This is a genomic window from Neobacillus sp. (assembly GCF_031988165.1).
Taxonomy (GTDB): Bacteria; Bacillota; Bacilli; order Bacillales; family Cytobacillaceae; genus Neobacillus; species Neobacillus rhizosphaerae.
The window spans coordinates 1-57,671 of record NZ_DALZYO010000018.1 but is presented as its reverse complement, the minus strand read 5'-3'; the positions used below and the strand labels follow the sequence as shown (position 1 = coordinate 57,671).

Below are 57,671 nucleotides of genomic sequence, written 5' to 3'. Positions count from 1 at the left end.
GCTTCCACCATATGATTCTGGGACTCATTTCCGATTTATTCAGTTTCAAATTAGCAGCCATGATGCGAACCAATTCGAAATTGAGTCTGCTTTAAAGGGCTTCTTTACTGAGGAAGTGACCATTATTTGGGAAAGCAGTAGCCGGGGAATTGTCATAGAAGAGAAGAACCTAATTTCTCTTTCCGAAGATGAACTAATTTCTATGTCAGAAACATTCGAAAGTGATTTTTATGTGAAAATTTCTTTTTTTATTGGGAAACTCCATCCCTTTTCCCATCAACTACGCTCACAACTTCTCCGGGAAAAAGAATACTTTACTTTTGGAATTACCAATTTGGGTAACCCGAATATCTTTACATTTGAACGGGTTTTTCCAGCCTATTTAGCGAATCAGTTGCCAGAAGAATTAAAACAAAAAGTCAACCAAGAGGTCGTAGAGATATTTCATGATGACCAGGAAATGTTTTCAACCATCAAGTTTTTTTTAGAAAACAATTTAAATGCAAGTTTGACAGCTAAAAAATTGTATATCCATCGAAACACGCTTCAATATCGCATCGATAAATTTAGTGAAAAAACTGGCATTGGATTAAAAGATTTTTACGGAGCCTTTACGGTCTTTTTAGCTTGCCTCTTGTTTGAACAAAATCAGGATATGTAACAATGTGCCCAAAAAAGCGTTTTCAGTTTTTGTGCAACCTGTCCATACTTTTTTTCCATCTGACACTGTAAACTAAGTTTACTAAGATTAACAAGGAGGAAATTCACATGGCAGAGTTAAAATTAGATCATATTTATAAAATTTACGATAATAAAGTAACCGCTGTTCAGGATTTCAATTTACATATTGAAGATAAGGAATTTATCGTATTTGTTGGTCCGTCCGGATGTGGAAAGTCAACGACACTTCGAATGATTGCTGGTCTTGAAGATATTTCAAAAGGTGACTTTTATATTGATGGGAAAAGAGTAAACGATGTCGCACCGAAAGACCGCGATATTGCGATGGTTTTCCAAAACTATGCCCTTTACCCACATATGACCGTTTATGATAACATGGCCTTCGGTTTGAAACTGCGTAAATTTGCCAAAGACGAAATTGATCGTCGGGTAAAGGAAGCGGCAAAAATTCTTGGCTTAGAAGCTTACTTAACTCGTAAACCAAAGGCTCTTTCTGGTGGTCAGCGCCAGCGTGTTGCCTTGGGTCGTGCCATTGTTCGTGACGCTAAGGTATTCTTAATGGACGAACCTTTATCCAATCTTGATGCCAAGCTCCGTGTGCAAATGCGTGCCGAGATTGCCAAGCTCCACCGTCGTTTAGATACAACAACCATCTATGTTACTCATGACCAAACTGAAGCAATGACAATGGCAACTCGATTAGTTGTTATGAAAGATGGAGTCATTCAACAAGTTGGTTCGCCTAAAGAAGTATATGAAAAACCAGAAAATGTGTTTGTCGGCGGCTTTATTGGTTCCCCGGCGATGAATTTCTTTAGTGGTAAACTTGAAGATGGCAAGTTTGTAATTGGAAAAACATCTGTTTTGGTTCCGGAAGGAAAAATGAAATTCCTTCGTGAGCAAGGCTATATCGGAAAGTCCATTATCCTAGGGATTCGTCCAGAAGATATCCATGATGAACCGGTTTTCATTGAAGCTTCTTCTGGAACAAAAATTACCGCTAATATTGATGTTGCCGAGTTAACTGGTGCCGAATTAATGGTCTACTCTGCTATTGGCGATCAAGATTTTGTCGCTCGACTTGATTCACGTGCCGATGTCAAACCAGGTGATAAATTAGACTTAGCCTTTGACTTAAACAAGGCCCACTTCTTTGATACCGATACAGAATTAAGAATCCGTCCGTAATACAAAATATTATAATTTTTAAAGCCTCCGTTTCTAATATATGGAGGCTTATTCTTTTATCAAAATTACTTCATCTTGATGGCAATTAGGGCAGCTGTATAGGTGCGGACACTTATCTCCTGATTTCGTATCAGGGTAATTATCCTCCATTTTCATTATATCAATTTCCATATACGGACTATAGTTATCATAAAAATCCATAATCCGGCCGCTTTCCAACATAGGTTCTCCACAATTGGTACATATTAAATAGACGTCCCGAAAACCATTACAGACTGGGCATACTGACATACACTTCACCCTTTTGATTATTAGATATCTTTAGTTTGTGTTAGTTTACCTGTGGTATGTAATGGAATAAATTACTAATCAATATCTCGAATAAGTCTTCAAGATATAATCATAATAAAGATTACAAAGCAATAATTACACACGATGGATGAAACCAATCAGGTTAGTAAGCGGTGCACCTCAGGATCATCCAGCTAAAACAAAATATTTAGTATGAGGAAACAATCATAATATGGGTTAGGCCAAGGCGGCAATCATATGGTTCAATTCCATACTGACCCCAAACTTATTAAGAGGAGTGTTATTCAACTATGGCTAGTAACAACAACTCTAATCAACTTGTAGTACCAGGCGTTCAACAAGCACTTGATCAAATGAAGTATGAAATTGCTACAGAATTTGGCGTAAACCTTGGTGCTGATACAACTTCACGTGCAAATGGTTCTGTCGGAGGAGAAATTACAAAGCGTCTTGTTCAAATGGCTGAATCTCAACTTGGCGGGTTTAAACATTAATTTTTAACAAACCCACTTATACAACAAATAAATAATATGGCTTAGCCCCCTCCTTCAGCGGAGGGGGCTTTCCATGTCAATAATCCGGATGGTAGGAGAGATGTCTTTGTTAAATCATGTTTTCAGGTTTAATCCATTGGTTAAATTGTTCCCTCGTTACAAAGCCGGTTTTAATAGCTGCTTCCTTTAACGTGCTGTTTTCAATAAAAGCCATTTTTGCTATTTGTGCCGCTTTTTCATAGCCAATATGGGGATTTAACGCCGTCACCAGCATCAAAGATTGTTCCACATGTCTTTTGATTACTTCTTCGTTAGCCTCAATACCTACTGCACAATTATTATTAAATGATCTCATTCCATCAGCAAGAAGCCTGATGGATTGGATAAGATTATAAATAATAACTGGTTTATATACATTTAACTCAAAATTTCCCTGGCTAGCTGCAAACCCAATAGTTGCGTCATTACCAAAAACTTGGCATACCACCATCGTTAACGCTTCACTTTGCGTTGGATTTACTTTTCCAGGCATAATAGAGCTTCCGGGCTCATTCGCAGGAATGCTTATTTCGCCAATCCCACTGCGTGGTCCGCTTGCCAGCCAGCGGACATCATTAGCCATTTTCATTAAATCGGCTGCTAATGCTTTTAAGGAACCATGGACATAAACAATTTCATCATGACTTGTTAAGGCGTGAAATTTATTTTCTGATGACCGGAATGGATAGCCGGTTAGAGTAGAAATTTGATCAGCTACCTTTGCTCCAAACTGTGGGTCGGCATTGATTCCCGTACCTACTGCAGTACCTCCTATGGCCAAATCGAGTAGATATTTGCTTGCTTCAATAATCATTCTTTCATTTTTTTCAAGCATTGCCCTCCAACCGCTTATTTCTTGTCCAACTGTCAGTGGAGTTGCATCCTGTAAATGTGTTCTCCCTATTTTTACAATGTTTGAAAAAGCTATCTCTTTTTCAAGCAGTGTGTGTTTAAGTACACGAATGGCAGGAAGCAGGTCTTCTGTTACTTTTTTATAGGCAGCAATATGCATCGCCGTTGGAAAGGTATCGTTGGAGCTTTGCGACATGTTGACATCATCATTAGGGTGGATTTTTTCAGCACCCGCCTGCTCCTTTAGCCATTCGTTTGCTCGGTTGGCAATTACCTCATTTACGTTCATATTGGACTGTGTACCGCTGCCGGTTTGCCAGACTGCTAATGGAAAATGTTCGTCAAAATCTCCGCTATGGATTTGATCACACACTTTTATAATGGCCACCATTTTTGCTTCACTTAGTTTTCCTAATTGTTGATTGACAATTGCTGCAGATTTTTTAATATAAGCTAGGCCATATATAAGCTCGAGAGGCATTTTTTCGGTACCAATTTTAAAGTTCTCCTTGCTCCGTTGTGTTTGTGCCCCCCAATATTTTTCTGCTAGGACACTCACCTCACCAAGTGTATCTTTCTCTACTCTAAAATTTTCCAAGAGTGTTTCACCTCATTTATTTGAACTACTTCAATATATATACCCATTTCTAACCATTTTATTAATTCAATGCGAAAATGGCGATTAAGGCCATTTACTATTTTAGATATATAATAAATTAAGTTCCAACCCAACATAATTAGGCGGAGTGCCCAAAGTTGAGCCTGGATATTCAAACCGAGTAAATACCTACGTAGAACCCTTCTACTTCGACTTTAATGGTTTCGCCATTTTCATCGTTGAAATAAAAAAACTGCAGACATTTGTCTGCAGCCTATGCTTTATAGATTGTATATCCGATATAATAAGAGAGGATTAAAAAGCTACCGATTAAAAGTACAATTGAATAATCACCCATATACATCCCACCCCATATTAAATTTTAATACTTAAACATTTTAAAGTTATCATAAGAGGTAGGATTAACAAGTGATAGAAATTACACCTTAGTTACCAAGGAGTGAATTTTTTGTGAACATTTGCCTTTTTGGGGCAACAGGAAGAGTAGGTTCAGTAATTTTGGAAAATGCTTTAACCAATCACCTTACTGTCCAAACCTTAGTGCGAGATGCGAAAAAACTAAACCAAGACGCTGCAGAGCTTACAGTTAAAGAAGGTAATGTCTTACAAGAAAAGGATATTGCTAATTGCATAAAAGGTGCTGATGTGGTGGTCAGTGCGTTAAATACTGATGGAAGCACAACTCTCTCAGATTCCATGCCCTTCATTATCAGCAATATGAAAAAATATGGACTTATCCGAATTATTACGATAGGTACAGCGGGAATCCTGCAGGCTCGTTCCGCACCACATTTATACCGCTTCCAATCGGCAGAATCCAGACGTAAAAGTACTAAGGATGCCGAAGAGCATTTAAAAGCTTATTTATTATTAAAGGATTCGGGGCTTGATTGGACCATCGTTTGTCCAACCTATTTGCCTGCCGGTGAAAGAATTGGCACTTATCGATACGAAAAGGACTTTCTCCCTGAAACTCCTTCCTCCATTTCGATTTATGACACTGGTGACTTCGCCTTCAGGCAGCTATTTTCCGATGAATTTATTGGTTCAAGAGTGGGCCTTACCTATTAAGCGCAACTTATCAGCGATTTTAATGGTTTTTTCAGCGAATCTGATCCTTTTATCAGCGAATCCAAAATAAGAATATATATTTCAAATAACGATCGAGCAGAACAAAAAAAGCTGGCCCTTCTAACTTTTCGTTAAAAGGGCCACCTCTTATACTATCCTGCTAATTCATTACTGCCCTGTTGCAGCTGATACATCTGATAATACTTCCCATTTGAAGCCATCAATTCATCATGTGTTCCTCTTTCAACAATTGTCCCGCGATCCAATACCAGAATTTGATCAGCATTGCGAATCGTCGATAGACGGTGAGCGATGATAAACGTTGTTCGGCCCTTCTTTAAGACATCCATCGCCTCCTGAATTACTGCTTCCGTTTCAGTATCAATACTGGAGGTGGCTTCATCAAGTATTAGGATCGCTGGATTAAAGGCAAGGGCCCGGGCAAATGAGATAAGCTGACGCTGCCCGCTTGAAAGCGTACTCCCCTTTTCGATTACCGGTTCATCATAACCATTCTCTAAATTCTTAAATACCTTTTCCGCGCCAACATCTTTTAATGCCTGCTCCACTTTATCCCTGGTTATAGAAGGATCGTCAAGGCTTACATTGGAGGCAATTGTCCCAGTAAATAAATATGGATCCTGTAAAACAATACCCATATGATTGCGAATCGTTTGCCGCGGGATACTTTCGATATCTTTTCCATCAATCATAATTTTTCCCTTTTGACAGTCATAAAAGCGGAAAAGCAAATTCATAATCGAACTTTTTCCAGAGCCAGTGTGCCCAACTAGGGCTACTGTTTCGCCATGTTTTGCTTCGAAATCGATATTCTTTAGAACATATTCTCCCTCTTTATAGCCGAAAGAAACATGATCAAAGGTAACATTCCCTTTAAAGCGAGAAATCCTCTCATTACTGACATTTTCCCCAGGTTCATCCATCAACTTGAACACCCGCTCACCAGCGACGAGTGCCTGCTCCAAATTGGCCAATTGATTGACAATTCCTTGAACCGGCTGGAATAGACGGTTGATATAATCAACAAAGGCATAGAGCATTCCAAGTGAGATGACGTTAGCAGGTAGAAGCGCTTGCCCGCCGAAATACCAAATGAAGGCCACAAAAATTAGATTTCTTAAGATTCCCACTAGGTTATGGGAGGTTAAAGCATTTAAACTTAACATCTTGTTTTGATACTTAAAATGTTCATGGTTAAGCTTTTCAAATTCTTGTTTAGATTCCTTTTCCCTGCTGAAGGATTGAATAATACTCATCCCTTGGATGGATTCGTTGATCATCGCATTAATGTCACTATTTCGGGAACGAATGACTCGATTGTATTTCGAAGCAAATTTACGATAAACCAACATCCAAGCATAAAGGATTGGCAATAACAATAAACAGATAGCCGCAAGCTTCACATTCAAGATAAACAGAGCCACATAAATCCCGGTTATATAGATCGCACTAGTAAAAAAGGTGGCGAGCACGGTAACATAAAGCTCTCGGATGGCTTCCGTATCATTGGTAATCCTCGCCACAACTTTACCGGCAGGGAGATTATCAAAATAGTTAATCGGCAGCCGCTGGATATGCCCGAAAATATCTTCACGCATTTTTTGAATGATACGGTTAGCTGATTTTTGTAGGAGAAAACGTTCTCCATATTGAAAAAATGCTGATATCACCAATAATCCAAAATAAATAGCTAACAATTGAAAAATACCGGGAATTTCCGGTTGATAAAAGGTTAACAGCTCCGTTCCCTTTAGGACAACCGCATGATATTCCGCTTCCTCTGATCCTTTTTTAACCGTTAACATTCCTGCTTGAAAGCTTCTTTGTCCATCGAATTTAAGCTCTTGATCAACAAAAACAAATTTTGCACCTACTTGCAGAATGCGAATTGGTTTCCCCTTTCGTTCAGAACTAGCAAAATACTTTTCTCTTTTATAATACTTCTTGTTAAATTCTACCGCTTTATTCCCGTTTGTCGTTTCATACCAAACAGACTCAATCCCTAAAATATGCTGATCAATAATATTTTTCGCAATAAACGGTCCAGCCAGATCGCTTACCACAGAGATGGTCAGCATGAATAAGGCCGCGATAATAATTTTTTTATAAGCTAATGCATACTTGACTAAGCGCCTCCCGGTTGTCATGCTGTCACCTCATCTTCCACGTTATTTTCAACCTGCTGTCGTAAAAATTGTTCCTTATACCATCCATTTTGCTCCAGCAATTGTTCATGTGTGCCTGCTTCAATAATTCTTCCTTCATCAAGAACAATAATATGGTCGGCATGCTGCACAGCTGACATCCGATGCGTCGTAATGATCGTCGTTTTGTCATCCCTTACTTCGCGGATATTATCAATAATTACTTTCTCTGTCTTAGCATCAACCGCTGATAAGGAATCATCGAGAATAAGAATTTCAGGATTTTTTATCAGCGCACGCGCAATCGAAATTCTTTGCTTTTGCCCCCCAGATAGAGCCACTCCCTTTTCACCAACCAGTGTGCCTAACCCTTCAGGAAGCATTTCTAAATCCTTGCGAAAGGCAGCAAGATCGATTGCCTTGTCTAACTCTTCGTCGCTTGCCTCTTGTTTCCCAAAAAGAATATTTTCTTTCACGCTCCTGGAAAACAGCACATGATCTTGCGGAACATAACCAATCCAACTGCGAACCTGGGTTAAGGTCTGCTCTTCGATGGATACTCCACCAATGGATAAATCCCCAATACCAAGAGGGTATTGCCTCAATAACTGTTTAATGAATGTTGTTTTCCCACTGCCGGTTTTACCGACAATTCCAAGTGTCTGACCTTGAAGAAGCCGAACATTTACATTTTCTAGATTATCAGTTTTTGAAGTTGGATAGCGGAAGGTTACCTTAGCATAATCAATGCTATCGGCAGTCGAGACTTCCACCGGTTGTTTGGGATTAGCGACTTCTTCCTTATAGGAAAGTGTGGCATTGACCCGGTCCAGTGACGCATTTCCCCGCTGCATCACATTGATTAACTCACCAATGGCAAACATCGGCCAAATCAGCATCCCTAAATAAACATTGAAGGAAACAAGATTTCCTAATGTGATTGCCTGGTGAAAAACTAAATAAGCACCATAGCCAAGGCCAATTAAGTAGCTTATTCCAACTAACACCTTGATGGTTGGATCGAATAAAGAGTCGATTCTTGCTACTTTAATATTCTTGTTGTAAACATCTTCGGTTAACTGATGAAACCGATTGCCGTCAGCCTTTTCTTGCACATAGGCACGAATAACCCTAACACCTGCCACAGACTCAAGCACCCGGTCATTTAACTCCCCAAATGCATCCTGAGCTTCCATAAAGCGAGTGTGTATTCTCTTGCCATAGATTTTCATTAAAACAGCCATAATGGGCAGTGGAATAATTGCAGCCAACGTCAGCTTCCAGCTAATAAAAATTCCCATTGTCACTAGCAACGTCATCATCCAAATACTTGAATCAACGAGTGTTAAAATCCCAAATCCTGCTGTAATCGAAATTGCTTTTAAATCGTTTGTCGCCCGGGCCATTAAATCCCCAGTTCGATTTTTTTCATAAAAGGCGGGGGTCATTTTTAAAAGGTGCCTCACAAACCGCGATCGCAGTTTTCTTTCTACTAGAAAAGCTCCCCCAAATAATTGATGCTGCCATACATAGGTAATACCATAGGATGAAATCATGATTACCAATAAATACGCTAAATAGTGGAATATTTTATTTTCCGTTATCGCACCGACATGAATATCATCAATCGCCATTCCTATTAATTTTGGCGGCAGAACATCCAATATTCCAACTATAATTAATAAGGATATGGCGATGGCATATCGCTTCCAATTTTCTCTAAAAAACCAGCTTAACTTTTTTAACACCGAAAACATCGTCGTTATTCCCCTTTCTGTTTAAACTATCCGCCTTCGAGAGCTCCATTTGTGTGTGCAAGTTTAACCTCAGGTTTCATAAACATTGAACGTTCCTCCTTTTACTTTAAACATGTAAAAAAAGAGACATACCGCTAAAGTGCGGTATATCTCCCCAAAAAAAGAGACAAAAAAACACACGTTACGTATCAAAAAAGAACGTAACCTGTGTAATGTCATTTTTGCCATTAACGCATGAAAAGAATTAAAAAGAAAGCTTTTTAGGACAGGTTACATTCCAGTATTCAATTTTTAAACAAGCATTATTCAATACAATCATCTCGTAACCCTCCATTTCCTTTTTTTTCTTACTTTGTAAGATTATCATCTGTTTATTTAAAAGTCAATTCCCATTTTTCAGAATCATTCTGCCCAAACTGCCGTTCCATAGGCGATAATTTCTGATGCCCCTTGCATAACAGAGCTGGATTGTAAGCGCATGCCGACGATGGCATTCGCACCTAATTCTCTTGCTTCGTCTGTCATTCGGTCGATTGCCTTTTGTCTAGCTTCATTTAACATTTCGGTATATTCCTTAATCTCTCCACCGACAATCGTCTTCAAACCGGCTAATAGATCTTTGCCAATATGTTTAGATTGCACCGTACTCCCTTTTACAAAGCCAACAAGTTCTTTTATTTCCTTGCCAGGAATGCTATCAGTGGTAACTATCATCATCATTTGGATCCTCCACTTTTTTATTTTTTTTATGCAAAATTTTTCTTACAAAAATTAAGTAAAATAGTGTTGGCATTGGTGCTTGGATAAGTCCCACTATCCCCCAAAGCCAATAGTTATGGCTTCGTTTCCGTGCATCCAAAAATAAATATATGCTTTGCAATAGCAAAATAGAGACAACAACAATGATTGTGAATAATGGATGCTCCTTAATCATATATGATTCGCCTTCTTCAATAACCGAACACTTGTGTATACCACGATAAAGATGGTGGTGATGATTTGCACAAGAATAAAAATTGCCGGCATCTGATAAAGAGAAATAATCATCCCACTTAAAATGATGAATGCGACAATAAAAAAGACCGATAAATCGCTGATTAATTTTTTCTTTTTGTTCTGCTGCTCTTTGATAACCATTTGTTCAAACCATTGTAAATTGGGCGTATAGACAGGGAATTGATCAATCCTTTGTAATCCTTCTTGCAGCTCGTGAATAGCATCAAAGTCTTGTTTATTTTGTTGTTCGCTGTTCAGAATAACGACTTTCTGTTTCTTCACCCAGCTTCAGCTCCCTTCTTACTGACTTTATTCCGTTATGCACTCTTGATTTAACCGTTCCAGTAGAAATTTTCATCCATTCGCCAATTTCTTCGTAGGAGTAACCATAATAATGCTTCAAAATGATAGGAATTCGGACGTCCTCCGGTAATTTCCCAAGTGCCTCAAGGCAATCATTCCATTCTTCATTTCTGCTTTCAAAATGCCATTTCAACTTACGGTATACTTCCTCTTGTCCCTGCCAGTTTTTTTCTCGCTTCTTTTTTCGGCATTGGTCAATGTATGTATTGGTCGCAATTGAAACAAGCCATGTGGAAAATTTACTTTGACCATTATATAGGTGAATCTTTTGAACGCATTTCGCCATTGTCTCCTGTGCTAATTCTTCAGCTGTATCGGGATTCATTGTAATTTTCATTAAATATTTTACAAGGAATGGATAATTTTCTTTAAACAACATGGCAAAAGCAAGATGATCCCCTTTTTTCGCATTTTTAATCAATGCATCCATTCGACAATTGCCCTCTCTTTCCCCATCAACCTTGCTTTTCTCTTTTATTTATTTAGACGAATGAAACTCCAATTCGTTCATCCTAATTTTATTTTACCTTTAAATATCATTTTTTTTTAGAAAAATGTCATTAAATATACATTCATTTATTTCAGCTTATTGACATTTTTTATAAAATTAAACTGATGTAAAAATTATGTTAGTTCAACGGTTTAGTTTTATGATTTTGAAATACAGAAAGGAAGTGCTCTATGGCTTATAAGCCTCGAAAAGAACGGGAAGAAATAACAATATTAAGAAGCTTAAACACTAGAATGAATTTGCCTGAAGAAGACAAATGGAACTATTTGAATCTGAAAAAAGGTTTTGAAGGGGAAGTGATGTTCGATTCCTTAACGGAAAAGCTTCAGAGTGGATGTTACGTAAAAAAAGGCACAGAACAATGGTCCGTGCCTTTCGTTTATTAATGTTCTTTCCCTTTCCCTTTTCCTTTTCCTTTTCCCTTTTCTTTATTCTTCTTATCCCATTTTTCCTTTTGTTTATTCCACTTCTCCTCCCACTTTTGAACCTCATTATTAAATTTCTTTTGAAAATTACTAAGGTTCTTTTCTTCTTCTTCCTTTTTTCGCTTTTCAATTAATGAAGAGATATGCTGTACATGAAAGCTTTGGTTTGGAGAGTTTTTTAGAGCATCCTTCATCACTTCACGGAAGATAACAGCCGAACCTGTGCCGCTCGTAGGATTTATATAATGCTCGGCATCCGTTATATCATAACCAACCCAGAAAGATCCCACTAGCTGTGGTGTGTAGCCAACAAACCATTGATCCTTCAGCCCATTGATTCCTTTAATCGGAACCTGGGTAGAACCTGTTTTACCTGCCGTTTCCCGGCCAGGAATTTGTGCTGCTTTTCCGGTACCTTGTTCGACAACACCCAGCAGCATCGTTGTCATATTGTCAGTGACTGCTTTGGTCGTCACCCGCTCTTTTTTGGTCTTCCACTCAGCGACAACCTGGCCATTTGCATCGTTGATTTTTTTAATCACATGCGTTTCTACTCGTACACCGTTATTAGGAAAAACAGAAAAAGCTTCTGCCATATCAATTGGCGATACTCCTTTATGCAAGCCACCCAGAGCAATTGATAAACTACGGTCAGCCTTATCCAAGGTCATGCCAAACCGGTTAACGGCATCTAATCCTTTTTCAATTCCCAGTTCATTTAACAGCCAGACTGCTGATACATTTTTCGATTCCTTTACTGCATCATACATCGGTACTTCGCCTTCATATTGATGATTATAATTGCTAGGTTCATAATCGCCGAATTTCATCGGCTCGTCCTTTAACATATCAGTAATTTTCCAGCCCTCTTCAAGTGCCGGGGTATACACAGCTAATGGCTTGAACGATGACCCTGGCTGTGCCTTTAACTGCGATGCTCGGTTATAGCCCCTAAAAGTATGATCCCCTCTACCGCCAACAAGAGCCCTTACCCCACCTGATTTAGGGTCAACTAAAACTCCCCCGCTTTGCACAAGCCGGTCATTTCCTTTTGGGAATAAGGCATCATTTTGATACGTCTTCTCCATTGCCGCTTGCATGGAAGGATCAAGTTCGGTATAGATTTGATAGCCGCCTGTTAATAATTCATCTTGAGATAACCCGTACTGTTTTATGGCCTCATCTAATACTTGGTCAACATAATAAGGAAATTTACCACGGAACGGGTCACCGCCCTTGTCATCGAGAACAACCTTTTCATTCTTTGCCTTTTCAACTTGCTGTTTTGTAATAAAGCCTTGCTCGTTCATTTTAGCTAGCACAAGGTTTCTTCTTTCGGTTGCCTTTTCCATATGTTCATAAGGATTTAAGGCAGAAGGAGCTTTGATTAATCCCGCCAATAAGGCGGACTCGCTTATGGTAAGGTCTTTAACCTCTTTTGCAAAATATTTACTTGCGGCTTGTTTAATTCCATATGCACCATTCCCAAAATAAATTTGATTTAAATACATCTGAAGGATTTCCTGTTTCGTATACTCCCGTTCAACTGCTAATGCTAAAAAAACTTCCTCCAATTTCCTTTTCAATGTTTTTTCCGAAGTAAGTATCGTATTTTTCGTTAATTGTTGTGTGATAGTACTACCACCTTCGACCATCCCACCAGCCTTTAGGTCGCGGAGGAGAGCCCTAGATGTACCAATTAAATCAACACCGCTATGTTGATAAAAACGATGATCCTCAATGGCAATGATGGCATTTTTCATTGAATCAGGTACTTCCTTGATTGAAACTCCTTCATTCTTATTCGCAGATACTTTGCTTGCTACCTCCCCATTTACGTCATAAAAAACCGTTGGCTGGGGAAGCTCATTTTTCAGTTCTGATATATCTGCATCCTTGGAAAGATAATAAAGAAGTCCAAAGAAACTTAGAATCATAATCAACACAGTTAACACCAAAACTTGGAGTAAATGCCACTTTTTCCAGTTCTTAAAGAATTTGAGTACAGCTAATTTTTTCATTGTGCCTCCTAAGATATGATAATGCGTAAGGAAAGGATATCCAAACGGCCGATTATCTTTACCAGGTATAATTTTCGATGAATGGCTAGATTTTATGACTATACAAGGAAAACTGACTGAAAACATAAAGTGCGTTTTACGCCTCCAACAATTATAGTGGAAATAGAAAACATCCAAATAACTAAGCTTCCATAATAAATGGGATGTGAACAGAGTTACGCTTTACTTAATTCGTCGGACTTACTGTATATTTTTCACTATGATTGGATTTGCTGATTCGTTGGGTGCTTAGCCCCTTTTCAATACAAAAGACAGGCCTCGTAGCCCGTCTTTTCAAATTTCTTCTATTATAAACCTTTGGTCAATTCTTTAAAGCGCTGCTTTGTCATCTTTTCATCAAAGCTGCTGTAAATCCGATAATTTCTTTCATCTAATATCCGAAAATGTTTGCTTAGAATATTTTGCTGGAGAATAAATCCACTTTTCTTCGAAATCGCTTTCCACCATATCCGGCCGCCAAGTGTTTTCATCTTACGATAATCAATACCTTCCCTAGCAACCGTTTCCAACACTTCTAAGGGCTCGTTTCCAAATAAAAATTGAACTGTTTCCGTTTCCCGAAAAAGAGCACAAATTGCAACAACAGTAGACCAATTGGCCAGAACTCTTCCCTTCTCAATTTGCACAAGCGTTTTCTTGGAGACACCAATGATATCTGCCATTTTATCCTGCGTATAACCTGCTTCTGTCCGGATCAGACGAAGCTTTTCAGAAACCTGCATGATAATTTCATCTCTGGTCACGTTTTAGCCCTTCTTTCAATCGCTTCTAGTGTAATTTTACACAAGTTCCTCGACTTTTAAAAGTAATTAAGCCTATTTAAAGCAAAAAACTACTATCGTCTTAAGATAGCAGTTTTTTACGAGACATTTATTTCAATTTCGGTGGAATAGCGCATTGGCTTGAGCATGAATTTTTCAAGTCGCAGGCGGCACATTTTCCCTTTTTGGATTTATTAATAAATTTCACAAAATGCCAAATCGCGTAACCAAAGATAGCAACACCTATCAGAACACTGGCAATCATTTACTCCACCTCTTTTATAAATTAGACCCATCCGAACAGCTTGCCGCCTTGATAGATAATTAAGGATAAAATATAGGCAATGGCAAACGCATAAATCATCGAAAAAGCTGTCCACTTTTTAGAGTTTGTTTCTTTATAAATTGTTGCTACTGTTGCCAGGCATGGAATATATAACAAAATAAAAACCATGAAACTATAGGCAGAAAGCGGGGTATAATAATTAGCTAACAATCCTTGTAGGCTGGCATCATTCGGAACAAAATAAATAATATTCATCGTCGAAATAATCGCTTCTTTTGCAAGGAAGCCAGTAATTAACGAAGCCGTTGCCTGCCAAGTACCAAATCCAATTGGTGCAAAAATTGGTGCTATGACATTTCCGATCTTAGCTAAAAAGCTGTGATCCATATCCACATTTAAACCACCAGGACCAGCGTAGGATAAAAGCCAAATAAAGACAGAACCCGCAAAAATAAATGTCCCAGCCTTTCTGACAAACCCTTTCCCTTTATCCCAAGTACTTCTCCAAAGTGATTGAAACTGTGGAAGTCGATATGGCGGCAGTTCAATTACAAATAAGGATGTTTCCGATTTTAGGATGGTAGTAGAAAATATTTTTGCCAAGATTAAAGCAACAACGATCCCAAGAACATAGAGGCTAAGGACAATGAATGCTTTGTTCCCAGCAAAAAAGGCACCGACAAATAAAGCATAGACTGGTAAACGGGCTGAGCAGGACATTAACGGCGTCAGCAGAATCGTTAATAACCTTTCTCTTGGGGTCTCAATTGTTCTGGCTGCCATTATTCCCGGTACATTACAACCGAAGCCAATCATCATCGGAATAAATGCTTTACCATTCAAGCCCACAGATTCCATGATTCTGTCCATTACCAAGGCGACACGTGCCATATAACCGGAATCTTCTAATAAGGAAATAAAGAAGAATAAAATGAAAATTTGCGGTACAAATACGAGAACACCACCAACCCCTGCAACTAATCCTTCAATAATTAATGCATGGATAAAAGCAGATGCATGAATAGCGTTTAACACTGTTTCAAACCCGTTGGTAACTGGACCTGTTAAAAGGGCATCTAACGCATCCGACAACGGCGTTCCTAACCAATCAAAGGTAAGCATAAACATTAAATACATAAGCAATAAGAAAATAGGCATCCCAAGATAACGATTCGTTACAATGCTATCAATTTTTTCAGAAAGAGGAATTATCGAATTACTTTTTCTTGCTACGTCAGCAACGATATTCTCTATGACTTCTTTTCTCTTTAAATAGATAAAGTTTGCTAATGATTTACTATCATATTGCTTCTGTAATTTCAATTCCAGGTTTGCCTTAATTGCATTCAGCTTTTGAGGGTCTGCAATACTATTAACATAGTTTTTAACATATTCATTACCTTCAAAATATTGAATCGCCAAAAAGCGTTCAGAATGACTAGTTTTCCCCTTTAGTTCACCTGTCAGTGTTGTTACAGCTTCCTCAACCTCTTTTCCATAATAAACGAGGTTCTTTTTCGTTGGCTGCATCGATTTGGTTGCGATCACATCGACAAGCTTATCGCAGCCCTTTCCACTTCTGGCGACAACGGGGACGACAGGCACGCCGAGAATTTCTGAAAGCTTTGAAGAGTCTATATGAATCCCACGCTTATTTGCTACATCTATCATATTTAAACCGATAAGGGCTGGCTTTTCAAACTCAAGTAATTGGAGTGTTAAATGCAAATTACGTTCCAATTGTGAAGCATCTAATATATTTAGCAGACGATCTACGGATTCATTCAAAAAGAAAGAAGTGACAACCCCTTCATCCTTTGACAGCGGATTTAAGGTATACACACCAGGTAAATCAATTAAATGGCCAATATTATTTTTGAAAACGCCAACTTTCTTTTCAACTGTTACACCGCTCCAGTTCCCCACATACGCATAGGAACCTGTTAGATTATTAAACAATGAAGTTTTCCCGGTGTTGGGGTTTCCAATAAGAGCGATTTCCATTATATTCTCTCCACTTCAATCTGAACTGCTTCCCTGCGTCGGATTCCGACACACTGTCCGCAAGACTCAATCATAATTGGGCCGCCAAATGGCATGACACATTTCACACACACTTCTGATCCCTCTGTAATCCCTAAATCAAGTAATCGTCTTTGTACCAGGTTACCAACATGAGAAATATCAATAATCTTTCCCTTATCTCCTGCTTTTAACGATGCAACCATGTATATCACCCTATCTATGTTAATTGAGAATGATTATCTTTCTATATTAACAGTTTAACACTTTTTTATGGGAAAAAGCATACTTATTTTGTGACAAAAATACGAAAAAAAAGAAAAGCGATATGCTTCTCTTTTTCATCCCTTATTAATGTACTTGTAAAAACCTTTTTTTAGGCATTGAACTGATAACAAGAATGATCACAATAGCACTAATTACAAAGCTTGGAAGCATATAGGTTCCATTATATATCAGCGAGTAAATTGTAACCGGTTGTCCCTTAGGTGCGTAATTTCCGAAGAAAACAATACCAGAAACAACATGGCATAGATAGCGGAGCAAACTGCCAAAAAATGCTCCAAATATCGCATAAATCATCCATTTACCCTTTTTTCCTTCTGCAAGAGATTTTTGAATTTGACCTGCAAAAATCCCAGCTAAGCCAACAACTGAAAATGCGATAAAGTAATCGATGATACCTTGAACAATTGTATAAATTTGTGCGAATCCTAGAATGAATTGTAATAACCCTAGTAAAAAGCCTGTTAGTAGACCGCCTTTAATGCCCCAGCGGTATGCCATTAGGAAAATAGGCACCATTGCGATGGAAATAGATCCACCCTGTGGCCAAAATTTTGTCATTAAAAATCCCGATAAGAGGTCTAATAAATATGCCAGTGCTGTAAATACAGCGACCTCAGTAATAAATAGCGTATTACTTTTTTTTCTGTTCAATTCAGTGTCCCCCTCTATTTTGAAAACAAAAAAAAGCAATGCAAGACGAAAAGGATTGTCTGCATTGCTTTAATATCCGGCAAACCACATCCCTACGCTAGTGTTACCTAACAGGTTCATAGGGTCAGAACTCGAACGTTCACTCTCAGCCGCCTAAAGCAGCTCCCCCTGTGGAAGTATTCAATTGTTTCCATATCGAATATACAATTGTTTTATCACTTTGACAAGGAAAATACTACATTCGTGTTGAAAACCTATGATTTTCTTTTAACATAAGAGGGACTACTTGCCAGATGATTCACGAAATACTCAGAAAAATTTTTATTTCAATTATAAAGGATTTTGTTCATTATAAGCGAATTAGTTTGTATTCAAGGTTGGTCAGGAGGTTATCATGTTTACAGAAAAACAAACTGAAATGCTTGCTTTTTTTGATCATAATAAAGAGGCAATATTACATGAATGGAGAAATTCATTTCTCTTTACTGAAGCAGAACCGTATAAAGAAAAAATCCGCGTATATGCTGAAGCTCTTTTTAACGTAATATTAACTATGCATAGGATGAATGACCAGGAGCTTTTAGCTGTGCTTGAAAAACTTGCGATAGAAATATCTGGTGAAAGAGTTATCGCTGATATTAACATTGGCGACTTTGTTTATAATGTTAATTTAGGCAGAACTGTTTTATGGAGTTATTTTAGTAAATCCAGAATTCCTTGGTCGGAGATACATGAATCAATGAACAGAATCAATTTCTGTTTCGATAAATTTCTTTTTTTTGCAGTCTCTCATTATACAGAGGAAAAAAACAAAATCATTGAGGAAAAGACAATATTCATCGACTCGACTCATCAGGATCGGTTAACACTTCTTGGACAAATGACGTCAAGCTTCATTCATGAATTTAGGAATCCACTCACTTCTGTTCAGGGATTTATTCAATTACTGAAAGCTGATTATCCAAATATGCGATATTTAGACATTATTTCGAGTGAGTTAGACCAACTAAATTTTCGAATTTCACAGTTTTTACTTTTGTCCAAAAAAGAATTAATCGGTAAGGAAAAAGAATATTTCAAATTAAATAAGCTAATTAGTGATGTATTAAACTTTCTATACCCAAGTATATTAGATGGTAAAGTGAAAATAACAATGGATTTAAGTAATGATTTTACACTCCATGGGTACGCTGATGAAATTAGACAAGTATTCATTAATATTATTTTTAACGCTATTGATGTTCTCAATCACCATGTGAATGAGAATCCAACGATTGAAATTGTTAGCTTTTTAGAAAATAATCAGAAAGTCTCCATTAATATTTCTAATAATGGACCGATAATTCCATCAGAACTGCAACAAACCATATTTGAGCCATTTTTCACCACTAAAAAACTCGGCACAGGTCTTGGGTTATTTGTCTGTAAAGAAATTATTGAAAAACATAAAGGGAGCTTGTCTTGTGATTCTAAACCTGAAAAAACCACCTTTTCGCTGACACTCCCTCTCGCTACAGTGTCAAAATAGCATGAATAAACTTGTTTAGAAAATCCCTGCTTTAATAAGGCAAGGATTTTCTTTTTTTCTTCCTTAGAAACCTTCCGAAAAAGTTTTTTTGGCATATGATGTACTAAAAATTTTTTCGGGAGAATAGGCCTATGTTTACATTAAAAGTTGATCACGATATTGAACTTCAATTGTTAGAACGACATCATGCCTTTAATCTGTTTCAGCTTGTTGAAGAAAACCGTGATCATTTACGTGAGTGGATGCCATGGGTGGATAGTATGAACAGCCTTTATCAGTTTGAATCCATCATACCAGTTTGGCTAACACAATTTGCAGAGAATAGTGCTCTTAATGTCGGGATTCTTTACAAAGGGGACCTAGTTGGTTCGATTGGGTTAAATCAAATGGATTGGTACAACAGTACAACAAGCATTGGCTATTATCTTGCCAAAAAAGCAGAAGGTCACGGTGTAATCACCCGTTCGGTTCAAGCCTTGTTAAACTATTGTTTTTTTCAATTAGGATTAAACCGTGTCGAAATTCGTTGTGGGGTTAAAAATAAGAAAAGCCAAGCGATTCCGGAAAGACTAGGTTTTGTTAAAGAAGGGATAATAAGAGATGGTGAACAATTAAACGGCCGCTTTCACAATCTTATCGTTTACAGCATGTTGGCTCGTGAATGGAAAGGAACTAAGAGAAAATAAGTTTTCAAAAATAAAGGATTCCTTTGTGCTGCCAATTGGCAGCTTTTTTTAATATTTTATTAAATTTGCTCATTGGGTCTATTTTTGGAATAATAAATTTTTACATTCTGCAATTATAAAGTGAACTGTAAGGTAATAATGAGACAAAGAGTAATTTTGTAAGTGAGGTGGCATACCTTACCGTTAGTAAGGGAACCGATGATTTGGATGAATGTTGTCATAATTGTGCTCTTAATTGCTTTTACTGCATTTTTTGTTGCATCAGAGTTTGCAATTGTTAGAGTGCGTTCAACGAGAATTGATCAATTACTGTTGGAAGGAAACAAACAAGCCGAGTCGGCCAAAAAAGTCATATCCAATATGGATGGATACTTATCCGCCACACAAGTAGGAATTACGATTACTTCCTTAATATTAGGATGGCGCGGAGAGTCAACCATTCGCGAACTGTTGAATCCTCTATTTAAATGGATTCAATTACCATTTTCATTAAATCAGATTATCTCGTTTATTTTAGCCTTTACAATTATAACTTTTTTCAATGTTGTCATTGGAGAATTAGCTCCAAAAACGTTTGCGATTCAAAAGGCTGAAGAAATAATCCTGCTTTTTTCACCACCGCTAATATTCTTTTATCGGATGATGTATCCGTTTATCTGGGTTCTTAATCGTTCGGCCCGTTTTATCACTAGTCTGTTCGGAATTAAACCCGTTTCTGAACAGGATATGGTTCTTTCTGAGGAAGAATTGCGGATGATTCTCTCGCAAAGTTATGAAAGCGGAGAAATAAATCATTCTGAATACAACTATATGAATAAAATATTTGAATTTGATGACCGCATTGCTAAAGAAATCATGGTTCCGCGAACAGAGGTGATTACGCTTCCAAAGGATGCAGAACTTGAAGAAATTATCGAAATGGTGAAGGAAGAAAAATATACCCGGTATCCTGTCATTGATGGTGACAAGGATACCATCTTAGGGATTGTTAATATTAAGGAGATTTTAACAGATTGTATTCAGCAAAAATGCACTGGTGAACAGCCGTTAATGTACTATTTAAAGCCAGTGATTCATGTAATTGAGACCATCCCTATTCAAGAACTGTTGGTTAAGCTGCAAAAAAACCGTTCTCACATGGCTGTTCTCTCAGACGAATATGGTGGCACTGCAGGAATTGTGACTGTCGAAGATATTCTCGAAGAAATAGTTGGTGAAATTCGTGATGAATTTGACCTTGATGAGCTTCCTTTAATACAAAAAATAGGTGAAGATCACTTTATCTTGGATGGAAAGGTCCTCATAAGTGAAGTCAACGACCTTTTAGGGACAACACTTGAAGAAGCTGATGTAGATACAATTGGCGGCTGGTTCTTAACGCAAAAGTTTGATGTACATAAAGGCGATTCCATTGAAATAGACCGATTTATTTTTCAAATTGAGGAAATTGAAGGTCATCATATTTTGTATATTGGAGTAAGAAAAACTCCAACAAATAGCATCTCTTAAATAGGGGGCGTTATTTGTTGGAGTTTCTTTGTAATATTTTAAATTTTTATGTTCATACTTACGATTTATTTCCATAAAATGTTGATATCAAGTAATACACACTAACCAGAACGTTTGACTGTATGGTATAAAATCTTTATAATTATTGTTAATTTTATTTATTGTTGAGGTGGTATGATGGGGCTGTCTATCGAATTGGTGAAATAGCTGAAATAGCGAATGTGTCAAAACGAACAATTGACTATTACACGTCTATTGGCTTATTAAAGGCGAGACGCTCTAAGTCAAATTACCGCATTTATTCAGATGAAGCGTTAAATGATTTAAAGTTTATTGAAGAATGCAAGAGTCTGCACTTTCCATTAGACAAGATTAGAAGAAAACTAGAAATAAGAAAAGCGAAAAATATCCGTGATTCAGAAGTGGATAAACATGTTAAAGCTGTTACACAGCAGATGCAGCAGCTTCATCACGATTTATTGGATTTAATACCAATTCTTGAGAAATTGGATGAACAACAAAAAGAAAAGCTGACAAATAATCTAAGTCTTCTTAGGACTGCACTAATGAAATCTCTTTTGAATATCACGAGCTAATTTTTTTATTACACTGGGAGGTGACTCCTTACTCGTGTAAAAACGGGATAAGGGAATTTATTTGGACATATTTAACTTGGTTTTAATAGCCATTTTAATTGCTTTAACTGCTTTTTTTGTAGCTTCAGAATTTGCGATTGTTAAAATTAGAAGTTCAAGAATTGATCAGTTAATTGAAGAAGGAAATTCGAAAGCTATTTCAGTCAAAAAGGTAATTTCAAATTTAGATGAATACTTGTCTGCCTGTCAGCTAGGTATTACGATAACGGCTCTAGCTCTTGGGTGGATTGGGGAAAAGACCATTAAAGGTTTGCTTGCACCTCTTTTTGTTAAAATCAACATTCCCGAGAGTGCTACTCACCTATTATCTGTTGGAATTGCATTTGCAACCATCACGTTTTTACATGTTGTGGTTGGTGAGCTAGCACCTAAAACACTGGCCATTCAAAAAGCTGAATGGATTACCATGGCTGTGTCACGTCCGCTTATCTTTTTTTATAAGCTCATGTTCCCGTTTATTTGGGTTCTAAATGGGTCTGCACGGATTGTTTCTGGCATTTTTGGTTTAAAACCAGTTTCTGAAAATGAAATTGCTCATACAGAAGAAGAGCTGAGAATTATCCTATCTGAAAGTTATAAAAGTGGCGAAATTAACCAATCGGAGTTTAAGTATGTAAATAAAATTTTTGATTTTGATAATAGAATTGCGAAAGAAATTATGGTTCCAAGAACGGAAATTGTTTCAATGTCCAAGGAAGATACACTTGAAACCTTTCTAAAAGTTATCCGTGAAGAAAAATTCACCAGGTACCCAATCATTGACGGAGATAAGGATCATATTATCGGTCTTGTTAATATTAAAGAAATCATGACTGACCTAATTGGGAATGAAAAACTTTCCACAAGCAGCTTAGAAACCTATACTCGTCCCATTATAAGAGTAATAGAAACCATTCCAATCCATGATTTACTTGTAAAAATGCAAAAAGAGCAAATGCATATGGCGATATTAATGGATGAATATGGAGGGACCTCAGGACTTGTTACGGTAGAAGATATTCTTGAAGAAATTGTCGGTGAGATTCGCGATGAATTTGATATGGATGAAATTCCTGAGATTCGCAAGATTAAGGAAAATCATTATATTATTGATTCCAAGGTTTTAGTGAGTGAAGTCAATGATTTATTGGGAGTCGAAATTGATGATGAAGATGTGGATACAATTGGAGGCTGGATATTAACTGAGAATTACGAAGCAAAAGAAGGCGACATCCTTCTCCATGAATCCTATTCCTTTAAAATCCTCGATATGGAAGAGCATCATATTAAATATATTGAGGTCACGAAACATGCCATTGATGGTGAACCAATTTTCCAGCACATTGCTATGACCAAGTCAGAGGTATTATCATAAATACCCAATATTAAACAGACCGATTATTCGGTCTGTTTTTTTGAATGATTGAATAATGAAAAATTGAACATTTGTCCAATCAAAGTGGTCATTAATAACATATCCTGTTCATAAGGAGGGATGAATTATGAATCATGTAGCAGCTTTATTCTTAGCCTGTATTTTGGCTGGTTTTGCCTTAATTAAAATGCCTGTAGTTTCTTTTTTAGCTGGCCTATCATCAATTTTTCATGTTGTCGGAGTACTTGCCATTTTAGTATTTTCTTTTGCCTTGCTATACCTAGGCGTCAAAGCCCTATTCACAAAATTGTAAGCGTTTGCAACGCAGAGCTGTTCGATTACAGTAAAGGTCAGATTAGCAACAATCTGATCTTTTTTCTTTTTTTAAAGACAAGAGAATAGTCTCAATATCATTATCAAATTGAGGAAAAGCTTTAAAATATTTTAACATCACAGTGACCAATATGACTCGCTGTTCATGATCAGTCAAACCTAGATATACCCAACAAAAAAAGACTGCATTAATTTCCTACAGTCTCTGGTTCAAAATTATTTGGTTTTTAAAATGATGAGATCCTCTTCAGCTTTTGCTATTTTCACTAAATGTGAATCAAGACGGCGGTTAATATGTTGAATTTCACTGCTATGTGTGTTCTCGATACGCTGAAGTGAGTCTTTAATATCGGATAGGTCAATTTGGTTTACTGCTACCCTATGTTCAATGCTGTCAACCTTTTCTAATCTTGAAAGCCGTCTTTCTATATTTTCCAAAGTTGAATTAAATGTATGAATTAAACTTTTAATATCTTTAACATTTTCCGTTAGTTTTTCAAATTCCATCTCCATTATTAAAAGCTCCTTTAGCTAATTTATTTTATTTTATCACGGTTTTTACTATTAACATGTTACAAAAACAGCAACAATGAACATTTTTTGGTACAAAGTTTAAATTTTTCAAACTCTTAATCCATAGCCTCCACAGCCACACTGATCAATGAATTCGGTTTTGACTTTTTTAGGATATTTTTTCTTCTATTTAAGGTTGTAAATAGTCAGTTCATTATTGATATATTTCACACATGTGACCGTTTCGAAACAAAAATATGAACATCTTTAAAACTTATTCTATATAGATGAAGTCTGTGAATTATATCACAGGCAAAAGTCAAAGAAAGTTATAATCTCTTATCATAAGGAAATGGTGAATATGTCTAAATGATTTCTCGTTTTTAAATCCATTTCTATCGTTATGAATCATTATCAACTAGGAAAAGGTTGGTGTAAAATATGTTTATTTCTATCGATGAAAAGGCTAGTTTATGGTTTTCAAAAGAATTCGATATCATAAAACCGTTCAGCATACGGATGTTTCCGCAATATGCCGGATTTGGCGCAAAGCATAAAGGTTATAGCCTCGCTTTTTCTGCGGAGCAACCTGCTAATTTAGGATTCAAAAAGGAGTTAAATGGTATTACTTTCTTTGTTGAAGGTAATGATGTTTGGTTCTTTGAGGAAACGGAAACTTACTTATCTGTCGATGACCGCCTCGAAGAAATACATGTTATCTATAAGGAAAAATCAACCCAGCACTAAATTAGCACCAATAACAAAAAAATAAGGCATCCACTGTGAAAAAAGTGGATGCCTATTTGTATTTGTCTAATTATTGATTAATAAAAAAACAAGCCGGAGTGTATACCTCGGCTTGTTTCTATAAAAAAATTTAGTTTACTTGCTTACCTAAGGTTGGCGGCAATAATTTAGCTCCTTCAAAAGCTTTTCCAAGTTTTTCTTCGCCTTGTGCGAATGTAGCGTTCGCTGCATCAAGATTAGGTGTGTCCTTTTTCAATTCATCTGCCATTGCTTGGTAAGACGATGCATAATCTTTAAGTGCTGCTTCAAGGTCAGCTTTTTGATCCTTTAATCCTGCTGGAAATTGGGTATTAGTAAGCTCGGCAGCAACTGCAGCAGCTGATTCACTAGCTTTAGCTTTTTCGTCAGCAGTTGGCAGTTCTTCAGGTTTTGCATCAGGCTTTGATGCTTTATTTACATATGCGTTTAAATCAGCATCTTTTGCGTTAATTTTATTTCCAAGATCCATGTAAAATCTAACTAATTCCTTCTTAACATCCACTTTTGGAGCAACTGTTTCTTTTGGTGTTTCTTTCTTATCCGCCTTTGTATCATTATTACTTGAGCATGCTGTCAGACCAAAGACAAACGATACTGCTGTTAATAATACTAATAACTTTTTCATTTTCATTTTCCCCCAATTTCTCTTTATATTTCCTGTTTATTTTACAACATTTGATAAAAGGAAAAAAGTGTTAAATAATTTCGAAAATTGATTATTTTCTGACTTATATTAACAATTAGTAATAGATGAACTAATTAAAATTTTCCCATTATTACTATCCACCTCAAAACAATACGTATTACGAAAATAATGATGTATACATTATCCACCTTGTAAATTATATTATTCTGAAAATTAGCAATAAATTGTGAACTATGTTACAATAATGAAAGTTTTTGTATATAATGAAGATATAGCCTATTAATCTCTCTTCTCTAATCATTTCCACCTATTATCTGGTCCCATACTTTAAAAAGAAAGGGGTTGGACATCATAGAACATTTAAGGCCTCAAGTAGTTTGGTTCAATTTAACGTTTGATTTATCGGTAATCATAACAACGACCATTGCTACTATCATCGTTTTCCTCATTGCCTACTTTTTTACCCGAAATCCTACAACTAACACACCTAAAAAACGGCAAAATTTCATGGAATGGATTTTGGAGTTTGTTTCAGATATCATGAACAATTCCATCGGTGTTTCAAACAATTTATTTATTTTATCAACAGGTGTTTCTCTATTAATGTATTTATTTATTGCCAATCTTATGGGTGTCCCCTTCTCGATTATTACTGCTGAGGAGCAGTCTGTTGCTTGGTGGAAATCTCCTACTGCTGACGCACATGTAACCATGACCCTCGCCATTATGATTATCGTCTATACACACTTCATTGATATCCGTCTTCATGGATTCAAGCATTTCGTTCTTAGTTTTTTCAAACCGTTTAAAGTATTATTTCCTATCAATGCCATAGAACAACTGGCCACAACCTTAACATTAGGATTACGCTTGTTTGGAAATATTTACGCAGGAGAGATTATGCTCGCCCTGTTAGCCAATGCAGTAACCCATGGGTTTGTAGTAGCTCTTCTTACTTCTGTACCTATGTTGATCTGGCAGGCATTTTGTATTTTTATAGGAGCGATTCAGGCTTATATCTTTGTAACACTTACGATGGTTTACATTGCTCACCGTTTAACATAATATAGAAATGGAGTTGAAATGTTATGGGTGATTTCACTTTATTTGGTATTCCAATTTCTTTTGGTACGATGATTTATCAAGCTATTATTTTTACGATTCTTGTATTTATTTTAAAGAAGTTTGTTTTTAAAAAGCTGGTGAATATTCTGGATACAAGAAAACAACATATAGAAAATCAGCTGCAATTAACCGAAAAATACAAACTTGATGCCAAAAAAAATTTTGAAGCAAGTGAAGACATTCTTAAACAAGCAAGAGCAGACGCGAGAGAAATGATGAAGCATAATGAAAATGAGGCGAAATTAATTATTCAGGATGCTAAAGACATGGCCAAACAAATCCTTAAAGAAGCAAAAGAGGAAGCATTCCTTTCACGGTCTCGGTCCTTAACTCAAAACGGCCAAATAAAGGGGGCTTAATATATGAAACACAAGTTTACAAAATACTTAGGAAGAGTGTCAGAAAATCTTGAATTAGGGTTTGAAGAAAAATGGATTTATGTTCATTACACTAAAGGCTCGATCGAGAAAACAGCTTGCCTCTTGAAGAATGAAGAGAAATCAAATGAGGAATATCTCGAAGGTTTTTTTACAGAAAATCATGTATCTGAAGAAATGAAAAAAGAAATTAGGAAATTTCTTAAGAATGAAAAGAACCACAATGATACCCATTGGAATGAATTTACGACCTTTCTAATGAAAGCCCTTTCTTTAAATATGGTGTTTGGTATTACCATTGCGATATGTGTTTATGCTGGTTACAAGCTGGGGGCACTTTTGGATACACGGTTTGATATTTACCCCACTTTAACACTGATTGGTATCTTTACAGGGATTGGACTTGGCGGCGTGACTGTCTACTCAATGGTTCAAAAATATTTTACATCCCCTACTCCAAAAAGAAAAGACAAGGAACAATCTATAAATATGGAGCCAGTAGATATTAGAAACTTCCCAGTTATTGATGTAACGATTGAGGATGTTCGGATGGCCATAAGGAAGTTTTCCGATAATCTGCCGAAGGGTGTTTACCGGACGATTCTTGTTCAGGACGATAATAGTATCGACTTTAAGCAGTTGGCTTCTTTACTTGGTGGGATTCCTACTAAAAACTTCTATATGTCAAAGGAAACCTATGATTTATTCGAAGAAAACGAAAAACAAATACCAATAGAGATGGATATCGTTCAAAAGGCCGTTGACCAATATGTCAAGGAGCATAAGGAATATCCAATGTTAAAATTTGATCCGCAGCAGAGAGTGAATTATTATCAGCTGCTGCAGGAACACTATCTTAAAGTAGCTCCAGAAATACAATTTTATATAACTGATTTAGATGGACTTGTCACACATATTAAACCCCAGAAAAAAACCTCCTCTCAAAGCTGAGAGGAGGTTTTTAGGTTCATATGGTCTTGTTATTGAATCCAAGCTCCATCTTTACCAATTTTGTACTTTCCAATAGTCGTGTTGACTGCCATGTGGCCATCATTGTAAAGGAAGTACCATTTCTTGTTAATCTGGATCCAACCAGTTTGCATGACTCCACTTGATGCAAGGTAGTACCACTGGTTATTAACTTTTACCCAACCAGTCTGCATGGCTCCGTTAGCAGTTAAGAAGTACCACTTACCGCTAGATTGTACCCATGAATTTGTTTTCATGACACCTTTACCATCAACAAAGTACCACTTACCGCTAGTTTGAACCCATTCATTGGTTTTCATGACACCTTTGCTATCAACAAAGTACCATTTACCGCTAGTTTGAACCCATGAATTTGTTACCATTACTCCCGTTGTTCCAACATAATACCATTTGCTGTTTGTTAGAACCCAAGAATTTTTAGTCATAGTACCTTTTTCATTGTAGAAATACCAGTTGCTATTTTCAAATACCCAGCCTGCTTTAATTACTGGTACTTCAACTGTTTTGTCTACAGTTACTTCTTTTGCTGTACTTACATTACCTGCTGCATCAGCTGCGGTTACAGAAATTTTCACGCCTGCTGCTTGTTTTGCAATGATGATTTCAAATTTACCATCATTATCAGCTGTTGCTTTACCGATTTCTTTACCGTTTACCTTAGCTACAACGGTTGCTCCTGCTTCTGTTGTACCTTTGATGACTAAATCAGCATCTGTTACTGGATTTACTACTGGTGCTGCTGGTGCTGTTACGTCAGTAACCGTTACTTCTGTTGCTGTACTTACATTACCTGCTGCATCAGCTGCAGTTACAGAAATTTTCACGCCTGCTACTTGTTTCGCAATGGTGATTTCAAATTTACCATCTTTATCAGCTGTTGCTTTACCGATTTCTTTACCGTCTACCTTAGCTACAACGGTTGCTCCTGCTTCTGTTGTACCTTTGATGACTACATCTGCATCCGTTACACCATTTACTACTGGTGCATCTGGGGCTGTTGTATCGGCTACTTCAGTTCCTTTTAATTCTCTAGTATCTCTGACACGGATTCTCTCACCCTGTGAAAAAGCACCTGAAATTCCAACTGCTTCTAGAGTGTCACCCTTTTTAAGGACTGGTACAGGAACATTGCTTTGGTTCACGATATAACCATCCGTAAACACTAACACATTACCAGAACCATCATTGATAACATAAGAATTTTCATCGAACTTAGATACAACAGTTCCTTTTACCTTAACAAGAAGTCCTTGATTTGCAACAGATGTTGCTTCACCAGTCGGAACTACTTTTGGTTGAAGAGGTTCGCCAGTACCGATTTTAATAACATCTTTAGAGAAATTTGTAAACTCTAATTCTTTGTTATTATCAAACGTCTTCATATGACCATAAACTCGGACTTTATCGCCTGGTTTTAAAGAACCATCTGGAACTTCTTGGAACGCCATAATACCACCGGTTTCATCCTGTAGGTTGAAAGCGTCGAAGAATACTCCTGCTCCAGTCGTAACAGTTCCTTCCACAACAACATCCGTTTCATCTGCTAATTTTCTAATGTCAGCAATTTTTGAAACTTTGGTGTCACGATGCGCTAACCAATTTATTGCATTTAATGTTAATTCGTCATTTCCTTTTGGCTCATATGATTCATCCAACTGTTTGTTGTTAAAGATGTTCATTCCGGAAACAACAATACGTCCTTTTTCACCAATTTCCTCTGACGCGATTAACGGAATCGCTGATCCGCCCGTCTCATCGGAAACAGCATCATACGTGTATCCGCCTAGAATATGACCTTGGTATGTGGTTTCATTACCTTTTGCTAGGAGTGTAACCTTACCGCTTTGTGTTAATGGCTGATTATCAGCTCCTGACAAGCTTGTTCCGCCATAGTAATCAACAAATGATACGCGATCAGTAATATAATTTGATACTAATCCTGGACGTACTCTAACAGCAAATGGGCTAACCTTTGGATCACTCCAGAAGTTTCCAGTCTTGCTATCATCAAATACTCCGTCGTTGCCCATTCGGATAGCAGATCCAATATCAGTTAATAATGGATTATTAACTGTTGGATCTGTGGTGCCGTTATTGCTCTTTCCAGCCATTAATAAGGAGCCGCCATTTTTCACGAATTTAGAAACGGCATCTCGTTCACTAGCTGTTAATGCTGTTCTCGCATGTGTTAACACTAATACTTTTACATTACTTAAGACATCATCAGTAATTGCTACTTTATTTTCTGTTACTGTGTATCCTTCTTTTTGAAGCATAAGTGTAAAGGTTGTTAAATTATCCTTATATGATCCACTATCAGCACTTGTATTTTCATTACCGTGAGCAGCATCGATTACTACATTAATTCCGAGTGGTTCTTTAATTTTTACCGGTAACGTATACTTCACATCACCAAGGTCAAGTCCATCATTTGAGGTCACAACTACAATTATCTGATGGTCGCCTTTTATTGGGCTTGCCCATGTTGCTGTTGCTGATGCTGAGCTCTTCGTTAAAATAGATGAGATGTTATTTGTTCCGATAAAATTCTCAGGTTTTACTTCATCGTAATAGAAATCTACCTTTAGGTTTTTAATGACTTCAGTACCGTTATTAGCAACTGTTGCCGTTAATTTAGAGGGGTTACCTCCAATAATAACGCCACTATCAATACTAATATCGTTAACTTTTACATCGACAGATTCTTCTTTTGACCAGATTGGTGAAGAATAAATGCGTTCGCCATCCATTTGGGTAACTTTAACGACAAACCATTGCTGGCCGCCTTTTACCGTGTATGATGGTTTCCATGTGAAGTCTTTTTCCATAGGCGAAATAGAATCCACTACTTTTCCACCATTTGAGAGTAATTCAACTTTTGCAATTCTATCATCTGATTTGTAAGAAGTCGGAAGATATTTATAGTCGCTATCATTATGTGCTTCGGCTACAAGGTCGCTTCCTTTAATATCAAAATTTAATGTCTTGCTTTCAACTGTGGAACCCATATAGTATCCATTTGCTAAAACATCCAACGTAAAGTTTGGATCCTCTTCCATGTACACGCGCATATTACGCATAGAGTGAAGAAGGGAAGCTTGAGAAAGATCGTCTGCAACGATAACTGTACGAGCGTTTACTTGGCCCCATGTTCCTTCATGGTTATCTTCACCATAAGTTGGAGCAACATGCCAGCCTAAATCTAATGCAGAGTAGAATTTTCCTTCAGCATTTGCATAACCATAGTGCCCAGAACCGTTTCCAACTTCTAACATTGTAAATAATTTGTCTACGTCTTTATTGTACGGTTTGAAGTTGTTAAAAGCATTAGCAGACATATCTGGATGGTTGAACTGGCCTACGATGTCATCGTATGTCATTACCCATGCATAATATTGGCTTAAGTCTTGATATTGCTTCCCATTAATATTTCGGTCGATAAAATTATCTGAACCAAAGATATTTGAGTGTCCCCATGTAGTAGAGGTCATTTCAAACGCTGGGAAAACGACATAGTCCTTATTCGTATATTGAGATGCTAGGTCTTTTGTTAATTGCCATTGTGTTCCACCAGAACGTTCTGGCACAGCTGCACCAGAGGCCGTTTTACGTTCTACCGTGTCTGTTCCTAATTTTTCAGGGTCGATATCATGTGAATGGTCTGAGAACGCAAACCAGTCGTAATGATGAGCTTTACCTGCCTTTAAAGCATCCTCAGGATTACCTGCTCCATCATGTGAAATATTGGTGTGGTTGTGTGTTGTACCACGGTAATGATGTCCACCTGTAAAACGTGGAACGACTTCAAATGTCCATTGTTTCTCGCTTAGGTTACCTTTTACATCTTTTGCAGAAACCTTTACAATGTGCTTTCCAAGTGCAAGGTCTGTCCCAGGTGTGTATTTTACTTGTGTTTTGTTAATGGACGCCTCTGGTGCTTTTAGTTCTTGACCATCCAGCCACATTTGTACAGTGGTTTCATCAACACCACTTGGATCGTCAATTAGAGCAGAAATCTCAGGTCTTGTACGTTCTACTTTCGTTTCATCTTGTGGTGTTTCACCACTAATTTTTGGACCAGTAGTATCGGCAATTACTGTTACCGCAAATGGTGCTGTACTTGTCCCAGCTGATTTTACTTTTTCTTCAGCCTTTGCTTCAATATAATATTCAAAGCCGTTTTGAGGTACATTGGCTGCTGGCAATATTACTGTATAACGGCCTTCGCTGCCTTTAAGCATTGGTAATGCAGTATATTCAGCAGTTCCAGCTGCTCTGTAGTAAACCGTAACTGTTTCTGCCCCGTCTGCATTTGCTTCAAATTCTACATTTGCGTCTTTGTAAACAGTTTTTAATGCTGTGTGAGTGATACCTAGAATTGGTGCAATATCCTTAGTATCACGTGGGAATACCTGATACTCACCTGTTGCTGAAGCATTTTTTGTATACTGACCTAATACACCTGTAACTGTATAACTTTTACCCGTCACAAGGTCGGTATCAGGCTTAATTCCAGTTGGTGCCATAACTCTCAATAGTGTAGCTTTATTGTTTTCGTCAACAAACGTGACATTCCAGTTTGGAGCAATAGCTGTAGTTGCTGAAACCTTACCAGTTACAGTTACTAGACTGCCTTCCAATGGCTCTGCCACTGCATAAGTATTTAAATCATTAATTGTAAGAGTTTTTGCTTCTGGTAATGTATTACCTTCACTAATTTTCTCGATAGAAGTAGCTTCCAATTCTGTTAAACCATTGTAAAATAAAATTTTGCCGGTAACCCGAACTTTATCACCTTTAACAGTCTTAAATGGTGTTTCTATTGAACCAAAGATGTTGATTCCAGCTGTATCATCTTGAATAAAGAAATTTTGTTTCTGTGTCCCAAGGATTTGGTTGTCTACTGTTACAACACCTTCAACCGTAAAGAACTTGTTTAGGTTTACCGGTTGTCCTTTTGCATCAGACGCACGAACTTCAGCAAGCTTTGAAATTACAGTTGTATCAGCTTTGGTAACCGATACAGGAACACTTTCTAACATGATTCCTTTACTGCTAGTTGTCATTTGTGTCACATATACTGTGTCAGGAGCTTTGTTAATCGTAACAGAAAAATCTCCTGAAGTACCTGCTTTTACATCGTTAGTAACTAATCTTTCTTTACCGTTTGCTTGGTCATTTGGATAGACATTAATAATTGCATTTGCAGCTGCGGAACCTGCACCGCCAATTAATGTACCGACCCCGTTATTGACTACATAGCTTAGTTTTGATTGAACTACTGACGTACTTGCAGTCGCTAAGTTAATTTGAATTGCTGCACTTTCATCCAAACCAGTCTGTTTAGCAGAAACATATACAAATGTTAGTGCTTTGTCAGAAGGAAGGCTTGCAGTAAAGGAACCGTCCGCTCCAGCTGTAGCTGTAGCAAGAGCTGTACCTTTGGATGCGTTTTCATATACATTAACAGTCGAACCTGGTTCAACTGCATCGATTGAACCTTTTACTGTTACGATAGTATCTTGTTTTAAAAATTGAATATTATTTCCTTTTGGTTGCAAGCTAGTAACTGGAACCATTGGTTTTTCAGGTGCGCTTGCAGTGTTTCTTGGTGCAGCAACTGCTCCTACATAGAAGTCTGCTGCGTTGTCATCAGTATCCCAAGCATTTCCTTTGCCAGAACCTGGGTCAACGTTTGCATACGGTCTACGTTGTACGCTTGTTGTATTTGATGGGGCCTTTGTTGGTGCAGAACCTTCATAAGCATTTGCAGCTCCTATACCAACAAAATCAATTGTACCTTCTGGTTTTGCTCCTGTAGCAGCAGTAGTATTATCTTTGAATAATGCGATTTTCGCACCTGTACCACCCATTGTAATTGAGCCTGAAACATCTGGAGTAGGAAGAACAGCGCCCGTTGCACCACCTGCTTCTGCAATTAGGTAATAGCCATGAGACTGAATTGTGCCAGCTAATGGAGTCACCGACCATGTTGTTCCAGTTGCAGATGCATATTGCACTGACCATCCTTCAAGTGAAACTGGCTGATCAGTAGGGTTGTATAGCTCGATAAAGTCTTTATTATATGGAGCCCCTGCATTTCCTCCCCCACCGAAATAATGAGAGATAACCACATGATCAGCCTGCTCCGCATGAGCTTTGCCAATTAAACCACTTGGCAAAAATGTGCTGATCAAAAGTAGAGCTGTCATGAACATACTTGTCCAGCGCTTGAACTTTCGATTTCTTACTACCATTCATTAACCACCCTTTTCGTAAATTTGTAATTAAATATAGATAAGATGTGTTTTTTTAATAACCTATCTTTCTTGTATTTTAATTACACTATAATTCTACAAAATTTTCAGACTGAAAGATATAATTTTTTAGTAAATTATTATATAAGAATTCGTAAAATTTTTTATATAGGGTATACAAATATGTGTAAAATATGATTATATAAAGGATGAATTAGTTTGCGCTTTCATTTGGCATATTCAGGAAATTATTTCAGTATAATAATTTAAGGGGGATTAATACCTTGTCATATTTCAACAAATTTCGACAATATTTTAAAGTCAGACCTCTAACCTTGATAGTACTATCTTTTATGCTACTTTCTTTTATTTCTTTTCCTGCGAGTACATCAGCACATGCTTACAGTGTTAGTTATACAAATATAACAATGGATAGTAAAAAAACAGAGGTTGTATTTTCTATAGATACTTTATCGATATTAGAGTTACTTCCAAAAATCGACAAAAACAAAAACTGGATTCTTGAACCATCAGAAATTAAAAAAGAAAAACATCATCTAGAGGAATTAATTACCGAAGGTCTTACACTTGATAAGGGAAATAAGGAACAAACTCCTACCATCGAGAAAATGAAGATTGTCAAAAAGGAAAATAAAGAATTTCTTTCAATCACGATGACATTCCCAGCGTTTTTGCCTGGCGACACATTTGTTTATAATGATGGGTTTTATTTCAATGATACCGGAACCAATTATGTCGATTTAATCTCAGCATCTTATATGGGCCAAACGAGTGAAGCCGTATTAGAAGGAAAAAATCGAATATGGACGATGCTAATAACGGAAGTTCAACAGGAACAGCAGTCCCCTGGTGAACAAACTGTCCAGCCGAATCCTGAACAAAAACAAACTGAACAAGGTCATCCCGTTAAAACTACTACTTCATCTTCATGGTTTTCATTTTTGAAACTAGGGATGAATCATATTCTCACAGGATATGATCATTTATTATTTTTACTTGCACTTCTAATCGCTAGACAGAAATTCAAGCAAATTGCAGCAACTATTACAGCTTTTACGATAGCACACAGCATTACTTTAACTTTGACAGTATTAGGCATAATAAATATTCCTTCAAGTTTTGTAGAACCTGCAATAGCATTAAGTATTTGTTATGTAGCCTTGGAAAATATTTTCCGTAAAACGGTTAGCTATCGATGGGCCATAACGTTTGTTTTCGGGCTTATTCACGGGATGGGCTTTGCAGATATCTTAAAAGAAATGAAAATCCCAAAAAGTGCATTAGCAATCGATTTAGCTAGTTTTAATATAGGGATTGAAATTATCCAGCTTGCAATTGTCCTACTACTTTTGCCAGTGTTATCTTTATTATATCGATCGAAGTACTCTAGGAAGGCTATTGTTTTTGTTTCAATTATCGCCTTTCTTTTAGGTGGTATATGGTTAATAGAACGATTAGTAGCATAAATCACTTTATTATATTTGAAAGCGAGAAGGATCTTCCAAGTGAAAGATCCTTCTTTTTCAGCTTAATCAAACCTAAATTGGGAACATGCTAATGTTTTATTCCTATATATGATTTATTAATTAATTGCTTTATTTTTTGTTAAAATGAGATAATATCAATAGACAACAATATTTATTTAAAACGAGGGGTTTCAAAGATGTTAAATCGGAAAAACAAATCGCAGCATTTAGCGACTATTTCTCTTATTGTAATGGCAGCTGGATTTTTAGCCACAATTCCATTACCGCCATCAGTATGGCGAATCATTCTCCAGGGAGGATTTGAAGCAGGACTTGTTGGGGGGCTTGCTGACTGGTTTGCCGTAACAGCCTTATTCCGCCATCCACTAGGTCTTCCAATTCCCCACACAGCCATTTTGCCTAAAAACAGGGAAAAGATTATTGCTAAGATCATTTCGATGTTAGAAAATGACTGGCTAACGAAGGAGAGTATTCGCAATAAAATAGATACTTTCCATTTCACGGAAAAACTATTTTCAGTCGTAAATAAGGAATTGCACGCTCAGCCAGTAAAGGAAAAGCTCATCACCCTTATTCAACATTTAATAAATAGGATTGAGATAAAAAAAATAGCCCCCATTGTTGAACGAGAGCTAAAAACTCAACTAAACGATTGGGAATTAAAATACTATCTTCCCTTGCTCATCGATCAAATTACCATTCGGAAATACGATGAAAAGACACTGGATTTCGTCCTTAAAGAAATTGATGAATGGGCTAAAAAGGACAGTACAAAATATAAGCTGGGCGGTATGGCCTTAAATATGATTGAAAATATTAAAGCAGATGGTATTATGCAGTTTGCTTTAAGATCATTTAGCAACCTTGTCAATGAGGAAAAATTGGGGAATATTATTCAGAGCCTCATTCTTAAAGGCGTTGATAGTTATCGTGATCCCATTAATCAAAATAGACAAACCTTATTAATCCACATTCATAACAAACTGCAAAATATTAAAAGCGATGACAAGTTTTATGAAGAACTTAATCTGTTTAAAACACAAATCATTGAAAAATGGAAACCTGAAGAGAAAATTATCGAATTTTTAACCGAAATTCAGCAAAAGGCATATAATTTCGTGGAACAGCCTAATTTCTATGATGAATATCTGCTTCCATTAATTACGAAAAATCTGGATGAAATAACAGAAAATCCAGAAAAAATAAAGCAGCTGGAATTATGGATTAAGAAACAAATTTCCATCTTTGTTGATCGAAATCATTCAAAAATAGGAAAGCTTGTTGAGGAAAATTTAGAAAAACTTGATAATAAAACACTTATTCACATGATTGAAACAAATGTCGGAAAAGATCTGCAGTGGATTCGCGTAAACGGGGCTGTTTGCGGATTTTTGATTGGCCTTGTATTAGTAGGAATAAAGGCGTTATTTTAACAAAAGACATTTTTGAGCACCTTGATTTCAAGGTGCTTTTTTATATTTCTTCACCTAATAATCAAAAAAAAATTTCCTCGTCCTAAAAAAAGGAAAGTTCTTTTTCAATATTAGCCTACATATTTAGTACTGTAGTCACTATTTTCAAGTGAAAAAGGGGGTAGGAAAATGGGATTAAAGTTTATTAAAATCTCTGTTGTGTATTTTGTCATTGGGGTTTGCATTGGTATGTACATGTCGATGACCCAGAAATTCACTTTCACTCCTGTACACGTTCATATTAATTTATTAGGATGGATGTCAATGGCATTAGCAGGTCTGATTTATGTCGCTTTTCCAAGTGCCGCAAAAACGACATTAGCCAAGGTACACTTCTGGATTCATAATATTTCTCTACCAATTATGATGATCGGTCTTGCATTTTTAGTATCAGGGACAGAAAAAGCAGAGCCGGCAGTTGCTATAGGTGGTACACTAATGGTTTTAGGCATCATCCTCTTTGCCATCAACGTCTTCAAAAATATTAAAAACAAATAGTTTGGAATTATTTTTGTTCATTCAGAAAAAGACGCCATAAATTTGGCGTCTTCTTTTATAGGATCAAAATTAATATCTTTGCACTTTCAGAAATGTCCGGCTACAGGGCCAAGGCGCTTGGGCTTTTCTAATACCCTCTATACACATACTGTTCCTTAGGGGCAGTTGTTTTCGTCCATTTCTCAACCTTTAAATAAGGGATATTTGTTTTAAATGGCTGATAATAAATGGTCGAAATTTTTCCTTTTATCGTTATCCATTCATCATTTTTCAATTTTATTCCTTCAGGCATGTCAACAAGCATACCAAAGACCCCGGAGTCAGCTATACAATGAATTACTCCAAAACGAAATACAAACAGTTGATTTTTATCAATCGTTTCAGCATCATTAAAAACAAAACCTTTAAATTCAAATTCTTTATCTAAAAAATCTCCAGGAAAGTTATAAATAGTTTCCATTCCTTTTAAATAATTCTTATCATTTAAGATTATGGTTTTTTGTTGAACGTATTTTTTCTTTTCTTTCTTCATTAAAGCATCATAATCGTCTTTCCCATAATAAACACTTGTATCAGGACGTAGGAATTGCTGCTGCATAAATGAGTCCCCTTTTCCTTCATCGTAAATCGGAAAGTGGAATCCCTTTGCCTTAACAATATTTGAATCAAGCGTGGCGATTGGAAAAAACAAACCTGAGATTATTGGAAAAGCGAAAATCGGATAGATGAAAAGCTTTTTATACCACTTATCCTCTTTAGCATGATTATGGCCGCAATGCTCATGATCACAGTCTATATCTTTTGATTGCTCTTTATTCAGTAGCAAAATTTGAACAATGGTTAAAACTAATAACCCATAGCCAGCAGCTGCTGAAAGGTAAGAGTATTTCATGTTAATATATTTGTTAATATCTCCGGAAAGATGGAGATGAAACAGTAAGTAAGTAAAGCCAATGAGTATCAAACTTCTTATCATATTTACAACTCCTTAAAACAACAAAGAGTAGACAAAGACAACTACAAAAACAGAAGCAACAATCATAAATACAAGTCGTTTTTTAAATGTTGCCAGCATCATCATTAAATTCTTAATATCCACCATTGGGCCAAACACTAAAAAGGCTAACAGTGAACCCGTAGAAAACGTGGTTCTAAACGACGAAGCAATAAAGGCATCCGCTTCAGAACATAATGATAGAATAAATGACAGTGCCATCATCACGATTGATGACGAGGCCGGTCCATGTCCTATTGAAACAAGTGTAGCTGTTTTAATATAGGTTTGTACAGCTGCAGCAATTAGTGACCCGATAATTAAATACTTTCCCATCGAGAAAAATTCTTCAACAGCATGTTCAAGTGTCTGTTTTACTTTCTTCCAAACCGTTGTTTTTTCATGATGATGATGATCATGATGATAATTTTCTTTGAACGGATTCCCTTTATACCGATAAGCAATTAATATTCCAACTGCAAGTGCAACAACGATAGCGCCAAGTGCACGGAATAACGCTATTTTCCAATCACTGCCGAAAGCAATATAAGTAGCAAATAAAACCACTGGATTAATGATTGGGGCAGTTAACATAAAGGCAATACCAGCTGAAATCGGCACACCTTTAGATACAAGCCTGCTGACAATCGGAACAATTCCACATTCACAGGACGGAAATAAAATACCTAAAAAACTCGCAAAAACGACCGCAAGAATTGGATTTTTAGGCATAATCTTTGCTATCATTTCTTCTGTCACAAATATTTGAATGATTCCCGAGATTAAAACTCCAAGCGTAACAAAAGGTAATGCTTCAATAAGGATTGAGATAAAAATGGTATTCATCTGTAAAAATGACTGCGGCAATGATATACCAAACATAATAGTCCTCCTAATAACTAAAACTCATGTTGACTACTATACTCGGATTCTTTTATTTCGTCCAACGAAAAATTTGGTATTAAGTAAAAAATATTCTCCCACCTTTTTTTGAGAAAAAAAATACTGCCGCCAATTATTAGGCGGCAGCATATCTGATTATGGTTGAAATGGCTGTAAGCTATTTTTCCTAAGCTTCAATCTTTCATCAATGGACTTTATGGAATCGTAATGATAAATCGCCCCTTCCCAATCCCCATACATCGGGTTAGGGAACACAATTAGTTTTCTGCCAAATTCCTCTTTTTGTTTATTTACCGCTTCTATCCTTCCAGATACCGTCAACTCGTCAAATCCACTGAAATCACCAAGATTATCTCCAAACAATAGAACAACATTATGGGTTCTTGCCACTTGGCGGCGTCTGTCTTCTTTCCCTCTTTCCCCTATTCGCTTCAAAAATACGTGATCTGCATCAGCTTGTGGTGCACCAACTGCTAGTAAATTTTTTATGGTTACTGCTTTTTTAGTTTCTTTTCGGTTGGAAATGTAGAAAATAGCCACACCCTTTGAATCGGCGTACTTTAAAAATTCAATGGCCCCTGGGAGTGCCTTTGCCTCAGCCCTTTTAACCCACATACTCCAATTCAGCGGATAGCTATCACTCGAAACGATTTTCCGTGCAAATAGCGGGCTATTATCGATTACAGTCTCGTCTAAATCAAGGACAATTGCTGGTTTTAAGCCTTTTTTCATCGCCTTTTTATTCAAGATTTCATCTAATCTCATTTTTCCAATGTTGTAGCCCTGATAAAACAAAGCTTTCGCTTCGCCTGATGTTTGAAACCAGAGAACAGACATTGTGTTTTGTTCTGCCAAGCTTGCGGGTGTACTTGTCCCGGTTTGTGCGCAGGCACTAATAGCGGAAAGAGAAAGTGCTAAGACAGCTGCTGTTATCAATGCTGCTATTTTTTTCATCTCAACGAACCCTCCTTATTTATACCCTATTAGTATGTGGAAAAATGAAAAATCTAAGCGGTGGGGCTAATTGAAAAATCAAAATAAAAAGGAGACCCATTTCTGGGCCCCAAGTATTTTTAACTAACACGTTTAATACCTTTTGATTGGCTGGTTTCTCTTTTATGAAAACCTTTTATATAATAAACACCGACTAAGAAGATTAGGAAGAATGGACCAATATATAGTGCAATTCTTGTATCCGGATTATAAGCCATAAGACCAATAACAAATACTAAAAAGGCTAAGGCAATATAAGAAGTATATGGGAATAACGGCATCTTATATTTCAATACTTTCGACTCTCCCGGATCTAATGATTTACGATAACGAATTTGCGATAACAGAATGACACCCCAAGTCCAAATTGCTCCGAATGTTGCGATGCTTGTTACCCAAGTAAAAACTTTGGCAGGAACAATATAATTTAAGACAACTCCAATTAACAGAGCCCCTCCAGAAGCTAAAACCGCGATCCCTGGCACACCGCTTTTTGTCACTTTTCCAAAACTCGGTGGTGCCTCTCCGTGCTCAGCTAGGTTAAATAGCATTCGAGCCGTACTAAAAATCCCACTATTACATGATGAAAGAGCAGCCGTAAGGACTACGAAATTAATAATTCCCGCTGCTCCTGGGATACCAATTTTTTCAAAGGTGAGGACGAAAGGACTTCCTTTAGTGCCAATTTCCTCCCAAGGATAAATGGACATAATCACAAACAAGGCACCTACGTAAAAAATAAGAATACGCCAGAAAACAGTATCAATTGCCCTTGAAAGGGATTTTTCTGGATTTTTAACCTCACCTGCTGTAACCCCAATCATTTCAATCCCAAGATAAGCAAACATTACCATTTGCAATGACAATAAAACACCTTTAATTCCATTAGGGAACAAACCACCATGTGCCCATAAATTTCGAATCCCAGTTGCAATACCACCATTACCGAATCCAAAGATAATCATTCCGGCACCTACTGCAATCATGGCAATAATCGTTACAATTTTTATTAGAGCAAACCAAAATTCTAATTCTCCGTAGGCTTTTACTGCAAGGAAATTAACTGTCGCCATGATGACAAGGGCAGCAAGAGCCCAGATCCAGCGAGGTACATCAGGATACCAATATTCCATGTATATCCCTACAGCTGTAATTTCTGCCATACAAGTAACGACCCACAAAAACCAATAGTTCCAGCCTGTTATATATCCTGCAAGCGGCCCTAGATAATCACGTGCATACTTACTAAATGAACCAGCGACAGGCTTTTGAATCGCCATTTCTCCAAGTGCCCGCATAATAAAAAACATGATAAGTCCAGCAAATGCATAGCCAAAAATAATCCCCGGACCAGCCATTTCAATTGCTTTTGCAGAACCGAGAAATAGCCCAACCCCGATAGCAGCCCCTAAGGACATTAAAGTTATATGCCTTTCCTCCAAGCCGCGATGAAGTTCTTTCCCGTGATTGTTTTGATTCATATATTAATCTCCCCCTAATTAAAAACTTCTAATTTCTCAATCATCCCATTTTGCTCTTATTAATAATATACCTTCTGTAGAATAGAAATAATATTATTTTTCGTTTTAAAGAGTTTTTCTTAAAAGAAGTTTTTCCTTCCGAAAAATCAAGTATTCTTTTGTAAGGGTTTTTATTAAACATAACAATTAATCAACTACATCAAGCGATATACCCATTATTAGGAAAAGCAATAAAAATTCTTTGTCCTCCTCTTTTTATATTGGTAGCGCTTTCAAAAAATAATATTTGCAATAATTACTTTTTTGAATTTTGCATGAAGTTATTTTAACATTATTGTGTACAATTTCTTTTGTATAAATAAATGAAATTCTGTCTTTTTTTTTGTAAAATTAAACAAACGGTTGAGCTAAAAAACACAACATTAATATTCATTCATTAAATGGAGGTCAATATTTTGAATACTAGACTACATGATCCTTTTAAAACCGCAATTGATAGTTTGGATGATTTTGCAGACCTAATTAGTCAAGTATTAAAATGCCCCATTACTATCGAGGATTCAAACCACCGGCTTCTAGCCTATAGCACCCATGATGAGCGAACGGATCCCGCAAGAATTTCAACTATTATCGGCCGCAGAGTACCGGAAAAAGTCATCAATCAATTATGGAAAGAAGGAACGATACCAGCTTTATTAAAAACGAAGGAGCCTATTCATGTTAAGAGCATGGATGATATTGGGCTAAGCCATCGAGTCGCCATCTCCATATGGAAGGATGAAGAGGTGTTAGGATTTATTTGGGCTTTGGAAATTGATAAATTATTAAATGAAGAAGATTTCAATTTATTAAAAAAAGCAGCAAACACGGCAAAAAACAAGCTTTTACAACTGCAAACTCGAAAAAACAAGAAGGAAGAGCGATTTCAAGAATTTTTTTGGAAATTGTTAACAGGTCATATGGACGATCGGGAAGAAATAATGGAGCATTTCCAAACAATGCAGATAACGCCCGCCTCCTCTTTTGCTGTTCTTGTTTTTCAGTTTCAACAGAACATCACCGACAAAGATGAGCAAAATATCTCTTATATATTAAAAACTACCCAGCGCATCCAAATCATGCTCTATACAATCGACTGCAACCAGCTTATTCTGCTCGTATCTGGAACAAATATGGAGAACCCACTCAATGAAATAAACCATTTTGTTCAAACATTTATTTCAAAAACAATGGAACGTTACGGTGTAATGGATATCAGTCCTGCCTACAGCGGAATTTATGATAATTACCAAAAAATCAGTAAAGCTTATAAAGAAACATTGGCAGTATTATCGATAAAGGAAAGGTTCCCCTTAGAAACAAAAACCATTCACAATTACACAAAATTAGGAATATACCAACTTTTTGACCTACTTTTAGAAAAAAGAAAGAATGAGACATATGAAAACCCTTCACTGAAAATGCTTGAAGAATATGATCAAAAGCATAACAGCAATCTCGTCGAGACATTAGAAATATTTTTAACTAAAGACAATAATATAAATGATACCGCCAAAGAATTAAATGTCCACGCCAACACCTTAAATTATCGCTTAAAGAGAATTGCTGAGATTGGTGAAGTGGATTTCAAGGATCCAAATCAAAAAATGCTGCTCTACCTCGATTTAAAGCTGAAAAAATACCAGGGGATTTGAACATTTTGTGAAAATCCCCAAAAACATTACTAATCTTTCTCCTTTATTAACAAAGAAATTCGTTGGCAAACCTTTTATACTTAGGCATAGCAAAATTACTTTAAGCATTAAGGGGATGAATTAGAATGTTTATTGGTGTAACTAAAGAAATTAAAAACAATGAAAATCGCGTTGCACTTACGCCTGCAGGTGTCGTTTCATTCTTGACTGCCGGACATAATGTATTAGTAGAAAAAGACGCCGGAATTGGAAGCGGTTTCACTAATGAGGATTATGTAAAAGCTGGTGCAGAGATTATTGGCAATGCAGAAAACGTTTGGGCTAAATCAGATATGATTATGAAAGTAAAAGAGCCTCTTTCAAGTGAGTATCAATACTTCCGTCCAGGTTTAATCCTATTTACATACTTACACCTAGCAGCTGAGCCAGCGCTTGCACTGGCATTAAAGGAAAAAGGTGTTATCGCAGTTGCTTATGAAACTGTGGCAGTTAACAGAACTCTTCCACTTCTCACACCTATGAGTGAAGTTGCTGGACGGATGGCAGCCCAAATTGGCGCTCAGTTCTTGCAAAAAAATAACGGTGGCCAAGGAATCCTACTCGCAGGTGTCCCTGGGGTAAACCGCGGTAAGGTTACCATCATCGGTGGTGGAATTGTTGGTACAAACGCAGCTAAAATGGCCATCGGTTTAGGTGCTGACGTGACAATCATCGACTTAAGTGCTGACCGCCTACGCCAGCTTGACGATATTTTCGGAAATCAAATCAAAACATTAATGTCTAATCCAATGAACATCGCAGAAGCGGTGGCAGAGGCTGATCTTTTAATCGGTGCTGTTTTGATTCCTGGTGCTAAAGCACCTAAATTAGTTAAAGAAGAGATGGTTAAATCAATGAAGCCTGGTTCTGTCATTGTCGACGTTGCTATCGACCAAGGTGGAATTGTTGAAACATGTGATCATATCACAACTCATGATAACCCTACATTTGTCAAACATGGTGTTGTCCACTATTCTGTTGCTAATATGCCTGGTGCCGTTCCAAGAACTTCAACAATTGCATTAACAAATGTTACGGTTCCTTATGCATTGCAAATTGCAAATAAAGGGGTTTTCAAAGCCATCTCTGAAAATGCTGCTTTATTGCTTGGCGTTAACGTAGCCAACGGAGAAATCACTTATGAAGCAGTAGCAAAAGATCTTGGTTATGATTATGTAACGGTAGAAAAAGCATTAGAAAAAGAACTTGCTGCTGTTTAACAGTCTACTCTTTTCCCCTCAAGAAATGTCTTGAGGGGATTTTTAACTCAACCTCCATCCTATCACTCAAACTGCCATACACTGTGACTTAGGTTTCCATATCGGAAACTACGATGAAGTAATGTTGCTTTTTGATGATTGTCTGCAGCACCCATCGCGTAAAAAATCGGAATAAAGTGTTCTTTCCCATAGGGTGGTACCGCAAATTCTGCATTTGGTGCCAATGAGTCATATTTAAATAGTGAAGGTAAATCCCATTTATCTAAATGATGTGCTAACCAATCATCAAATTCAAGTGCCCATGAATCCACTTGCCCATTGTCAGACCATTTCAAAGCCGCTAGGTTATGCACAGTTCCTCCACTGGCAATAATTAAAATGTCATTCGCTCTTAATACCGATAAAGCTTTTCCAATTTTATATTGCTCCTCTGGCGTAAGATTAGAATTGACCGACATGGAAATAACCGGAATATCGGCATTTGGATAAAGCAAGCGGAGGACAATCCATGCACCATGATCAAGACCACGCTGTGTTTCACTTGCAAAGGATACTCCATTGTTCGTGAATAAATCCTCTATTTCTTTTGCAATCTGGTTATCTCCTTTGGCAGGGTATTCAATTCTATATAGTGCTTCATCAAATCCTCCGAAATCATAAATCGTACGATATTGGTCAACATTGCTCACCTTTTGGATTTTAGACTCCCAATGTGCTGAAAATAAAATAACAGCCTTTGGTTTTGGCAAGGTTTGTCCCAATTTTGTTAAAAACTTCGTATACTCATTATTCTCGATTGCAAGTAATGGTGAACCATGAGCAATAAATAAAGATGGCAGCATCTTAGTTTCCTCCAAATTTTTGTGATTTAATTTTGGAATTACTTATCTTTTTAAATCATTCAAAATCCAAGCTTGGAAATCTTGAAGATTTCCTTCAGATACTGAATGGCCTTCTGGATAGGTTTTAAAGGTCACCGGGATGTTCAACTTATGAAAATACTCGGCATTTTCTTTACCCCATTCATACGGCAGGACCTGATCAAATTCCCCATGTGAGATAAACACAGATAAATGATTGCCAGGATTAATATTGTATTCTTCCTTGACAAACATCGGAATATATCCGCTTAGAGCTACAACACCCTTAATTTTAGTACCAAGGGTTAGTGCTAAGGACATCGAAAGAATCGCCCCCTGGCTAAAACCTAGCAAGTATAATTGGCTTAAATCCAATGAATACTTTTCAGAAGCATAATCAATAAAGGTAGTTAATTTATTCATTCCTTCATCGAATACTTCACGATGTGGTTTTCCAAATCCTTGGATAGTGAAGTAAGCAAATCCTGGCCCCTGGGAGAGGTGTCCCCTAATACTAAAAATATAGAAGAAATCCTCTAGATCCTCAACCAATGACAACATATTTTGTTCATTACTTCCCATTCCGTGCATAACAAACAATGCAGGGTACTTCTTTCCCGGTATTTCCTTCTTTGGACGACGAAGTTCATAAATCATTGGTGTTTCCATTTAGTAATCATCCTTTCATTATTAAATAATATTTATTTTAAATGGTAAGAGCCTATATGATTCCTAAAACAGTTTCATTTTGAGATACAAAGAAAAAAGTTTCCTTATATGAATCTTTGTTTCCTATACAATATCAAAGAAAAGGATAGCATGTCAATTATTTTTTTGTTAATATGAAATTAAGTTTACTATTAAGAAACCATCGAGGTGATGAACGTGGATATCGGCTCTAAAATTCGTGCCATTAGAAATAGGAAAAAAATAACGATTGCCCAAATGTGTGAAGATACTGGTCTTTCAAAGGGATTTATAAGCAATGTTGAAAACAACAACACATCCCCTTCAATCAGTACCTTACAAACGATAGCTAATTTCTTAAATGTTCCATTACCCTATCTTCTGTTAGAAAAAGATCAACATATGAGTGTTATTCGAAAAAATGAGAGAGAATTCACTATCTCTACAGACTCAGATTTAAAGGTAGAGCATTTAGCATCCAGAGGTGGTTTAAGCATTAGACAGGTTGAAATTCCTCCTGGAGCTTCTACAGGAGCAAAAAAAGCACATGAAGGTGAAGAATGCCATTTAGTTCTTAAAGGGAAAATTCTTGCGGAACAAGGTGAAGACTCATTTATTTTGGAAGATGGAGATACTTTCAGTTGGTGCGCAAGTGTTCCTCATTTTGTTAAAAATATCGGGGATGAGGTTGCCGTTGTATTAATAGCCGTTTATTCAGAGGTCTCAGAATAGGTATTCATAGAAACAAGCGATAGCACTTGTTATGTGTATGATGGTAGAGCTTGTTGGAAATGAATTCAATTTCAAAAATATTAGAAAGGCAGCTATCCAACTATAGCTGCCTTTGATTTTGATTATAGGTACTTCCGGTTAACCCCTTTTCCATCATAGGAAAACAGCATTTTTCTTTCTTCAATCATCGTTTCGATATGAACCGGCCTGCCCCAAAGCTGCTGGATATATGGCAGTACTTTTTCGAGGTATTTCACATCCAGTTCCACCCCTTCATACCAATGCTTTAAGTAAAGCTCGCCGTTTTTCATATAGTCACCATCATTGACAGTGATATATGGAAATCCGCCGTTTACCCGCATATTTACAAGTTGGTCACGGATATGCTCCCACTCTTTATCAACGATTTTATAATCCCGACCTTGTTTCTGGAATAGATACATATCTTCCCTCATCACGAGGTCTTTATTTAAGTAATTCCGCAAGAAGGAAATATCCGATTCTACTTCTCGCACTTCAAACATTTTTTCTCTGCCTGAGTCAGGCTCAACACCTCTACGCTTCATTTCTTCAGTCGGATTATTATAGCGTTCTTCAATATCCTCAAAGATTTTAATGCCAAGATAATAAGGGTTTATCCCTGTTTTAGATGGTTGGACAACACCAGCATTCAACTTGGCGAAGTCAATTGCTTCACCACTTGTTAAATCCATTTCCCGTAAAATTCGTTGATGCCAATACGAGGCCCAGCCTTCGTTCATGATTTTTGTTTCAAGCTGCGGCCAAAAATAGAGCATTTCCTCCCGCATCATCGTCAAGATATCGCGCTGCCAGTCCTCAAGCTCCCTGCTGAAGGTTTCAATAAATAACAATAAGTCCTTTTCAGGCCGTGGTGGAAATTTTCTTTTCTTCGGTTGATTGGTTTCCTTCTTATTCTTCTCGTCTAACCTCCAGAGGTCATCATATGGCGTAGTCATATGGTGTTCTTCATCTTCAGCTTCTTCATCATCTCCAATCGACCATGCTAATTTTGGCCTCATCAGAGAAGGATCGATGTGCTCATCAATCGCTAATACTGCATCAAGGAAGGTTTCTACTTCCTTTTTACCGTATTGGATTTCATATTGATGAATTCTCTCCGCTGTTGCCGCCATGCTTTCAACCATGTCTCGCTTTGTGTTTTGAAAGCGGACGTTATTTTTGAAGAAATCGCAATGAGCTAAAACGTGAGCCACAATGAGTTTGTTTTGAATCAATGTATTAGAGTCTAACAAGAAGGCATAACACGGATTTGAGTTAATGACAAGTTCATAAATTTTACTAAGCCCCAAATCATAGTGAAGTTTCATTTTGTGAAATTGCTTTCCAAAGCTCCAATGTGAAAATCGTGTCGGCATTCCATAGGCTCCGAACGTATAAATGATTTCAGCAGGACAAATTTCATAACGCATTGGGTAAAAGTCTAAACCAAAGCCAGTTGCTATTTCACTGATTTCACTGATGGCGTATTCAAGTTGATTCCGACCTTCTACATCCATTAGCCACTCCCCCTTTACCTCTTACCACAATGTATGAAGTAATGGTGGGAATGATGAAACAAGATAAAATAAACTATTTCTATTTTTCCCTAAGCCTAAATTGTTATGATTAATGAGGAATTTTTTTCGCCTCTTCTGCAAGTTTAAGTCCAACATAGCGATTACGTTTCCATTCCGCTTTAAAGACAGATAAGGGGGGATTCGTTTCGCCAACAAGATAGCTAATTTCAATCGTCATTGCTGGTCGGTGATAAGTAGTGATAAACCAATCAGTGAAACCACCGCCCATTGAATCTTTAGATGGCTTTGCTAATTTATAACCAGTTAATTTAGCAATTTTTTTAGCAACCGTTTTATCGCGCTTTAAGTATTTTCCGTTTCTAAAGTTCCAAAAAATCTCTCTTCCTGCTGTATGATAAGCGATTGCAATCGAAGGGTTTACCTCACTAATAAATTTCGTTAAGGCAACGACTTCCTTTGATTCAAGAGGTTTTTTCCCCTTATAAAATTTATTGGAAGGGGTTGATGGTTCTTTATCAAGAGCTGACCAGCCTGCCGGATATTGCCGGTTTAAATCAACTCCCATTCCATTGGCTTTCCAACCTTCAAAATTATCCAATTGGTCATTCATAATCAATAATCGTTCTTGATGCTCAATCGGAAAGCTTTTAATGTTATTTTGTTGAATAGCCACACCATCCGGATTTAACATTGGTACAAACCAAATCGAAACATCATTAAGGATATTTGTGGATATAGCCCCGAACTTCTTCTTCTCTTGATAAGCATCAGCATAAGACTCAAGCATTTTCATCAGTACGATACTCGTAAGCCATTCACGTCCATGATGTGAGCCAATTAAAACGATATTTTTCTTCCCATGTCCTAGCTTTACTCCCCAAATTTGTCTTTCAAAATGGCTCGTGCCAATTGATTTTATTTCAACTTGCCCTTTATACCTGACCTGAATCTTTTCAAGGTCTTGAACCAGCAGTTCATATGAATACGGTTTATCAGTTTCAACGACTTTTGCATGTGTAACTGTTTCGAATGGTAGGAATACAATCAAAATAATCCATAAAATTTTGGCCATAAAACCTCCACTTTTTTTAAAATTATTCAGGTAAATGTTGAAAACAGCTTGAAACTTGGTTCTCCAACATTTTCTGTGAAAGTTATCTTCAGAATGTCATACAATAATCTCAACTCCTAATAAGGAGGAGAGAAAACAAATGAATAAGATAGATTATGACCGAGCGTTATATTACACCCAGCGTTCCGAATGGGATAATTTGCTAATTTTGATGGTACGGACAAAAGATCATTTTTTGTCAAAAAGAATCGAACAATTCCTGCATGCCTACAATTTTGAACGTGATTACACTGTGATTGAAACGAAACTCTATAACCTGCTTCGTTACATCGACCATGCTAACGAAACCGTCGAACCTGATGAAAATGGATTACCGATGTATAGTCTTTCCTGAAAAAACAAGGGAATACAGAATTCGTTGAGAAAAATTTTTACAACCGGGCCAAAGAATTCCACCAAAAAACGGCTTTCCTTGTTGGAAAGCCGTTTATATTTATGCTATTGGATATTGTTGAGCGAATGGATGTAAGACGATTTCATCAATCAACATATGGTTTGGTGCGGACGCCATATAGACGACTGCATTTGCGATATCCTCCACCTTAAGCCAGTCTTTTTTCTCTGGTAAGCCCTGTGTAGATTCTGCAAAATAAGTATCCACCATTCCGGGATTTATGGTGCCAACTCGAATTCCATAGTCGCGGACTTCTTGTGCTACTGAGCCAGAAAAACCTTGGACTGCATATTTAGTAGCTGTATAGGCTGCTCCATTCGGAATCGTATAGCGGGCAACATCAGATGAAATCGTAATAATCGTTCCGGATTTCCGCTCTTTCATATGTGGAAGCACTGACTTTGTAGCAAGGAAAACCCCTTGAACATTAACCTCAAATACTTTCTTCCACTCTTCAAGAGTAACTTCTTCGGTTAGTTTAAAGAAGCCAACACCTGCATTGTTGACAAGAAGATCGACCGAGCCATAGGCAGCAATTGTTTTCCTAACTACCTCCTCCATGTCCTCTTGTTTCGAAACATCCGCTTGAACTGGGAGAATATTGGTATAACCCATTTTCTTTAATTCATTTGCCGTTTCAGATATTTGTGAAGAACTGCCGACAATCGTTAATTTCATCCCTTGGTCTGCAAGTTTTGTGGCAATTTCCCTGCCGATGCCACGTGATGCACCAGTGACAATGGCGGTTTGGTCTTTAAGCATATAATTCTTCCTCTCACGATGAAATCCTATGATGATTATTTATTTTCTTGAAGGAGTTTTATTTTTTGGTCCACAAGCTCCATAAACGCTTTTTCAATTGCTTGTTGTTTTGATTTACTTTCTTCAAGGCCATGACTATTGACCCCAAAGTAGAATTTAACTTTTGGCTCTGTACCAGATGGTCGTAGACATACCCATGTGCCGTCTTCGAAAGTATATTTTAAAACATTCGATTTTGGTAACTCGATTTTTTCCTCTTTATTCTTCGTTACTCGCAGGCTCGTTAAATAATCTTCTTTAGAAGCAGTTTTGAAAGACCCTAGGCTATTTAGAGGCTCCTGGCGGAATGAAGCTAAAATGCGTTGAATCATTTCTGCTCCTTCCTTACCTTTTAAGGTTAACGAACGAAGTCCTTCCTGATAATACCCATACTTTTCAAAAACTTGCATCATCCCTTCATAAAGGGTCATACCTTGTTTTTTATAATAGGCACATACCTCAGTCGCTAAAAGAGCAGCCTGAACGGCATCCTTATCACGGGCAAAGTCACCGATTAAATAACCGTAGGACTCTTCGTAACCAAAAATGAAGGTATGATCTCCATTTGCTTCATATTCCTTAATTTTTTCCGCTATAAATTTAAATCCAGTTAATACATCTACCGTTTCTAATTGGTAAGCAGAAGCTATTTTTCTGCCTAACTCAGAAGTAACAATTGTTTTTAACACAACTCCATTTGCTGGCAAGGTACCTTTTTTCGTTTTCTGTGAAAGAATATAATCCAATAATAACGCACCTGTTTGATTGCCTGTAAGGACCACATATTCTCCCTCATGATTAGGAACCGCAATGCCTAGGCGATCTGCATCCGGATCGGTGGCAATTAAAAGATCGGCGCCCACTTTTTTGCCATCTCGAATGGCTAGTTCAAAGGCAGCATGTTCTTCTGGGTTTGGACTTTTCACCGTCGAAAATTCAGGGTCTGGAAGTTCCTGCTCTTTTACGACCGTTACATTTTGATAGCCTAATTCGGCAAGGCCCGCACGTACAAGTTTATTTGCCGTTCCATGTAATGGAGTGAAAACAATATTAATATCTGTTTCTTCAGCAAGGCTTAGATTTTCAGAAATGGTCTTTAATTTTTCAATATATACTTGATCAATGTCTGAACCAATTGTTTTAATTAATCCTAATTCTCTTAACTTCTCCTCACTGTCTACCTCAATTAATAATTCATTCTCGATTTCATTTACCTTTGCAATTACTATATCCGCTGCTTTAGGTGGCATTTGCCCGCCATCCGAGCCATAAACTTTATATCCGTTATATTCCGGTGGATTATGACTGGCTGTAATAACAATGCCAGAAAATGCATGTAAATATCTTAAAGCAAAGGATAATTCCGGTGTCGGCCTTAGTTCATCAAACACATACGTTTGAATCCCTTTTGTTGCAAGTGTTTTAGCAGCCTCCAACGCAAATTCCGGTGATTTATGTCGTGAATCATAGGCGATGACAACACCGCGTCGTTTTGCTTCTCCACCTTGTTCTTCTATGTATGCAGCCAGGCCGGCTGAAGCTTTACGGACAGTATAAATATTCATTCGATTTGTACCAACGCCTATTTCCCCGCGCATACCGCCCGTTCCAAATTCCAAGTTTTTATAAAAAGACTCTTCTAACTGCTTTGCATCCTTATTCAACTGTTTTAATTGATTTTTTAATTCCAAATCCAATCCATCAAATTCAATCCAGTTATTTGCAACAGCTTTCCAATCCACTAAGGGTCCCCTCCTATTTCTGTCTAATGTTTATTGTTTCTAAGTTCAGGTTTGTTACTCCTTTTAAAAACCACTAGAAATAAACTGACATTTTTTGCATTTAAGTGAAACAACTCACATTCTATCATACCTCAAAATGACTCTTATTAAGAGTAAAAATAGAAAAAAGCCTGTAAAAAACACAGGCTGTCGATTTTTCATATTATTAGCTCATTGTCTGCTTTTGAATAAATGCTGAGCATCGGATTATTTTTCATACATGACGCAACAAAAAAGTGTTCAAAATGAAAGGGAAAAGATAACCCAAATCCCTTAAGTGTTGCCACATTTTTATTAAATACAGCTGCGTATTGTTCATCCAACGGAGAGGACTCGAGAATGGATATTAAGGTTTGAATACTCGTCATCACCTGAAAGGCATCTTTTAATGTGGTAATATCTTCAGAAGTATGCAATACCTTTAACTCTTCAAGCTGACAAATCTCTTCATCATTGAAAAAGAGAGGAAAAATATTAGAATAAATGTATCTCACCAGTCCATTTATTTCTTCTTCTTGACTTGGTGTCGAGGCAAAAACTATTTTCACTTATAACCCACCTTTGCCATCGCTATTTTCTGTCGTAATATATAACATAAGGATAACATATCTAAGTGTGAATATACGGTGGTAATTAATAGAAAAGTGGAAGGTGATTTTATGCTTAAAACAGTGCGAAAGGGCGAGTGGTTTCAAATCATTGTCCCGGAAAAATGGGAAGGAAAAACAATAGAAGAACTATTTCGTCATGTATGGGAGGCTCCGAAAAAATTAACTCATCTTTTCCGAATGGAGGATAAAGTTCTTGTGGATGGAAGTCGTGTTAATTGGCATTTACCACTTTCTTCTGGCTCAAAGCTGCAAATCCACTTATTCAATGAAGAGGAACTCCAAGTCATTCCGAATTTTTTTGATATTGACATCCTGTTTGAGGATGACCATGTTTTAGTCATCAATAAACCGCCATTTATGAACACTCATCCAAATGACCCTAAGACAGAGAAAAATACTCTTATTAATGCCGCTGCTTTTTATTTGCAATCCAAAGGGGAATTGAGAAATATTCGGCAAATCCATCGATTAGACCGGGATACCTCAGGGGCAATCCTGTTTGCAAAACATCCATTAGCAGGGACTATTTTAGACAAAATGCTAGAAAAACGGGAGATAAAAAGAACCTATATTGCAGCAGTACATGGTCTGCTAAACCTGAAAAATGGGACTATCAATGCGCCAATTGGCCGTGATCGTCATCATGCTACGAAAAGAAGAGTTTCACCCTCCGGTCAGCAAGCCGTTACCCAGTATCAAGTGATAAAAGAAGATAAAAACAAACAACTCTCGATTGTAAAATGCTGGCTTGAGACGGGAAGAACGCACCAAATTAGAGTCCATTTGAGCGACCTGGGACATCCTTTGGTTGGAGACACTTTATATGGAGGTCAACCACTTGTGAAAAGGCAGGCACTTCATGCGGCTAAACTTGAATTTACCCACCCATTCACTCAAGAAAAAGTAGCATGTCATGCACCATTTACAGATCTATCAGCAATATTTTCAATGATTAATGTGTATAAAATCTAGAAAAAAGCCTCCCGTGACTGGAAGGCTTTTTAAAATCCATACTGCTATTCACTTTATTTTTAATCCGCTTTTCTAAAGGCACGCATTAGGAAGCTTACCAGAAGAACCAGTACTGCCGCACCGATGATTGCCGGAATAATCGCAAAGTTAGACACATGAGGCCCCCAGTTTCCTAAAACGGCTGTCCCTAGCCAGGCTCCAACAAAACCAGCAATGATATTACCAATAATACCACCCGGAATATTTCTTCCGACGATAAGTCCTGCTAACCAGCCAATAATTCCACCGATAATTAATGACCAAATGAAGCTCATTTTAGAACACTCCTTTTTAGTATTCATCATTTCACATATTTTTTAGCCTTATATCCGAAACCTCAGGCAGTTGAGGAAAGATTTTTCTCGCTGCCTGTACCTTTAAAATACCCAAAAAATTTTTTTATACTCATAAAAGTATATAGACTGGTAAATGAACCGGGTTTTAAATTAATATTCCACCCGTCAATTGTCCTTAAAAATCAATCATCTTTACATAAATTAATGATTCTAAGCAAAAGTTAAAACAGTATTTCAACTCATAAAAAGTATTTAGAAAATTCTAATGTTAAGTTTTTGTAAATTTAGTATAAATATATTTCTTTTTTCGACATTTTTCAGATAAAATTATTGGGTTGGTGCACAACTTTTGTATGAAAAAATGGAGGTATATCACATGGCAATAAAAAAAGTAGACAAATTCTCGGCACTTCTCAGAAAAATTTCATCTAACCTTAAAGAAAGTGCTAATTTCTTTACAGAATACAAATTAAAAAATGTTAGTGATTTGAAAATTTTTTCTGAGAAAATGAAGGAGTATGAAACCACAGGTGATTCATACGTACACGAGGTAATCAAAGAATTGAATGATGCCTTCATTACTCCCATTGAACGTGAAGATATCCTCCACCTTGCCATGAGCATGGATGATGTGCTTGATGGTCTTGAAGCTAGTGCCGCTTTATTCGAAATGTATTCGATTACGAATGCAGATGATTTTATGAAAAAATTTGTTGATAACATTCAAGGTAGTATTCTTGAAATCGATAAGTCAGTTGAATTATTATCCAATAAAAAGTTACCTCAAATTAGAGAACATGCCATTAAAATCAAAGATTTTGAATCAAATTGCGATAATATTTTACGTCAATCCATTAAGCATTTATTTACAATTGAAAAAGATCCAATCCGCATTATTCAGTACAAAGAAATTTACGAAAATCTTGAGGATATTGCAGATTATTGCCAGACTGTTGCCAATACCCTCGAAACCATTATTATGAAAAATGCCTAAGGAGCAAAATAATGAGCGTTTTATTAATACTAACGATACTAATTGTTGTAGGTGCTCTTGCATTTGATTTTATTAATGGTTTTCATGATACAGCCAATGCAATTGCCACCTCTGTTTCAACAAAAGCACTAAAACCTCGCCATGCAATCCTTTTGGCAGCGACTATGAATTTTATTGGAGCAATGACCTTTACCGGGGTAGCAAAAACAATATCAAAGGATATCGTCGATCCCTTTATGCTCGAACATGGCTCAGTCGTCATTCTTGCCGCCTTACTATCAGCTATTGCTTGGAACCTTCTCACTTGGTATTACGGCATACCAAGCAGTTCCTCGCACGCACTGATTGGCTCCATTGCCGGGGCAGCCATTGCAGCTGAAGGTTTAAATGTTCTTAACTACAAAGGATTTACAAAAATAATTGAAGCACTTATTCTTTCACCAATTATCGCTTTCGTTGTCGGCTATATCATTTATAGCATTTTTAAAGTTGTTTTTAAAAACTTCAATTTAACGAAAACAAATCGAAATTTCCGCTACATCCAGATTGCTACAGCAGCACTGCAATCTTATTCTCACGGTACCAATGATGCCCAAAAATCTATGGGTATTATCACGATGGCATTAATCGCCAATCACTACCTTAAACCAGGGTCTGATGTGCCATTTTGGGTTCAAGCTTCCTGTGCAATTGCAATGGGATTAGGTACCTCAATTGGCGGTTGGAAGATAATAAAAACGGTGGGTGGAAAAATCATGAAAATACGCCCAATTAACGGGGTTGCTGCTGATTTAACAGGTGCAGCCATCATTTTTGGTGCGACCTATATCCATCTGCCAGTTAGTACAACACATGTTATCTCATCAGGAATTTTAGGGGTTGGGTCAGCCCACCGTCTTAAGGGTGTTAAATGGGATACAGCACAACGGATGCTGATTACATGGGTTATTACCCTTCCAATCACAGCTTTATTAGCTGGATTCATTTATTTCATTCTGAATCTTTTCATGTAATAATCGAAAAATTTATATTTAATTAAAAAACCATCGGCTATTTTGCAGATGGTCAGGCTGTCGAAAAACCTTCGACAGCCTTTATTTTTTTATGTCACTTTAACATTTCACCGCGTTAATTTTATTAATGCAACATGTCTGTTGATTTGCGCTCCAATCAACAGGTGCAAATTCAATAATGTCCTCACACAACCAAAAAAATAAAAAAAGAAGTGGTGAAATCTATGTTTAAACCAAGAGAATCTTCCCAAAGTGAATATTGATTATCTTTACGGTATTCGTTCTGAGCGACAACTAGAAAGAGAAATACGAATGAATGTTGCCTATCGTTAGTTTTTAGGTTTGAAATTCAAGGATCCAGTCCCACATCCCTCAACGATTAGTTGGGATCGACAACATCGTTTTAAAGATACTGGTATCTTTCAAGAGATTTTTGATGAAATTGTTCTTCAGGCAAAGAATCATACAATGGTTGGAAGACGTGTTTTATTTACTGACTCAACCCATTTAAAGGCAAATGCAAATAAGCATAAATACACGCGAGAAGAAGTTGAAGTAGAAACTCGTGAATACTTTGATGAATTAAACAAGGCTATTGAAGAGGATAGAATAAAGCATGGTAAAAAGCCATTAAAGGAAAAGGTAAGGTTAAATCGCTTATCTAAATCGGGAAAAT

At 37.0% G+C, this 57,671-nt stretch carries 54 protein-coding genes, 1 pseudogene and 1 riboswitch (1 of these 56 running past the window's edge); of the genes and pseudogenes, 26 read left to right on the top strand and 29 right to left on the bottom strand.

Annotated elements, in window-relative coordinates; translation table 11 throughout:
- Both RTR43_RS12695 and RTR43_RS12690 read left to right on the top strand, forming a co-directional pair.
- Positions 1-661 carry the 3' portion of a PucR family transcriptional regulator gene (locus RTR43_RS12695; RefSeq protein ID WP_312472394.1) on the top strand. It extends 248 nt beyond the left edge of the window, so the window shows 661 of its 909 coding nt (coding positions 249-909); the start codon falls outside the window, past its left edge; its stop codon occupies positions 659-661.
- Positions 662-768: 107 nt separating this feature from the next.
- Positions 769-1,869, top strand: a complete 1,101-nt coding sequence (locus RTR43_RS12690; protein WP_312472393.1) for an ABC transporter ATP-binding protein — start codon at positions 769-771, stop codon at positions 1,867-1,869.
- 48 nt (positions 1,870-1,917) lie between these two features.
- On the opposite strand, the gene RTR43_RS12685 is transcribed toward RTR43_RS12690, so the two are convergent.
- Positions 1,918-2,160: a hypothetical protein gene (locus RTR43_RS12685; protein WP_312472392.1), complete on the bottom strand. Its 243-nt coding sequence runs from the start codon at positions 2,158-2,160 to the stop codon at positions 1,918-1,920.
- A 311-nt stretch (positions 2,161-2,471) separates the two neighbouring features.
- Here RTR43_RS12685 and RTR43_RS12680 point away from each other — a divergent pair, with 311 nt between their 5' ends.
- Complete coding sequence (locus tag RTR43_RS12680) at positions 2,472-2,675, top strand: alpha/beta-type small acid-soluble spore protein (protein ID WP_312472391.1); 204 nt, start codon at positions 2,472-2,474, stop codon at positions 2,673-2,675.
- Positions 2,676-2,784: 109 nt separating this feature from the next.
- On the opposite strand, the gene fumC is transcribed toward RTR43_RS12680, so the two are convergent.
- Positions 2,785-4,164 carry a class II fumarate hydratase gene (gene fumC / locus RTR43_RS12675; RefSeq protein ID WP_312472390.1) on the bottom strand — a complete coding sequence of 460 codons (1,380 nt, stop codon included), beginning with the start codon at positions 4,162-4,164 and terminating at the stop codon, positions 2,785-2,787.
- A 471-nt stretch (positions 4,165-4,635) separates the two neighbouring features.
- Here fumC and RTR43_RS12670 point away from each other — a divergent pair, with 471 nt between their 5' ends.
- Entirely contained in the window at positions 4,636-5,256 is a 621-nt protein-coding gene (locus tag RTR43_RS12670; RefSeq protein WP_312472388.1) for an NAD(P)-dependent oxidoreductase, read from the top strand.
- A 152-nt stretch (positions 5,257-5,408) separates the two neighbouring features.
- On the opposite strand, the gene RTR43_RS12665 is transcribed toward RTR43_RS12670, so the two are convergent.
- From RTR43_RS12665 to sigY, 6 genes are all read right to left on the bottom strand, one after another.
- On the bottom strand, positions 5,409-7,424 hold the full coding sequence (locus RTR43_RS12665) for an ABC transporter ATP-binding protein (protein ID WP_312472385.1): 2,016 nt from the start codon (positions 7,422-7,424) through the stop codon (positions 5,409-5,411).
- Positions 7,421-9,178, bottom strand: coding sequence for an ABC transporter ATP-binding protein (locus tag RTR43_RS12660; protein WP_312472384.1), 1,758 nt, complete (start codon positions 9,176-9,178; stop codon positions 7,421-7,423). Before RTR43_RS12660 ends, RTR43_RS12665 begins: the two co-directional genes overlap by 4 nt.
- Before the next feature lie 402 nt (positions 9,179-9,580).
- The gene (locus RTR43_RS12655) at positions 9,581-9,895 is read right to left on the bottom strand and encodes a YbjQ family protein (protein WP_312472445.1); all 315 of its coding nucleotides are present in this window, start codon (positions 9,893-9,895) and stop codon (positions 9,581-9,583) included.
- Complete coding sequence (locus RTR43_RS12650; RefSeq protein ID WP_312472383.1) at positions 9,876-10,112, bottom strand: sigma-Y antisigma factor component; 237 nt, start codon at positions 10,110-10,112, stop codon at positions 9,876-9,878. The genes RTR43_RS12655 and RTR43_RS12650 overlap by 20 nt, the downstream gene beginning before the upstream one ends.
- Positions 10,109-10,456, bottom strand: a complete 348-nt coding sequence (locus RTR43_RS12645; protein ID WP_312472382.1) for a YxlC family protein — start codon at positions 10,454-10,456, stop codon at positions 10,109-10,111. Before RTR43_RS12645 ends, RTR43_RS12650 begins: the two co-directional genes overlap by 4 nt.
- On the bottom strand, positions 10,410-10,967 hold the full coding sequence (gene sigY, locus RTR43_RS12640; protein WP_312472381.1) for an RNA polymerase sigma factor SigY: 558 nt from the start codon (positions 10,965-10,967) through the stop codon (positions 10,410-10,412). The genes RTR43_RS12645 and sigY overlap by 47 nt, the downstream gene beginning before the upstream one ends.
- A gap of 251 nt (positions 10,968-11,218) precedes the next feature.
- Here sigY and RTR43_RS12635 point away from each other — a divergent pair, with 251 nt between their 5' ends.
- A complete protein-coding gene (locus tag RTR43_RS12635; RefSeq protein ID WP_312472380.1) occupies positions 11,219-11,434 on the top strand; it encodes a hypothetical protein in 216 nt (71 codons plus the stop codon).
- Here the strand turns inward: RTR43_RS12635 and RTR43_RS12630 are convergent.
- The 6 genes from RTR43_RS12630 to thiT all read right to left on the bottom strand — a co-directional run bounded on the left by RTR43_RS12630 (position 11,431) and on the right by thiT (position 17,562).
- On the bottom strand, positions 11,431-13,494 hold the full coding sequence (locus RTR43_RS12630) for a transglycosylase domain-containing protein (RefSeq protein WP_312472377.1): 2,064 nt from the start codon (positions 13,492-13,494) through the stop codon (positions 11,431-11,433). The genes RTR43_RS12635 and RTR43_RS12630 overlap by 4 nt on opposite strands.
- 347 nt (positions 13,495-13,841) lie before the next feature.
- A complete protein-coding gene (locus tag RTR43_RS12625) occupies positions 13,842-14,297 on the bottom strand; it encodes a helix-turn-helix transcriptional regulator (RefSeq protein WP_312472376.1) in 456 nt (151 codons plus the stop codon).
- A gap of 127 nt (positions 14,298-14,424) precedes the next feature.
- Positions 14,425-14,580, bottom strand: coding sequence for a FeoB-associated Cys-rich membrane protein (locus RTR43_RS12620; RefSeq protein WP_312472374.1), 156 nt, complete (start codon positions 14,578-14,580; stop codon positions 14,425-14,427).
- Between the two features lie 21 nt (positions 14,581-14,601).
- A complete protein-coding gene (gene feoB, locus RTR43_RS12615) occupies positions 14,602-16,605 on the bottom strand; it encodes a ferrous iron transport protein B (RefSeq protein WP_312472372.1) in 2,004 nt (667 codons plus the stop codon).
- Positions 16,605-16,829, bottom strand: coding sequence for a FeoA family protein (locus tag RTR43_RS12610; RefSeq protein ID WP_248733936.1), 225 nt, complete (start codon positions 16,827-16,829; stop codon positions 16,605-16,607). The genes feoB and RTR43_RS12610 overlap by 1 nt, the downstream gene beginning before the upstream one ends.
- A 145-nt stretch (positions 16,830-16,974) precedes the next feature.
- Positions 16,975-17,562, bottom strand: coding sequence for an energy-coupled thiamine transporter ThiT (thiT, locus tag RTR43_RS12605; RefSeq protein WP_312472369.1), 588 nt, complete (start codon positions 17,560-17,562; stop codon positions 16,975-16,977).
- 72 nt (positions 17,563-17,634) lie between these two features.
- Positions 17,635-17,741, bottom strand: a riboswitch (TPP riboswitch).
- 215 nt (positions 17,742-17,956) lie between these two features.
- Between thiT and RTR43_RS12600 the strand changes: the two genes are divergently transcribed.
- From RTR43_RS12600 to RTR43_RS12575, 6 genes are all read left to right on the top strand, one after another.
- The gene (locus RTR43_RS12600) at positions 17,957-19,090 is read left to right on the top strand and encodes a histidine kinase N-terminal domain-containing protein (RefSeq protein ID WP_312472368.1); all 1,134 of its coding nucleotides are present in this window, start codon (positions 17,957-17,959) and stop codon (positions 19,088-19,090) included.
- 131 nt (positions 19,091-19,221) lie between these two features.
- The gene (locus tag RTR43_RS12595) at positions 19,222-19,776 is read left to right on the top strand and encodes a GNAT family N-acetyltransferase (protein WP_312472367.1); all 555 of its coding nucleotides are present in this window, start codon (positions 19,222-19,224) and stop codon (positions 19,774-19,776) included.
- A 198-nt stretch (positions 19,777-19,974) separates the two neighbouring features.
- Positions 19,975-21,285, top strand: coding sequence for a hemolysin family protein (locus tag RTR43_RS12590; RefSeq protein WP_312472444.1), 1,311 nt, complete (start codon positions 19,975-19,977; stop codon positions 21,283-21,285).
- A gap of 161 nt (positions 21,286-21,446) precedes the next feature.
- On the top strand, positions 21,447-21,881 hold the full coding sequence (locus tag RTR43_RS12585; protein WP_312472366.1) for a MerR family transcriptional regulator: 435 nt from the start codon (positions 21,447-21,449) through the stop codon (positions 21,879-21,881).
- A gap of 61 nt (positions 21,882-21,942) precedes the next feature.
- Positions 21,943-23,295 carry a hemolysin family protein gene (locus RTR43_RS12580; protein ID WP_312472364.1) on the top strand — a complete coding sequence of 451 codons (1,353 nt, stop codon included), beginning with the start codon at positions 21,943-21,945 and terminating at the stop codon, positions 23,293-23,295.
- Between the two features lie 127 nt (positions 23,296-23,422).
- Positions 23,423-23,608 carry a hypothetical protein gene (locus RTR43_RS12575; protein WP_248733940.1) on the top strand — a complete coding sequence of 62 codons (186 nt, stop codon included), beginning with the start codon at positions 23,423-23,425 and terminating at the stop codon, positions 23,606-23,608.
- 236 nt (positions 23,609-23,844) lie between these two features.
- Here the strand turns inward: RTR43_RS12575 and RTR43_RS12570 are convergent, their stop codons facing one another.
- Positions 23,845-24,141 (bottom strand): hypothetical protein, encoded by a 297-nt coding sequence (locus tag RTR43_RS12570; RefSeq protein ID WP_312472363.1) that lies wholly within the window; start codon positions 24,139-24,141, stop codon positions 23,845-23,847.
- Between the two features lie 441 nt (positions 24,142-24,582).
- On the opposite strand from RTR43_RS12570, the gene RTR43_RS12565 reads away from it, so the two are divergent.
- The gene (locus RTR43_RS12565; RefSeq protein WP_312472362.1) at positions 24,583-24,888 is read left to right on the top strand and encodes a HesB/YadR/YfhF family protein; all 306 of its coding nucleotides are present in this window, start codon (positions 24,583-24,585) and stop codon (positions 24,886-24,888) included.
- 130 nt (positions 24,889-25,018) lie between these two features.
- Here the strand turns inward: RTR43_RS12565 and RTR43_RS12560 are convergent, their stop codons facing one another.
- On the bottom strand, positions 25,019-25,552 hold the full coding sequence (locus RTR43_RS12560; protein WP_312472361.1) for a hypothetical protein: 534 nt from the start codon (positions 25,550-25,552) through the stop codon (positions 25,019-25,021).
- Between the two features lie 363 nt (positions 25,553-25,915).
- Here RTR43_RS12560 and atpB point away from each other — a divergent pair, with 363 nt between their 5' ends.
- Genes atpB through RTR43_RS12545 form a run of 3 tightly spaced genes read left to right on the top strand, consistent with a single transcriptional unit; the run spans position 25,916 to position 28,026 of the window.
- Positions 25,916-26,638: a F0F1 ATP synthase subunit A gene (gene atpB / locus RTR43_RS12555; protein WP_312472358.1), complete on the top strand. Its 723-nt coding sequence runs from the start codon at positions 25,916-25,918 to the stop codon at positions 26,636-26,638.
- Positions 26,639-26,661: 23 nt separating this feature from the next.
- A complete protein-coding gene (locus RTR43_RS12550) occupies positions 26,662-27,057 on the top strand; it encodes a F0F1 ATP synthase subunit B (protein WP_312472355.1) in 396 nt (131 codons plus the stop codon).
- 3 nt (positions 27,058-27,060) lie between these two features.
- The gene (locus tag RTR43_RS12545; protein WP_312472354.1) at positions 27,061-28,026 is read left to right on the top strand and encodes an AtpZ/AtpI family protein; all 966 of its coding nucleotides are present in this window, start codon (positions 27,061-27,063) and stop codon (positions 28,024-28,026) included.
- 29 nt (positions 28,027-28,055) lie between these two features.
- Here RTR43_RS12545 and RTR43_RS12540 read toward each other — a convergent pair whose 3' ends face one another.
- Positions 28,056-34,322 (bottom strand): Ig-like domain-containing protein, encoded by a 6,267-nt coding sequence (locus RTR43_RS12540; protein ID WP_312472351.1) that lies wholly within the window; start codon positions 34,320-34,322, stop codon positions 28,056-28,058.
- A 284-nt stretch (positions 34,323-34,606) separates the two neighbouring features.
- On the opposite strand from RTR43_RS12540, the gene RTR43_RS12535 reads away from it, so the two are divergent.
- The 3 genes from RTR43_RS12535 (at position 34,607) to RTR43_RS12525 (ending at position 37,800) form a co-directional block, all read left to right on the top strand.
- Positions 34,607-35,809, top strand: a complete 1,203-nt coding sequence (locus RTR43_RS12535; RefSeq protein ID WP_312472349.1) for a HupE/UreJ family protein — start codon at positions 34,607-34,609, stop codon at positions 35,807-35,809.
- A gap of 197 nt (positions 35,810-36,006) precedes the next feature.
- Positions 36,007-37,263: a DUF445 domain-containing protein gene (locus RTR43_RS12530; protein WP_312472347.1), complete on the top strand. Its 1,257-nt coding sequence runs from the start codon at positions 36,007-36,009 to the stop codon at positions 37,261-37,263.
- Between the two features lie 168 nt (positions 37,264-37,431).
- On the top strand, positions 37,432-37,800 hold the full coding sequence (locus tag RTR43_RS12525; RefSeq protein ID WP_312472346.1) for a cytochrome-c oxidase: 369 nt from the start codon (positions 37,432-37,434) through the stop codon (positions 37,798-37,800).
- Positions 37,801-37,927: 127 nt separating this feature from the next.
- On the opposite strand, the gene RTR43_RS12520 is transcribed toward RTR43_RS12525, so the two are convergent.
- The 4 genes from RTR43_RS12520 to alaP all read right to left on the bottom strand — a co-directional run bounded on the left by RTR43_RS12520 (position 37,928) and on the right by alaP (position 42,171).
- Complete coding sequence (locus RTR43_RS12520) at positions 37,928-38,776, bottom strand: TIGR03943 family putative permease subunit (RefSeq protein WP_312472344.1); 849 nt, start codon at positions 38,774-38,776, stop codon at positions 37,928-37,930.
- Between the two features lie 12 nt (positions 38,777-38,788).
- Positions 38,789-39,676, bottom strand: a complete 888-nt coding sequence (locus tag RTR43_RS12515) for a permease (RefSeq protein WP_312472341.1) — start codon at positions 39,674-39,676, stop codon at positions 38,789-38,791.
- Between the two features lie 156 nt (positions 39,677-39,832).
- A complete protein-coding gene (locus tag RTR43_RS12510; protein ID WP_312472338.1) occupies positions 39,833-40,651 on the bottom strand; it encodes a 5'-nucleotidase, lipoprotein e(P4) family in 819 nt (272 codons plus the stop codon).
- Between the two features lie 119 nt (positions 40,652-40,770).
- Positions 40,771-42,171 (bottom strand): alanine permease AlaP, encoded by a 1,401-nt coding sequence (gene alaP, locus RTR43_RS12505; RefSeq protein WP_312472336.1) that lies wholly within the window; start codon positions 42,169-42,171, stop codon positions 40,771-40,773.
- A 455-nt stretch (positions 42,172-42,626) separates the two neighbouring features.
- Between alaP and RTR43_RS12500 the strand changes: the two genes are divergently transcribed.
- Complete coding sequence (locus RTR43_RS12500; RefSeq protein WP_312472335.1) at positions 42,627-43,865, top strand: PucR family transcriptional regulator; 1,239 nt, start codon at positions 42,627-42,629, stop codon at positions 43,863-43,865.
- Positions 43,866-43,990: 125 nt separating this feature from the next.
- A complete protein-coding gene (ald, locus tag RTR43_RS12495; protein WP_312472333.1) occupies positions 43,991-45,124 on the top strand; it encodes an alanine dehydrogenase in 1,134 nt (377 codons plus the stop codon).
- 62 nt (positions 45,125-45,186) lie between these two features.
- Here ald and RTR43_RS12490 read toward each other — a convergent pair whose 3' ends face one another.
- Together RTR43_RS12490 and RTR43_RS12485 are read right to left on the bottom strand one after the other, a co-directional pair.
- On the bottom strand, positions 45,187-45,966 hold the full coding sequence (locus tag RTR43_RS12490; protein ID WP_248733958.1) for a DODA-type extradiol aromatic ring-opening family dioxygenase: 780 nt from the start codon (positions 45,964-45,966) through the stop codon (positions 45,187-45,189).
- 42 nt (positions 45,967-46,008) lie between these two features.
- The gene (locus RTR43_RS12485) at positions 46,009-46,653 is read right to left on the bottom strand and encodes an alpha/beta hydrolase (protein WP_312472329.1); all 645 of its coding nucleotides are present in this window, start codon (positions 46,651-46,653) and stop codon (positions 46,009-46,011) included.
- Between the two features lie 216 nt (positions 46,654-46,869).
- On the opposite strand from RTR43_RS12485, the gene RTR43_RS12480 reads away from it, so the two are divergent.
- Complete coding sequence (locus RTR43_RS12480) at positions 46,870-47,403, top strand: helix-turn-helix domain-containing protein (protein ID WP_312472327.1); 534 nt, start codon at positions 46,870-46,872, stop codon at positions 47,401-47,403.
- A 122-nt stretch (positions 47,404-47,525) separates the two neighbouring features.
- On the opposite strand, the gene RTR43_RS12475 is transcribed toward RTR43_RS12480, so the two are convergent.
- On the bottom strand, positions 47,526-48,941 hold the full coding sequence (locus RTR43_RS12475; protein WP_312472323.1) for a SpoVR family protein: 1,416 nt from the start codon (positions 48,939-48,941) through the stop codon (positions 47,526-47,528).
- A 109-nt stretch (positions 48,942-49,050) separates the two neighbouring features.
- The gene (locus RTR43_RS12470; RefSeq protein WP_312472321.1) at positions 49,051-50,034 is read right to left on the bottom strand and encodes a M14 family zinc carboxypeptidase; all 984 of its coding nucleotides are present in this window, start codon (positions 50,032-50,034) and stop codon (positions 49,051-49,053) included.
- 139 nt (positions 50,035-50,173) lie between these two features.
- Here RTR43_RS12470 and RTR43_RS12465 point away from each other — a divergent pair, with 139 nt between their 5' ends.
- Complete coding sequence (locus RTR43_RS12465; RefSeq protein WP_312472320.1) at positions 50,174-50,428, top strand: YhdB family protein; 255 nt, start codon at positions 50,174-50,176, stop codon at positions 50,426-50,428.
- Between the two features lie 99 nt (positions 50,429-50,527).
- Here the strand turns inward: RTR43_RS12465 and RTR43_RS12460 are convergent, their stop codons facing one another.
- The 3 genes from RTR43_RS12460 to RTR43_RS12450 form a co-directional block, all read right to left on the bottom strand.
- A complete protein-coding gene (locus RTR43_RS12460) occupies positions 50,528-51,250 on the bottom strand; it encodes an SDR family oxidoreductase (RefSeq protein ID WP_312472319.1) in 723 nt (240 codons plus the stop codon).
- A gap of 35 nt (positions 51,251-51,285) precedes the next feature.
- Positions 51,286-53,031, bottom strand: a complete 1,746-nt coding sequence (locus tag RTR43_RS12455) for a phospho-sugar mutase (RefSeq protein WP_312472318.1) — start codon at positions 53,029-53,031, stop codon at positions 51,286-51,288.
- Between the two features lie 197 nt (positions 53,032-53,228).
- Positions 53,229-53,618, bottom strand: coding sequence for a YhcU family protein (locus RTR43_RS12450; protein ID WP_312472316.1), 390 nt, complete (start codon positions 53,616-53,618; stop codon positions 53,229-53,231).
- A gap of 111 nt (positions 53,619-53,729) precedes the next feature.
- Here RTR43_RS12450 and RTR43_RS12445 point away from each other — a divergent pair, with 111 nt between their 5' ends.
- Positions 53,730-54,653 (top strand): RluA family pseudouridine synthase, encoded by a 924-nt coding sequence (locus tag RTR43_RS12445; RefSeq protein WP_312472314.1) that lies wholly within the window; start codon positions 53,730-53,732, stop codon positions 54,651-54,653.
- 59 nt (positions 54,654-54,712) lie between these two features.
- Here the strand turns inward: RTR43_RS12445 and RTR43_RS12440 are convergent, their stop codons facing one another.
- On the bottom strand, positions 54,713-54,967 hold the full coding sequence (locus tag RTR43_RS12440) for a GlsB/YeaQ/YmgE family stress response membrane protein (protein WP_312472312.1): 255 nt from the start codon (positions 54,965-54,967) through the stop codon (positions 54,713-54,715).
- 397 nt (positions 54,968-55,364) lie between these two features.
- Here RTR43_RS12440 and RTR43_RS12435 point away from each other — a divergent pair, with 397 nt between their 5' ends.
- The 3 genes and pseudogenes from RTR43_RS12435 to RTR43_RS12425 all read left to right on the top strand — a co-directional run.
- Positions 55,365-55,982 carry a DUF47 domain-containing protein gene (locus RTR43_RS12435; protein ID WP_312472311.1) on the top strand — a complete coding sequence of 206 codons (618 nt, stop codon included), beginning with the start codon at positions 55,365-55,367 and terminating at the stop codon, positions 55,980-55,982.
- Positions 55,983-55,993: 11 nt separating this feature from the next.
- Entirely contained in the window at positions 55,994-56,995 is a 1,002-nt protein-coding gene (locus RTR43_RS12430) for an inorganic phosphate transporter (RefSeq protein WP_312472309.1), read from the top strand.
- A 258-nt stretch (positions 56,996-57,253) separates the two neighbouring features.
- Positions 57,254-57,671, top strand: a pseudogene (locus RTR43_RS12425) (transposase); the annotation flags it as partial.

Excerpts from the sequence above, each read along its gene's own strand:
- RTR43_RS12690 (WP_312472393.1), top strand. The coding sequence starts at position 769 with ATGGCAGAGTTAAAATTAGATCATATTTATAAAATTTACGATAATAAA.
- RTR43_RS12685 (WP_312472392.1), bottom strand. The coding sequence starts at position 2,160 with ATGTCAGTATGCCCAGTCTGTAATGGTTTTCGGGACGTCTATTTAATA.
- RTR43_RS12680 (WP_312472391.1), top strand. The coding sequence starts at position 2,472 with ATGGCTAGTAACAACAACTCTAATCAACTTGTAGTACCAGGCGTTCAA.
- RTR43_RS12665 (WP_312472385.1), bottom strand. The coding sequence starts at position 7,424 with ATGACAACCGGGAGGCGCTTAGTCAAGTATGCATTAGCTTATAAAAAA.
- RTR43_RS12660 (WP_312472384.1), bottom strand. The coding sequence starts at position 9,178 with ATGTTTTCGGTGTTAAAAAAGTTAAGCTGGTTTTTTAGAGAAAATTGG.
- RTR43_RS12655 (WP_312472445.1), bottom strand. The coding sequence starts at position 9,895 with ATGATGATAGTTACCACTGATAGCATTCCTGGCAAGGAAATAAAAGAA.
- RTR43_RS12650 (WP_312472383.1), bottom strand. The coding sequence starts at position 10,112 with ATGATTAAGGAGCATCCATTATTCACAATCATTGTTGTTGTCTCTATT.
- sigY (WP_312472381.1), bottom strand. The coding sequence starts at position 10,967 with ATGGATGCATTGATTAAAAATGCGAAAAAAGGGGATCATCTTGCTTTT.
- RTR43_RS12635 (WP_312472380.1), top strand. The coding sequence starts at position 11,219 with ATGGCTTATAAGCCTCGAAAAGAACGGGAAGAAATAACAATATTAAGA.
- RTR43_RS12630 (WP_312472377.1), bottom strand. The coding sequence starts at position 13,494 with ATGAAAAAATTAGCTGTACTCAAATTCTTTAAGAACTGGAAAAAGTGG.
- RTR43_RS12620 (WP_312472374.1), bottom strand. The coding sequence starts at position 14,580 with ATGATTGCCAGTGTTCTGATAGGTGTTGCTATCTTTGGTTACGCGATT.
- feoB (WP_312472372.1), bottom strand. The coding sequence starts at position 16,605 with ATGGAAATCGCTCTTATTGGAAACCCCAACACCGGGAAAACTTCATTG.
- RTR43_RS12610 (WP_248733936.1), bottom strand. The coding sequence starts at position 16,829 with ATGGTTGCATCGTTAAAAGCAGGAGATAAGGGAAAGATTATTGATATT.
- RTR43_RS12600 (WP_312472368.1), top strand. The coding sequence starts at position 17,957 with ATGTTTACAGAAAAACAAACTGAAATGCTTGCTTTTTTTGATCATAAT.
- RTR43_RS12595 (WP_312472367.1), top strand. The coding sequence starts at position 19,222 with ATGTTTACATTAAAAGTTGATCACGATATTGAACTTCAATTGTTAGAA.
- RTR43_RS12590 (WP_312472444.1), top strand. The coding sequence starts at position 19,975 with ATGATTTGGATGAATGTTGTCATAATTGTGCTCTTAATTGCTTTTACT.
- RTR43_RS12575 (WP_248733940.1), top strand. The coding sequence starts at position 23,423 with ATGAATCATGTAGCAGCTTTATTCTTAGCCTGTATTTTGGCTGGTTTT.
- RTR43_RS12570 (WP_312472363.1), bottom strand. The coding sequence starts at position 24,141 with ATGGAGATGGAATTTGAAAAACTAACGGAAAATGTTAAAGATATTAAA.
- RTR43_RS12565 (WP_312472362.1), top strand. The coding sequence starts at position 24,583 with ATGTTTATTTCTATCGATGAAAAGGCTAGTTTATGGTTTTCAAAAGAA.
- RTR43_RS12560 (WP_312472361.1), bottom strand. The coding sequence starts at position 25,552 with ATGAAAAAGTTATTAGTATTATTAACAGCAGTATCGTTTGTCTTTGGT.
- RTR43_RS12550 (WP_312472355.1), top strand. The coding sequence starts at position 26,662 with ATGGGTGATTTCACTTTATTTGGTATTCCAATTTCTTTTGGTACGATG.
- RTR43_RS12545 (WP_312472354.1), top strand. The coding sequence starts at position 27,061 with ATGAAACACAAGTTTACAAAATACTTAGGAAGAGTGTCAGAAAATCTT.
- RTR43_RS12540 (WP_312472351.1), bottom strand. The coding sequence starts at position 34,322 with ATGGTAGTAAGAAATCGAAAGTTCAAGCGCTGGACAAGTATGTTCATG.
- RTR43_RS12530 (WP_312472347.1), top strand. The coding sequence starts at position 36,007 with ATGTTAAATCGGAAAAACAAATCGCAGCATTTAGCGACTATTTCTCTT.
- RTR43_RS12525 (WP_312472346.1), top strand. The coding sequence starts at position 37,432 with ATGGGATTAAAGTTTATTAAAATCTCTGTTGTGTATTTTGTCATTGGG.
- RTR43_RS12520 (WP_312472344.1), bottom strand. The coding sequence starts at position 38,776 with ATGATAAGAAGTTTGATACTCATTGGCTTTACTTACTTACTGTTTCAT.
- RTR43_RS12515 (WP_312472341.1), bottom strand. The coding sequence starts at position 39,676 with ATGTTTGGTATATCATTGCCGCAGTCATTTTTACAGATGAATACCATT.
- RTR43_RS12510 (WP_312472338.1), bottom strand. The coding sequence starts at position 40,651 with ATGAAAAAAATAGCAGCATTGATAACAGCAGCTGTCTTAGCACTTTCT.
- alaP (WP_312472336.1), bottom strand. The coding sequence starts at position 42,171 with ATGAATCAAAACAATCACGGGAAAGAACTTCATCGCGGCTTGGAGGAA.
- ald (WP_312472333.1), top strand. The coding sequence starts at position 43,991 with ATGTTTATTGGTGTAACTAAAGAAATTAAAAACAATGAAAATCGCGTT.
- RTR43_RS12490 (WP_248733958.1), bottom strand. The coding sequence starts at position 45,966 with ATGCTGCCATCTTTATTTATTGCTCATGGTTCACCATTACTTGCAATC.
- RTR43_RS12485 (WP_312472329.1), bottom strand. The coding sequence starts at position 46,653 with ATGGAAACACCAATGATTTATGAACTTCGTCGTCCAAAGAAGGAAATA.
- RTR43_RS12475 (WP_312472323.1), bottom strand. The coding sequence starts at position 48,941 with ATGGATGTAGAAGGTCGGAATCAACTTGAATACGCCATCAGTGAAATC.
- RTR43_RS12470 (WP_312472321.1), bottom strand. The coding sequence starts at position 50,034 with ATGGCCAAAATTTTATGGATTATTTTGATTGTATTCCTACCATTCGAA.
- RTR43_RS12465 (WP_312472320.1), top strand. The coding sequence starts at position 50,174 with ATGAATAAGATAGATTATGACCGAGCGTTATATTACACCCAGCGTTCC.
- RTR43_RS12460 (WP_312472319.1), bottom strand. The coding sequence starts at position 51,250 with ATGCTTAAAGACCAAACCGCCATTGTCACTGGTGCATCACGTGGCATC.
- RTR43_RS12445 (WP_312472314.1), top strand. The coding sequence starts at position 53,730 with ATGCTTAAAACAGTGCGAAAGGGCGAGTGGTTTCAAATCATTGTCCCG.
- RTR43_RS12440 (WP_312472312.1), bottom strand. The coding sequence starts at position 54,967 with ATGAGCTTCATTTGGTCATTAATTATCGGTGGAATTATTGGCTGGTTA.
- RTR43_RS12435 (WP_312472311.1), top strand. The coding sequence starts at position 55,365 with ATGGCAATAAAAAAAGTAGACAAATTCTCGGCACTTCTCAGAAAAATT.
- RTR43_RS12430 (WP_312472309.1), top strand. The coding sequence starts at position 55,994 with ATGAGCGTTTTATTAATACTAACGATACTAATTGTTGTAGGTGCTCTT.